Source organism: Thermococcus fumicolans (assembly GCF_055386755.1).
This window is the reverse complement of the sequence record NZ_AP042424.1, coordinates 1850402-1902276: the sequence shown is the minus strand read 5'-3', so window position 1 is coordinate 1902276 and position 51875 is coordinate 1850402. Positions and strand designations below refer to the sequence as shown.

The window sequence follows — 51875 nt, the reverse complement described above, 5'->3', positions numbered from 1 at the left end:
AACGGGCCGCTGAGACGATTATCACCCTGATAGTTCTCATGTTCCTGCTAGTCTCGGCCCTGGGCTTCGTCCTCGGCAGACCTGTTTTCCTCTCCTACGCTTATTCTGAGAGCATGACCCCGACGATAAACAGGGGAGATCTGTTCTTCATAAACCCCCTCTCAAAGGGAGGGGACGTTGGGGACATCATAGTCTTCCACAGACGGGACGGCTGGACGGTTCACAGGATATTCGCCGTTACAGAAGCTGGCTACATAACCAGGGGGGACAACAACGTCGCCACGGACCAGCAGGACGGTGGCTATCCGGTCGTCAAAAAGGCCGACGTGGTCGGTGAAGTGGTGACGGTTTTTGGCCGTCCGCTCGTCATCCGGGGCGGGGGCTCGTTTATAGAGTCCGCGAGGAGCAGGCTTACCAACGTCTACGCCGTCGCTATCTTTCTGCTTCTCGGTGCCCTCATAACCTTCTCGGGCGGTGGAAAGAAGGGACATAAGCGAGGAGGTGGTAAGAGGTACCTGAAGGTCAGAGCTAGAACTGTCTACGCCCTGATAGCGGTTTCAATAGTAGCCGGTTTCCTCTTCATCACGGTTGCATCGTGGGGGACTCTGGCTTTCACCTACTCGTCGACCCTTGCTGGAGGCCAGAGGGAGGGCTGGTACCTCCCCGGGAGCACCTTTGAGAGGAACCTGAGCGTGGAGAACAACGCCCTCTACCCGTTCCATTACTTTGTCGAGCCTAAGGGAGACAGAATCAAGCTCCTCGGGGAGAGCGAGTTCACCGTCGATGGAGGGGACTCCCACACCCTGGGCGTGGAGGTCTCAGTCCCAGAGGACACGAGGATCTACCGCGAGGAGGTTCGGGTTAGATCCTACCCCGCGATACTGCCCGGGGCAGCGATCGAGTTCCTCTATGCCCTGAACCCCTACCTCCCCCTCCTAGCGTACGCCCTGGAGCTGACCGCTGTACTGCTGGCGTTCTACTACCTGGCGGAGATAGGCAAGGGGGACGTCCTGAGAATCAGAATTGGGAGGAGAAGCCTCCTGAGCAAACTTGCAGGAGATGGTTGAAGTGAGAGTGACCTTTATTTTCATCGCACTGGTTCTTGGGGTTCTCCTCGTGATCGGTTCGAGCGGCAACTTCAGGGGCTACAGCTCCACCAGGGAGGTGGCCGTTAGTGTGGTGTCGCACGATAGGGAGTACCTGGGGTTCACGTGTGATGAGTCCATGACCGTGACCTTGAGGGCGAATTCCTACCTGGACTTTGACGCCATCACCGTTACGAACAACCTGCCCGAGGACAAAGCCGTGAGCATAACTCTCTACCCTGATTACTCGGGCCTTCCCCTGGGGCTCTGGGTGGTTCTAGAGAGCGATGATGGGAACCCCGTGACCTTGGATCCCGGTGAGGGGTACACGTTTCAGGGTCACGTTATAGCGGGCAACGTCGCTCCGGGGGAGTACTTGATCCCCGTGAGCATACACGCCACGTGGGATGGAGGGGGCGCCTCTATATCCACGTGCCCCATAAAGGTCGTGGTTGTGGGCGATCCCACCATCAAGAAGACCCTCCTCTCAGGGAACACCAGCGGCATACCTCTGAAGACCTTCCAGAAGTGGACGTTCCGGATCGAGGTGACGAACCCCACCGGGGAGGATCTTAACCTTACCATAGCGGACACTATTCCAGCGGAGTTCAACGTGAGCCTGGCAGAAACGAGCGCCAGCGCTGGAACGTACGAGTTCTGGCCTGCAAACGTCGGAGGGTGCGGCCACTGTGGAGGGGGGCACGGGGGGCATCATGGGACCCCGGCAACCAAAATGGAGTGGAACGTCACGGTTCCAGCCGGCGGGAGCGAGGGCATAGACGTCACGATATTCACGAGGGTCAACAACGGTAACCAGCAGGAGTTCACCTCGTGCGGCTGTTATCCCCTGAACGAGGGGGCCGTGATAAAGGGCTACGGCATAGTTAGTAACGGCCTGTGGGTTTCAGTGGGATGCGCGGGGGGTCACCCGTGAGGCATCTTTTCGATTTTTCATATGAACTTAAGGGAGTGTGTGGTTTATGAGAAGGTTTTCAGTTGATCGGAATAAAGTCCTCAAGGTCACGATGGTGGTGTTCATAGGCATGGCCGTCCTCTTTGGGGCCTACGCTGTGGCGGCCTATTCGACCCCGCCCAGCACCACAATGGTCACGTACAAGGTTCTCTACAAGGAAAGGGGTGAGTTCTCCCACATCGGCTTCTTCTCCAACGAGTCCGTCTACCGGAACGGGACGAGTCTGACCTATTACCCCGGTAAGATAACCCGGGTGATAAACGGCAGCTACATGTACACCATCACGCCCGAGAAGTCGGGTGATTACATCGTCGTGCTGAGGACGGACTACTACGTAACCGCCAACAAGAAGCGCTTCTACATAATGAACACGACGAGGGGTTCCTGGAGCGGGGAATTCTCGGGCTCCTTCTCGGTACCTGTGACCTTTGATATCGGAAGGCTCGAGGGGGATCTCAAAGAGGTCAGGGACGGAACCGGCCTCTACCGGGCTAACGGGGACACCTACCTGCTCGTTGAAGTCAGGATACCCGGGAAGGACCCTTTCACCCAGAAGGTGTCGCTAACCACCGACAGTTCGGGGATGCTCGGACTGAGCGGGGCCACCAAGGACTACAAGAAGGTCGGGAGGTACACGAACACTACTGTGCACAGCATGACCTTCGGGGGGAAGGAGATAGGGGTATCCGAGGGAAGGACGCTCTTCCCGGCGATGGCCTTCCTCTTCCTCCTTCCCCCGCTGGGCTTTGCCTACTCCCGCAGGGAGAGGAAGCCCCCCGATGAAATGAAAAGCCTGAGGAAGTTCATCGTCGAGGGGGTTCCGAGTGAGATAGAGGCAATGGATCCCGTAGCCCTGAACTCCGTTGAGGATCTCGAGAAGGTATTTGACCTCGTGGACAAGCCTGTGGTCCACTACGTTGAAGGGAACCATGACGTCTACGCGATAGTCGACGGTGAGGTGATCTACGAGTACAGGAGGAAGAGGGCCAGCTGATGGCTTTCTTTTTCAGTCCTCTGGGTTCTCCTAACCAACAACTTTAAAAGCCCTATCCAAAAGCCTAACGTAGAGTTCTACAAGGGGTAAGAGGTGGTTAGAGATGAACCCGTTCCACGAGCTTGAGCCCGGACCGAACGTTCCGGAGGTCGTCTACGCTCTCATAGAGATCCCAAAGGGGAGCAGGAACAAGTACGAGCTCGACAAGAAGACTGGCTTACTTAAACTTGACCGCGTCCTTTACAGCCCGTTCTTCTACCCGGTCGACTACGGAATCATCCCGCAGACCTGGTACGACGATGGAGACCCCTTCGACATCATGGTCATAATGCGCGAGCCGGTCTACCCGCTCACCATAATCGAGGCAAGGCCGATAGGCATCATGAAGATGGAGGACTCTGGCGACAAGGACTGGAAGGTTCTGGCGGTTCCGGTCGAGGACCCGTACTTCGAGGACTGGAAGGACATCGATGACGTCCCGAAGGCCTTCCTCGACGAGATAGCCCACTTCTTCCAGCGCTACAAGGAGCTCCAGGGCAAAACTACAACCGTTGAGGGCTGGGGAAACGCCGAGGAGGCCAAGAAGGAAATACTCCGCGCCATAGAGCTCTACAAGGAGAAGTTCGGGAAGAAGGAGTGACCTCTTTTCATCCTTTATCTGGGAGGTAACGGCATGTACAAGCTCCTGAAGGTTAAGGACGTCGTCAGGATTCCGCCGAGAATGTTCACCATGGATCCAAAGGAGGCCGCCGAGATAGTCCTCAGGGAGACCTACGAGGGCATCTACGACAGAGACGAGGGGGTAGTCCTCGCGGTGCTGGATGTTGAGGAGGTCAGCGAGGGCGTCATAGTCCCGGGTGACGGTGCCACGTACCACGAGGTGGTCTTCAACGTGCTCGTCTGGCAGCCCTACATGCACGAGGTCGTTGAGGGTGAGGTCATCGACGTCGCCCCCTACGGTGCCTTCATCAGGATAGGCCCGATGGACGGTCTCGTCCACATAAGCCAGCTCATGGACGACTACGTTGTGTTCGACGAGAAGAACAAGCAGTTCATAGGCAAGGAAACCAACCGCGTCCTCAAGCTCGGCGACTACGTTAGAGCGAGGGTCATAGCGATAAGCGTCAAAAGCAGGATCATAAGGGAGAACAAGATAGGCCTCACGATGAGGCAGCCGGGCCTCGGAAAGAGGGACTGGATAGAGAAGGAGAAGCGCAAGGAGGCTGAGGCTTAATGGTGAAGGAGCGCGCCTGCAGGCACTGCCACTACATAACCACCGAGGACCGCTGTCCCGTCTGCGGCAGCAGGGATCTAAGCGAGGAGTGGTTCGACCTCGTCATCATCATTGAGCCCGAGAAGAGCAGGATAGCCGAGAAGCTGGGGGTCAAGGTCCCCGGCAAATACGCCATCCGCGTGAGATGACTATGTGCCCCGACTTCTACTTCCTTTTGACCCCCGAACTCAGGGGGGAGCTCAAAGAACCCCTGGGAGAGCTGGTTAGGGGGGAGATTCCAGCCCCGTACCTCAGGATAGCTCCCCTCGTTAGGGGAAGCTTCCTCGTCACCGTTGGGGACGTTGTTACAGAAAACGCCCTCCGGGTTGGCCTCTCACCGGACCTGGCCATATACGACCACAAGACGAAGAGAAGGGAGTACAACCCGGCCGTTGATTCCAACGCAGTCTTCTTAACCGTTAAGAACCCTCCCGGGACTGTAACGAAAGCTTTATTAAACGCGATCAAAAAGGGTGTTGAGATCGCCCTTCGCGGGAGGAGAGTTCACATCAAGGTCAACGGCGAGGAAGACCTGGCGGCCATTCCGGCCGTCCTCTACGCTCCCACCGGCTCGGTCGTGCTCTACGGCCAGCCGGATGAAGGGGTAGTGCTTATAAAGGTAACACCCGAATGCAAGCGCAGGTGTGCGAAGATACTCTCAAGAATGGAGGTGGTTCGTGATGGAGATTAAGGTTACCGAGATAAGGGAGAACAAGCTCCTCGGGAGGAAGGAGATATACTTCGATGTCATCCACGAGGGCGAGCCAACGCCGAGCAGGGCCGACGTCAAGGGCAAGCTCGCCGCCATGCTCGACCTCGACCCGAACACCATGGTCCTCCAGTACATAAGGAGCTACTTCGGAAGCCACGTCAGCAAGGGCTACGCCAAGGCCTACGAGACGAGGGAGAGGATGCTCTACATCGAGCCCGAGTACATACTCCTTCGCGACGGTCTGATCCAGAAAGAGGAGGAGTGAGGTGGTTTAGATGGCCAAGGGGAAGAAGAGGACGAGCCAGAAGTGGAAGATGTACGAGGTTCAGGGCGGGAAGGTCAAGAGGAAGGGCAGGTTCTGCCCGCGCTGCGGTCCGGGCGTCTTCATGGCCGAACACAAGGACCGCTGGAGCTGCGGCCGCTGCGGCTACACCGAGTGGAAGAGGAAGTGATTTCCTTTTCCCTTTACTAAAATTACAATCAATTTCTTGGCTTGGCAATTCCTAAACCGCTGAGCTCTGTAGGGTTCTTCTGGATAGAACAGAAGAACAAAAAGAGAAAATCAACCTATGGCCTCCTGAACGGCCAGGTCAGCTCTGACTATCCCGTAGCCATAATCGGCGTCCCAGCCGGCGTCTCCAAGGTCGTCCGCTGTCGAGTGGAGGATTCCCCTGACGGTGGTTGTGTCCATATCATCGAAGGTTCCGACAGGAAGAACCCTGCCGTACTTGTTGTAGTAGGCCGCTTGAATCAGGGCAACGACGCCGCTTACGTGAGGAGTAGCCATCGAGGTTCCGCTGAGGGTCTCATAGCTGTCGTCCGGGTAGGTGCTCAGTATGTCAACGCCGGGAGCGCTGACCTCGGGCTGTCTGTTGCTCCATGAGGCAACCTGGTCGTTGCTGTCAGTTGCACCGACCGCTATGACCTCTGGGTAAGCCGCCGGATAGCTCGGGCTCGAGGCGCCCTCGTTGCCGCTGGCGGCAACGATGACGACACCGTAGTTGTAGGCCTGGATAATCATATCGTGGAGGTACTGGTCGTCGCTCGGCCCGCCAAGGGACATGCTTATTACCTCTGCGGCGTCGTCATCCGGGTCACCGGCGATTATCCCATCCCCGTCCTTGTCAAGTACTCCATCGGGGCCAAGTAGTGCCTGCTCTATTCCGATGGCTATATCACTGTAGGAACCGCTACCGCTTGCATCCAAAACCCTGATGGAATATATCTCAACCCCGGGCGCAACGCCAACAACACCAATGTCATTGTTGAGCGCTGCTATTGTTCCTATAACGTGAGTCCCATGGCCGTTCTGGTCTTTGCACTGGGCTGGATTCGTTGTAACTCTGCCCCGGAGGGTGCTAACGCACCATGCTATGTTGCCTGCCAAGTCTGGATGGTCGTAGTCAACTCCAGTATCGAGAACTGCAACCTCTATAACACCACCGGACCCATCCGTTATGCTCCACACATCGGGGGCCCTAACTCTGCTGATTCCCCACGGGATCTGCTGGGAAGGTTGACTACCACCGAGCCATGAGGGCGGTCCGACAAGTATACTGGCCTTATTGTCGAATTCTATCATCTTAACCCCTGGAAGCTTTTTAAGTCTCCCCAGCGCTGTTGAGGGTACTTCAACTACCACAGCGTCTATCAGTTTGAACTGGTAAACAATGCGACCTCCTGCCCTGGAAATCTCCGCAGGCCTGAAGTTCTCCTTGTCTATGTGGACTATGGCTTTGACCATCTCAGGTTTCTCTGCCGTCGCTGGGACCGCAAATAACGCGGCTATCAAAACGGCTATCAATACCACACTGAGTACTCTCCCGTGCACTAACTTTCACCTCCGTATAGCAGATGTCACCAATGTATATAAACAGACACCAATTTAAATCTTTCGCAACTATTGGGGAAATGTCCAAACAGCCTGGTGTTCTGGGAAACATTTTTAGTCCAAGCTTCTGGATGGAAATAGAAAGCATTGGAGAACAAGCCTCAGGTGCGACCAATGCCGGTTTACTACGGCCTTGACATCAAGCTCCACCCCCAGGTTTACGAGCCCGCAGAGGACACCTTCCTTCTCGCCGAGAACCTCGCGGTTGAGAAGAATAGCACAGCCCTCGACGTCGGCACGGGGACTGGTTTAATAGCCCTCCAGATGGCGAGGAAGGCCCGCTACGTCCTCGGTGTTGACATCAACCCCATAGCTGTGGAACTGGCAAGGGAGAACGCCAGGATGAACGGCATCAGAAACGTCGAGTTCCGCCTTAGCGACCTCTTCGAGAACGTCTCTGGAAAGTTCGACGTGGTAACCTTCAACGCTCCCTACCTGCCCGGTGAGCCGGAAGAGCCGATAGATTTGGCACTAGTCGGAGGAGAGACCGGGCGGGAAGTCCTCGACAGGTTCATCGATGAAGTGCAGGACTACCTAAAACCGGGCGGGATCGTTCAGATAGTCCAGAGCTCGATAACCGGAGTTGAGGAAACCCTTGAAAGGCTGGAAAAAGCCGGATTAACTGCGGTGATTGCCGCTAAGAGGCACGTCTTCTTCGAGGACATAGTGCTTATAAACGGGAGAAAAGAGGAATAGGTCACTCAATTTCTATGAGTGGGTCGCCTGTGTTTACGGTGTCTCCTTCTTTGATGAGGATTTTTTTGATTATGCCGTCTTTTGGTGCTGGGATTTCGTTCTCCATTTTCATGGCTTCGAGTACGAGTAATCCTTGTCCGGTTTTTACTTGTTCGCCTTCTTTGACGAGTATTCTGAGGATTTTGCCGGGCATTGGGGCTGTGACTACGCCTTCTCCAGCTGGTGCTGGGGTCGATGCTGCTGGAGCGGTTGGAGCTGGAGCCGGTGCCGGGACTGGAGCAGCAGGAACACTCGGGGTGGAAACCGGTGCAGTAGTTGGGGATGCCTGGACAGGACCAGCCACCAGGGGCAGGTACTTGAGGGCGCTTAAATCGATGCCCTCAACTCCAACCTCAAACTCGACTCCGTCCACGTAGAGCTTGAACCGCTGGGCGCTCACGGGTATCTCCGGCCCCTTTCTTCCGGCCTTCCTCCTCTCGAAGAACTCCTTCGCTATCTGCGGGAAGAGGCAGTATGTGAGTAGATCTTCCTCCTTCTCGAGGTACCCGAGCTCCTCCAGTTCCTCCCTGCACTTATCCAGTGCGGGCTCAAGAAGCTCGCCGGGCCTCACGGTTATCGGTTCCTCCTCCCCGAGTACCTTTGCCTTAAGCTCGGGGTCTATCTCAGCCGGCGGTCTGCCGTAGAGACCCTTAATGTAGTTCTTGACCTCCTCGGTTATACGCCTGTACCTGCCGAAGAGGACGTTGAGAACCGCTTGAGTGCCGACTATCTGGCTCGTTGGGGTAACCAGCGGCGGCCAGCCTAAATCCGCTCTAACGCGCGGTATCTCCTCGAGCACCTCCTGGAGCCTGTCTAAGGCCTTCATCTCCTTGAGCTGGCTTATCAGGTTGGAGTACATCCCGCCGGGAACCTGGTACTTGAGGACGTAGGGGTTGACCATGAGCGTTTCTTTGTGGAGCAGGCCGGAGTACTTCTCGTCCAGGAGCTTTTTGAGGTAGCGCGATACCTCGTGGATCAGCTCGCGGTCGAGGTGGCTTCCCACTGCCTCCGGCAGGGCGTGCCATATGGTCTGTATGCCCGGCTGTGCAGTTCCGAAGGCGAGCGGACTTATGGTGGTGTCGATGAAGTCGGCACCGGCTTCAACTGCCTTGAGGTAGGTCGCGACGGCCATCCCTGTTGTGGAGTGGGTGTGAACGTTAACGGGAACACCATAGCGCTCCTTTATCTCGCTGACCAGCTCGTAGGCCTTCCACGGCGTCAGAAGGCCGGCCATGTCCTTTATTGTTATGACGTCAACGTCTAGCTTGAGAAGCTCCTCAACCTTTTTCATGTAGTACTCGAGCGTGAATATTTTGCCTGTCGTGTAGGCTATCGCACCCTGGACCTCGGCACCAACTTCCTTCACCTTCCTTATCGCCACCTCCATGTTCCTGATGTCGTTGAGTGCATCGAAAACCCTGAATACGTCGATTCCGTTCTTGTGGGCCAGTTCCACGAATTTTTCAACCACGTCATCTGGGTAGTGCTTATAGCCGACTACGTTCTGGCCGCGAAGGAGCATCTGGAGCTTGGTCTTCCTTATGCTCTCCCTCAGCAGGCGGAGCCTCTCCCAGGGGTCCTCGTTGAGGTAGCGGATGCACACGTCGAAGGTCGCTCCACCCCAGACCTCCATCGAGTAGAAGCCTATCCTGTCCATCTTCTCCGCTATCGCCAACATGTCCTCCGTCTGGAGGCGCGTTGCCATGAGCGACTGGTGAGCGTCCCTAAAGGTGGTGTCTATGATCTCAACCCTCGCCACTCTTCTCACCCGTTTATAGGTTCTCGCCGGCTTTTTAATGCTTTTCGTTTTATGACGACGCTTAATTAGGCAAAAAACGAACAGATGCGTGCAATAATGAACCGGGGAAGGTGGACGTCCCAACATGATCCTCAAACTGGACGGGGTTAGGGGTTTAGAAAAAGCTTAAGTACGCCTGCGCTTTATTATGGGCGGGTGAGTAAGTGTCCGTTAACGTGCCTGGATTGGCGGCCGGTATCGTTGCCCTGCTGGCCTCCCTGGTGTTCGGAGTTCTGGCCTACTCCTACTACCACCGCCTTACAACGCCGGCATCGAAAGGATTGGCCTTCAGGATACTCCTCTCCAGCCTCCTCGGAGTTGTGGGCAGCCTGGGGGTTATAGTGGACTCTGTTACCCGTAGGAGTCTATGGTGGATAATGGCGTCGGCTTTCTTGGTCTCCTACCTCGTCATAATGGTCTCCGCGGTTCACTACCTGAAGCTCTCGGTCCAGTTGTTCGGACAGCCGAGGTCTTCCCCCGCTCCGGGCAGGAACCCCGCCGGGAGGAAGGTGGCAAAGCTTCCCGTTACAGGGGGCTTCAGCGTCGATTCAAAGCACCTGCCAAAGATAACCCCCCTATGCGAGCTCGTCAACGGTGTTGTCTACGTTGGGCGAAAGCAGAGGCCTCAGATCTGTGAAAGGGCCGATAAGGTGCTCTGGCTCACCCGCGTCGAGGCACCCAACTCCGTCGATCCCTCAAAACTCCACGTGCTAATGGAGAAGGTCATGCGCTTCGTCTCCGAGAGGGGAGGGGGTTGCTTGATAATCCTCGACGGCCTCGAGTACCTGCTGCTCCACAACGACTTCAAGGGCCTCATGAAGTTCCTCGCGGCCATGAAGGACTACGTTCTCCTCTCAAACTCCCTCCTGATAGTCGTCGCCGACGAGGCGACCCTCGGCAAGAGGGAGCTCTCGGTTCTCAAAAGGGAGTTCCCGGAGTTCGACGTCGAGGAGTTTCTGTCCAAGGTCGAGGGGAGGGCCCTCTTCGGGGTTCTCAGCAGGGAAGCCCTGGAGGAAGAAGTAGGGGGAGAGGAAGAGGAGGGAGAAGCCGGTTAATCGATTATAACCAGCTCTACCTCCGCCTCCGTCTCGGGATCCTTCAGGAGTTCGACTATCCTCCTGTCTACGTCCTTGGCCGCCTTGCTGGCCCTTATCGCCAGCGTCCTCGCGTCTATGTAAGTGCTCTTCCTCACGACCATTGAGTGGGGGTGGTCGAGTATCAAGTCCGGGCTGCCCTCGGCCGTTATCTCGTCCACGAGATCGCCCACCCTAATCCGTATCAGGAGCTTTTTCCCCTCCCTAAGGGACTCCTTGAACTCCTCGCTCAGGTCGTTTATCCCCCTGTCGGCTGAGACGCAGATTATGCAGTCGCCCCTGGGCGTTAGGTAGTCCTCCTTGGTGAACTCCAGGGTTGAGCGGTGGGTAGCTTTTACGTTCTCGTGGCCCCTGCAGCGGATTATCTCGATTAGCTCACCCCTCGGGGACGATGTGGTGCTCCCTGCACCTCGCCTCATAGCTCTCCCTCCCGCCCACTTGTATGACCGGCGAGTTCCTTGGAGCGGGCTTTCCATCTATTAGCCTTTGACTCCTCGTTGCCGGCCTGCCGCAGACCGTGCAGACCGCCGTTAGGTAAACTATGTTGTCAGCTCTGACTAGGAGCTCTTTGGTTACCGGAAACGGGTCGCCTTTGAAGTCGAGGTTTAATCCACTGGCTATGACGTAAACGCCGCTGTCGGCCAGTTCGTTTAGGACGCTGACTATCTTCATCGGAAAGAACTGCACCTCGTCGATGCCTATTACCCCAAGGCCTTCCCTTTTCGTGATCTCTCTTATTAGCTCCACGCCTTTCTCGCTCGTTGGCACGACGTAGGCTCCGTAGCTCAGCCCGTTGTGAGCAACTACCTCCTCGGCAGAATAGCGCGTATCTATTGCCGGCTTGAAGAGCGCGACCTTCCTCTTGGCGAAGGCCTGCCTCTCGACCCTCTTTATGAGCTCGGTCGTCTTCCCCGCGAACATCGGCCCAGTGATTACCTCAAGAAACCCTCCGGGATGCATTTGATCACCAGAAGAAGTGGGGGAGGCGGGTTAAAACTTTACTCCTTCGCCTTCCTCACGATCAGCTTGACGCCGTCGATGCCAGTGACCTCCACTTTGTCTCCCGGCCTCAGGGTATCCTCGCTGAGCGCTATCCACCGGTCTCCCTCGAGCTCCACGATGTAGTGGTCCTCTCCGACTTTAACGACCTTCCCGACCTTCCCGACTGGGTCGAAGGTGTACTTCTTCTCCCTCTCGCCGATGTCCTCAACGTCCTTCCTTATGTACCTGCCGACCGCTATGTAAGCCACCACTGCGGCTATCAGGGCCAGGACGAAGCTCTCCATGAAGTTCATGCCGAAGCCGAGGAGCAGGCCCAGGGTCGCGAAGGCCACGCCGATGGGCGTTATGAAGGCCGTGACCATCATGTCCAGGAGGATTATGAGGAGGCCCAGGATGAGAAGGGAAATGGGGAGGGGATCCATGCTCCCTCACTCCATCATCTTTTTGACCCTCTCAAGCTCCTCGGGGCTCATACCGCCCTCGGTTCCCTGGGGCTCCTCCTTGTCGCTGGGCGGCGCGGGCGGTATCGGGGTGTCCTTGACCTTCTGTAGTATCCTGAGGAGGCCGATGAGGGATTCGGTGTCGTAGGGAACTATGAGGTTGCCGTACTTAGCGAGGTCAGGCAGCTTCTCGATGTACTGCAGCGTGAGGTACTTCTCGTCCGCCATCCTAAGCGCCTCGAGGACCTTCCTTATCGCCTGGGCCTGGCCCTCCGCGATGAGTATCTGTCTCTGCTTCTCACCCTCGGCCTTTAGGATGGCCGCCTGCTTCTGACCTTCGGCCTCCCTGATGGCGGCTTCCTTCTTACCCTCCGCGAGGAGGATCATGGCCCTCTTCTCACGCTCGGCCGTCATCTGCTTTGCCATAGCCTCCTGGATGTCCTTCGGTGGGTCTATGCGCTGTATTTCGACGCGGGTTATCTTGACGCCCCAGCGGTCGGTTATCTTGTCGAGCTCTTCCCTAAGCCTAGCGTTGATTATGTCCCTCCCGCTCAGCGTCTCGTCGAGCTCCATCTCACCGATTATGGCACGGAGGTTCGTCTGGGCGAGCTTGATTATCGCCATCAGGAAGTTGCTCACGTTGTAGACGACCTTAACGGGATCGAGGATCTGGTAGTAGACGACGGCATCGACGGTAACGACGACGTTGTCCTTACAGATGACCTCCTGCGGCGGCACGTCTATGACGTGTTCGCGCATGTCGACTTTCTTAACGCGCTCCATGAAGGGTATTATGAAGTGGACTCCAGGGTCGAGGATCCTGTTGAACTTTCCGAGCCTCTCCACGAGGCCCCTCTGGTACGGCCTTATGACCTTCACTCCAAGCACAAGCAGCAGCAAAAGAAAACCGCCCAGCACCAGGAGTGCAACCGCGGCGAAGCCCATTACCATCACCACCAGGAAATTTTCATGTTCGGTTGGGGGTTCTTTCTTATAAAAGTTTCCTCCGAAAAGGGTTTGGAGTTGGGTTGAAAAAGGTGGGAGGGCCGGTTCAGGCCCCGTTCTCTCTTGTTTATCTCGTGTATCAAAACCTTGGTTTTTCGATGAAGTCTTTATAAACCCCTGCTCCCTTCTCGCCTCAGGTGAGAACATGGGAAGGCCGGTGTTCCTCGGTAAGGCTTACATAAACTGGTGCGAGAAGTGCAACGTCCCGCTCATTGGCGATAGCTGTGCGATACACGGAAAGGAGAGCGCCTTCCGCCTCGACGTAACGCCACCAGGCGATTTGAGGTTCGCCTTCGAGAGGGATTTGGAGTTCATCAAGGAGGTTTTCAGAGAGCACTTCGGCGTTGATATTGGGAAAGTCCTCGACGGAAAAGTTGTTCTCCTCAACAAGCTTCCGAGCGAGGATGATGCCTACGAGATAATCGTTGATGGTTATATCTTCGGCTATGTTAAGTTCGACCCCGTCGAACTTAAATGGCGGGCCGGTTTGAAGGTCGAAGGAGCCGTTGCCCTCTGGAAGCTCTACGGAAAAGATATGAAAAAGTGGGTTATCGTTGACAAAGGCGCGGTGGAGCCGATAAAGAGGGGAGCTAATCTCTTGGCAGTTGGTGTTCTAGAAGCTGATTCCAGTATAAGGGTAAACGACGATGTAATCCTCGTCTCGGAGGAAGGCGAGGTCTTCGCAACGGGAATAGCCAAGAAGGACTACGAAACTTTAATCAAGGGCGAGCGCGGGACTGGAGTTAAACCGAAGAGGCAAAAAAAGGTCAGCTACCGCGAGGGAAAGAAGGCGACCCTTGAGGACGTCCTCAGGGCGAACAGCATAGCCCTTGAGGAGAAGGTGATGAAATCCAGGGAGTTCATGAGGCGCGTTTCTGAAAAATACTCCGACCTTCCCGTGGCGGTTGCCTTCTCCGGCGGAAAGGACAGCCTGGCAGTTCTGGGCCTCGCTTTGGAGGAGTTTGGAGAAAACTTCACTGTCTTCTTCAACAACACGGGGATAGAGTTTCCGGAAACCGTTGAGTACGTGGAAGAGCTCAGAAGGGAACTCGAGCCGAAAGGCATAAAGTTCGTCGTTGCAGACGCTGGAGATGCCTTCTGGAGGGCTTTGTACGTTTTCTCGCCACCGGGGAGGGACTACCGCTGGTGCTGTAAGGTAACGAAGCTCGGGCCGATAACTCTGGCCATAAAGGAGAACTATCCCAAAGGCGTTCTAATGTTCGTCGGCCAGAGGAAGTACGAGAGCATAAAGCGCTTCAAACAGCCCAGGGTTTGGAGAAACGAGTGGGTGCCCAACGAGATTGGGGCATCGCCAATATTCCACTGGAGGGCCATAGAGGTCTGGCTCTACATCTTTAGCAGGAAGCTCCCATACAACCCTCTCTACGAGAGGGGTTTCGACAGGATAGGCTGTTTCCTGTGCCCGAGCGCTTCCCTCGCCGAGTTCGAGAGGCTCAAGAGGGAAAAGCCGGAACTGTGGGAGAAGTGGTTTAAGGCCCTGGACTACTGGAGGAAGCGCTTTAACCTTCCGGAGGAGTGGATTACCTACGGGTTCTGGCGGTGGAAGAAGCTCAGCAAGGGTGAGAAGGCCATAGCGAGAAAGCTCGGCGTTGAGATTCCGGAGGAGCGCTCGTGGGAGCCGGTAAGGGTGGAGATACTGGAAACGGCAGAGGGCTACGAGCTGGAGTTCAACACAGTCCTCAACAAAAGGCGCCTCCTTGAGGTCGCCCCAATCCTCGGAGAGGTTACCGTTGAGGGGGACGTTATCAGGGCTGGAGAGGTTGAGTTCCTCCCCGGGACGAGGAAAGCCAGAGCGCCGAACGAGGGGGAAGCGTGGAGCGCCTACTATCTAGTTAAAAGGGCTTACGAGTGCGTTGGCTGTGGCGTCTGCGTTGGGAAGTGCCCTGAAAATGCTCTAAGCATAGACGAGAGGAGCAAGAAGATAGTGGTCGACTGGGATAGATGCGTTCACTGTCGTGAGTGCATGGAGGTCTGCCCCCTGTTGAAGATTAAAAACCCCGAGGAGGGGAGCCAGCTTTAGCATCGTAGGGCACCTTTATAAACTCCTTCTCTTTTCTCCCATCGGTGAGGAAAATGGAGGAGTACTTCATCTGTCCCGAGTGCGGTAGCGATGACGTTGAAGTTATTAAAGAGCGCGGAAGAGAGCTGACCCTACGCTGTAACGAGTGTGGCAACGTCTGGCACGTGACCCTTCCGAAACTCATAAAGATCCCGCTCATAGTGAGCAAGCACGAGGTGAGCTTCAAGAGCGAGGCGGAACTGCCGGAGGGGGAAGAAATCAGGGTCGGCGACATCGTTGAGACCGAGGAGGACGAGGTTAGAATCACTGGAATCGAGCTCGAAGGCGGAAAGAGGGTTAACAGGGCCAGGGTTGGGGAGATAAAAACCCTCTGGGGCGAGAGCTTAACTTACCCGAAGGTCATCAAGGTTTCCATATACCTTCCCAAGGGAATAACCCAGTCCTTCCGCGTTAAAGTTCCGAGGGACGAGGAGTTCGCGGTTGGGGAGGTCGTCGAGGTCGGCGGCTACGCCTTCAAGGTTGAGAAGATCAAGACCGAGAGGAAGATGCTCCACCACGGGAAGGCCAGGGCCGATGAGATAGTGGCCATAATGGGCCACCACATCCCCAAGGCTAGGGCCAGGAGGAGCCTCGAGATATACAGGGGCTATGAGGAGGAATCCTGAGCTGAGGAGTGATGAGCTTGGCCGCTCCCGAGCCCCGAGGTGAGAGATATGGAGAGGAAGGCTGTCTACCGCGCTCTCCTCCTTCTCGTTCTTGTTTTGACCGCGCTCTACACCCTAGGCCTCGTTGGCGTGGTCCCCTTCAGGGTGAGCTACTACATAACGATCTTCATGATCCTCCTCTTCGTGATCCTCAGGATCGACTACCACCGGGGGAAGAAGGGTGCCTGAGCACTTCATAATGCCCTTTTCCAGCCCAATGCTGGCCCTCAGCAACGCACCCCATCGCGGTGGATTAAGGGGGGCGAACGGCTTCTTCTTCATGAAGGTCCCCAAGAACTACTCCGGCGACTACAAAGTGGACTGCCTGGCCTTCGAGCGAGATCACGGCCTGAAAAACTTCGTCGGCTTCATGACTGCGGCTGACGTTGAAAAAGTCATCTCCATAGCCAGAAGCGGGAGCGTTACGGCCTACGTAACAGCTGGAATAACCAACCCGGCCATAGCCGGTGAAGTTCCTCCGCCATGGAAGCCGGGGACGATAAACATCGCCCTCGTCATCGAGGAAGGCCTAACCGTTGGTGCGATGGCCAACGCGGTAATGACGGCAACCGAGGCGAAAACCTACACCCTTCTAAAACTAGGTTACAACACCACCGGAACGACGAGCGACGGGATCGGGGTTTTTGCATTTGAAGGTGAAAAGGAGTGGGCGGGAACGGCGACGGAGCTTGGTTTAAATATTGGAAGGGCCGTGAGGCAGGCTTTAGAAGAGAGCTTGAGGAAGTGGGAAAAGACGAGAAGGGTTAAATAGCTTCAATTCCTATTAAAGCCGGTGGGAACATGGAGGACGTTGAGAGGCAGGTTGAAAGGCTCTTCCTTGATGCTCAGAATCTCCTGTTAAAGTTACGGTTGAGGGAACTTCGGAAGAGCAAGGTTACCCTTGAGGACGTTGAAAAAATCGTGCAAGAAGAACTGGAGGTTGAGAAGGATCTAGATGACATAACTGAGGTAATTCGTCAGATGAGGGAGAGAGACTATGAGTTTGAGTACTGACGTTGTTCTGGATACCAGCGTCATTGTTAAAGGGATCCTGCCACCTTTGAGGAGGAAAAGGGACGATATTTATCGAAGACAATTCTTGCTCCACAAAAGTGCCAAAGAGTTGCTGAGAAAGGCTCAGACTGGGGAGTTTACGCTTCATGAACCATTAATAGCGCTTGTAGAAACTTCAACCGTGCTGTGGAGGCTTTCAAAGAGTGAGAGAATAGCCGATATAGGCGTTGAGTTTTTGGAAACTTACTCACTATTTTACTCCGACGCCTATCTTCTCGGGGATGCCATTAGAATAGGAAGAGCCACAGGGACTAGTGGCTTCGACGTCCTCTTCCTGGCCTGCGCAAAGAAGGCAAACGCCAAGCTGATCACCGACGACAAAAAGATGTATGAACAAGCGGTAAAAGCTGGGATAGAGGCCGAACTGCTCAGGAAGCTTTCATCTCCATGAGCCTCCTGTAAAGCTCCTCGACCTTTTCGCTGACCTCTTCCGGCGAGAAGCCCGCCTTTACGGCGAGCCAGGTAACTCCTCCAGCGCCAACGCCCTCCTTGACGTAGCCCTTCTCGTAGTCCCTCAGGCCCTTAAACTCACTCTTCGAGAAGTCCAGATCGGCGGCGTAGGTTATTACCCCTATCTCCTTTGCCGTCTCAATGAAGGTGGCACTCTTATCGTTGACCACCCACTTCGTTGTAGCTATCATGAAGCGGCTCAAATCCTCACCCAGGGCCTTAAGCAGAGCTGAAACGGCTAACATCTGGGTTCCCCCAGCGAGGACGACCTCCTTCCTGAAGCCCAAGGCCAGGCCTACGACCGTTGCCATCATAGGATCTCCAAACTGCCTCAGCGCTTCAAGTGGATTGTCCCCCAGCTGGCCCTTTTCAATGCCGACCCTATTGAAAGCTTCGCTGATTACCTTCTCCTTTAGACTCTGAGGGTTGTCCGGCGAGGCCGAGGAGGTTCTGGCTTCGTAACCGAGGGCCCAGAGAATAGCTTGAGCGGTTGTCGTCCCCCCCGGCGTTGATTCACCGATAACGAGTTCCTTGATTGGCATCTTGTTGAGTTCCTCTCCGAAGAGCTTGGCGCGCTTTATTATCTCGCCGAACTCCGGTAAAGCCGGCTCCTTTCTAAAGTCCCGTCCAACGGCATCGCTTACCTGGACGTGCGGAACGAGTGGAGCTAAATAAGTCCCACCGCGAACCACGAGAACAGGGAAGTTCGCCAGTTCTTTAGCCGCCTTGGTGATTATGGCTGGAGTTGGGTGGCCCTCGGGCGTTACCGGGATAACGTCTATCGTCAGGGGCTTCTCGTGAAAGAGGTATTCGGCATCGGCAACGGGTGTTAGCTTCGTAAGCTCGGGCGTTGCTCCGGCCACGCTAATTCCCGGAACGGTGCTTATCTCGGTGTTCCCCAGAACGAGAAGGAAGAGGCTCTCCATTCCAACCACCGCTGGAGGTTTTATCCAAGGGTTTATATGGCCTTCGGCCAACGTTCCCTGGTGGGAAAATGGGAAATACCTTAATGGTTCAGGGTACCTCATCTGGCGCTGGCAAATCCCTCCTCGTCACTGCATTATGCAGGATTTTCTCCAACCTCGGCTACGACGTCGTTCCCTTCAAGAGCCAGAACATGAGCCTTAATTCAGCGCCGAGCATCGAAGGAGGTGAGATAAGTCGCGCCCAGTACCTCCAAGCAATAGCCTGCAGAAAGAAGCCGAGTGTGAAGTTCAACCCAATCCTCCTCAAGCCAGAAGGAGAGATGAGGAGCCAGGTCGTCTTCATGGGAAGGCCCATCGGCAGCGTCTCAGCCAGAGACTACATGCTCTCGCGGAAGGAAGAGCTCTTCCGAAAGGCAATGAGGGTCCTCGACGAGCTGAAGGAGAGGCACGACCTCGTTCTAATCGAAGGCGCCGGCAGCCCGGTGGAGATAAACCTGAAGGACTACGACATAGCCAACATGCGCGTGGCAAGGCATGCAAACGCGAAAGTTATTCTCGTTACAGACATTGACAGAGGGGGTAGCTTCGCTTCAATAGTCGGCACGATGGAGCTTTTGAGCGAGGAGGAGCGGGAACTCGTGATGGGCTTCGTTTTCAACAAGTTCCGAGGTGACGCCTCCCTCCTAAAGCCGGGCTTTGAATACCTTGAGAAGCGCTACGGGAAGCCGACCCTTGGCGTTATACCCTACGTTAAACACCGCCTTCCAGAGGAAGATTCCCTAGCGGAGTTCCCCAAGGTTAGGGGCGAGCTTCACATCCAGATAGTTAAGCTCCCGCACATAAGCAACTTCACCGATTTCGAACCGCTCCACTGGGCGAATGGCGTTGACTACGTTACCAGAGCCGAGGAGATAGAGGGCGACGTCATTATAATCCCCGGAAGCAAGAACACGGTCGAGGATTTACTCTGGATGCGCGAGAACGGCATCGAAGAAGCTATAATTCAGGCCCACCGCGAAGGGGCTTTCGTCGTCGGAATCTGCGGCGGTTTCCAGATGCTCGGGAGGGAAATTCTCGATGAAGTCGAGTCGAAGCGCGGAAGGGTCAGGGGCATAGGACTCCTCCCGGCGAAAACCGTCTTCACAAGGGAAAAGCGGACGAACCATTTGGAGGCCGAAATCCTATGGGAGAAAGCCAGGGGTATAAGCGTTGAAGGTTACGAGATACGAATGGGCCGTTCCGTCTCAGAGAGGCCATTCTCGGTCATAACGTCGGTAAACGGGGCGAAAACCTTTGAACCGGAGGGGGCAATAGGCGAGAGGGCCTTTGGAACTTATCTCCACGGCATCTTCCACAACTTTGAATTCACGGAGAGGTTTTTGAACTTCCTCAGGCTGGAGAAGGGGCTTGAACCGGTTTCAGTCGAAGGATGGAGCGTTGAGGAGGAAATAGAGCGGTTTGCGAAAGTTGTTGAGAATAACCTTGACGTGGAGAGGATTTTAGGGGAGCTTGGACTCTAAAAATAATCCTCCAGACTCTCAAGCTCCTTTGGGGGATGTCTCCGGAGCCACCAGAGCTTCAGGCGGAGGTAGATGTAAAAACCGAGGAATATGAGAACGCCAAGGAGCATTAGGACGACAGCAACAACGAGAAAGCCGAAGAGAAACAGCAAGCCCAGTATTAGAACACCGGCGAGGGCAAGGGCACCTTTTATTTCCTCCTTCATCTTCCCACCAGCCCCGCTATCCTGTTGGCGAGCTTTAACTCTTCCGGCGTGTTCACGTTTAAGGCCAAAAGCGGGTTGCTCAGCTTGAAAAACTTCTCTCCTTCGCTTCCGACTGCGTTCAGCCCTACTATCGCATAGCCTCTATAGGTTGGGGGCCTCAAATCTCTCGGGACCTTCTCAAGTGGAAGGACACCCGTGAGACTCGTCCTCCCGTCGAAGGCTTTCGCGATTGAACTAATATCCGAGGCCTTGACAAAGGGCAAATCGGCGGAAACACTGACAAAAGGGCCGAACTCACGGAGGAGCCATTGAACGTCTTCAACGTAACCCCTTCCTGGCGTTTCGACGAAGGGGACTCCTTCCCGAAGGCACAGCTCTCTGGTCTTCGGTGTGTTCCTTGAGATGGCCACGATGATTTCCTCTATTGCTGATGCCTCATTGTAAACCCTAAGGAGCATTGGCTTTCCTCCGACCTTCAGGACGGGTTTTTCCTCCCCCATGCGAGTTGATTTCCCGCCGGCGAGGATGAGTATCATGGGAGTCAGTATGGACCAGTGGTTATAAGGCCTTCTGAGCATAAAACCCCAGAAACATCACGCTTGTCACTCCAGGGCTTTGTGCTGAAGCTCGACGGATGTAAGCTTAACGTCCTTCAACTTGCCTTCCCATGAGAACGTGAAGTCCCTTCTTTTTCCACCTTTTCGACCGTACTTCTGCAGGAGAAACTCGGCGTAAGCTAAAAGCTCCCTCCGCGCCTCCGGCGGAAGTTGGGAGAGAATTCTCTCAATGTCCTGCATGGTTTCACCATCTAAGTTTAGGTGATGCAATATTTAAAGGTAAGCCCACGCAAAAGATAGAACCAACAGCGTCCCTGTCCTCGTTATCTCGGCAATCGCTCCAAGGCAGTCGCCGTTTATCCCGCCGAAGTTCCTCAGGGAGAGCTTTATCGCATACGCCCCGAAGAGAAGGCCGAGGGTTCCAAAGAGGGCAGGCGGGTCGAAGAGCGCTATCGGAAGGTACAGGAGAATGTAGAGAATCGTTCCAACTGCGAACTGCTTTCCCTCCATTTTTTCCATGAAATACGCACCCAATCCCTGGCCAAGGGGCCTTTTTGTCGCCAGTCCAAGGAGGAGTGAAAACTTGGAGTTGAGCTCTGCGAGGTAGATGGAGTAGAAAGGAACGAGTTGGAGCGAGTAGACCTGGAGGAACAGCACCATCACGACGGCAAAAACGCCGGCTATACCAGTGTTGAGGTCCTTCATGGCTTTAACCTTCCTCTCGCGGTCGCCCTTGACCATTATTCCATCGGCCCAGTCCGCTAACCCGTCGAGGTGGAGGAGGCCTACGGTGAAGTAGAGAGCCAGAAGGGCAAGGACGTTGGAGAGGGGTAGCCTGAGGTATAAGGGGACGAGGGGAAGGGCCGAGCTTATCGGAGCTATTAAAGGAAAGGCCCAGAGCTCATTCCGGGCCCTTTCAAAGTCTCCTTTGACCGGAACCCGGGTTAGGAAGGGGAGGATGTTTCTCACAGGCCCACCTCTGTCCTCTTTTCCTCGAACTCTTCCCGGAGGGTTGAAAGCGTTTCCTCATCAACGAACGCTAAAACAACGCCGCAGTCGAGGCAGAGCCAGGGGGTTGCCTCGATGAAGGGCCTCAGCAGGCCGGTAGTTCTGCTCTTCCACGGCGGCTGCCAGAAGAACCTTGCGTGGCCGGCCATTTTTGCCTTGCTCTTCACCATCGTGCCGCCACAGACGGGGCACTTTCTGGTCTCAATCCTGCCCATCCCAATCACCCTCAAAGAGCCTTGTCATACAGCCCGCTATAAACCCTCCTATCGCATCGTCGAGGAAAGGCGGTAGTTCGGCAAGAATCCCCGGCTTCCGCGTGTCGTAGTAGAAGAAGTTGAAGAGGGCCATTTTACCGCCTATGTACTCTGCGATGTTGATTCCGATGAGCTCGTCCGCAACCAAGTTGACGGGGTCGCCTTCAACCCTGAAGTTCTCCTCAAGGAGAATGGCCGACAAAAGGAGGGCCTGAATGTTGATATCATTGAGGTAGCGAAGCATAACCCTCTCGAGTCTTCTCCTTACCTTCTCACCCTCATCCCCAACGTAGAGCTCCATTGCAGTGTCGAGCATTTCCTCCAGCGTTACGCCGTGCCTTTCGAGCCTTTTGAGGATTTCTTTGGCATTCACGCTCTCACCAGCCCGAAGCGAACCCAGTGGTATCTCTCGCTCTCCTCGAAGGAGTTTACAGCGAGTTTGAAACGTCCCTCGAAAAGGGGCGATGCTAAAACAACCGTGTGGAACTCTCCAAATTCTCCAATCGGGTCAACACCGGGATAGGCTTTCAAAAAGCCCTCCAGGTCGTTTTTTGAGCTGAATGTGTAGGCCAGCGCTTCTTTTGGCAACTTTTTCTTATCAACCGCTATAACTGCCCACTCGAAGCCCTCCCGGAGCATTTCGAGGGCAAGGTCGAAGGTGTTCCTCCCCCACAACGGCTCAAGGGCCTTAATTCCGGCCTTCTCAGCGAGGGCTTCAACCCACACCCTGTGGTCCTCGAGGAGAACGTCCCCAGCGATGAGGTAGTCAACATCGAGGGAACCGAGGAATTCAGCTAAAGCGTCGCTTCCATTGGCCATGTCAAAGGTGAGCAACTCCTTCCCCATTGCCCCGGCGAGCGTTTTTAAAGCCCCAAAATTTTCCCAGTGGGGGGAGAGGCCTATCGTGGTTTTTAAGGCCAGAAGATAAGGGACCTCAATTCCACTCCTCTCAGCGAGGTAAAGGGCATAAAGCCCGTCCTTGCCCCCAGAGTAGAACGCAACTCCCCTCAAGCTATCGCCTCCGTCAGGGTTATAAGGGACTTGGAGCTTTTATCCATTATGCTCCTGAAGGTCGAAGAGCTTGAGAGAACGGGTGGAATCTACCTCAACCCCCGGAACCTCAGGACAAAGCCTCTAAAACTCACGAACTGGCGTGATCTGCTTTCCCTCGATGAAAAGACCTACGGAACTTACGCGAGAACCATTTACAACCCACGCGAGAGATTCCTCGTAAGCGATGAAGAAAGCGAGGCCAAGGGAATCGAGCTTTCTGCATTATACTGCTCCCTCTTAACCGACCCGGAGTACTTCTGCGGTGAAGAGAACCTGATGTACCAGCTTAAGGTCGGTGAGTTTGAGGGCCTGCCCTTTGCCAACGGTTTTGCAGGTTCAAAGGTCGTCCTCGTCGGCGAAGCCCCCGGAAGGCGCGGGTGCGGGAAAACGGGAATATGCTTCTACCGCGATGCCTCCGGAATGTTGCTCCGCAGGGTTCTCTTCTCCCTCGGGATAAACCCGGACTTCCTATACATTACCAACGTCCTCAAGTGCAATCCACCGGAGAACAGGCTGAGGAGGATCCCTCCGGGAGCCTACGAGCTTTTGGCGAGAGAACTTGAAATTTTGAGACCTGATGAAATCTTTGCAATAGGCAGAACTGCCGAAAAAGTCCTGACCGAACTGGGGTTCGAGGCTGAGTACTTGAGGCATCCCGCCTGGTACGTCAGGAGGGGCGTTAGGGAGCCGAATGATGAAATTCTGGAGGAATACGGTAGAATCAGGGGAGTGTTGGGGGAATGGACGCCTTGACGGTCTTTATTCTGGCACTCTTCTGGGATCTCCTCCTGGGGGAGCCTCCTGCATTGGTTCATCCCGTCGTGTGGTTCGGGAAGCTCGCGGGGTTCATCGATTCCCGCTACAAAAGGCGTTCTCCAGAGCTTGATTTTCTGGCTGGAATGGCTGCGGCAGTGCTGGTTATTGCCTTCGCGTTCCTCCTCTCTATCTCACCCTTCTTTGCTCCATATCCGCTCAACTACGCCCTGGCCGCTTATCTTCTCAAAAGCTCCTTTGCGATTAGAAGTTTGCACGAGCACATAGCGAGAACGGTAACGGACGACATCGAGGAGAAGAGGAAAGCGGTCTCGATGATAGTCAGCAGGGACGTGAGGAAGCTTGACGAAGCCCACCTCAACTCCGCAGCAATAGAGAGCCTCGCCGAGAACCTCAACGACTCCGTAATTGCCCCCCTCTTCTACTTCCTCCTTTTCGGCTTGCCCGGTGCCTTAATCTACCGCGCCGTCAACACGCTCGACGCGATGCTTGGTTATAGAAACGAGCGCTACGAGTACTTCGGCAAGTTTTCTGCTCGGCTTGATGACGCTCTGAACTTCATACCAGCTCGCCTGACGGTCCTCCTCTACCTTTCCCTCGGTGGAAGGAAGGTTTTTCGCTACTACCGTCTGGCGAGGTTCAAAATAAACTCCGATAAGCCTATGGCAGTAATGAGCGCCGTCCTCGGAGTCTGGCTCGAGAAGCCCGGGGTTTATCGCTTTCCGGGTAAAGCTCCTGAAAACGAGGATATAAAGCGCGCCCTGAAAGTTTACTGGATTATCGTTGCCGAATGGCTGGTAGTCGTCTCCATACTCCTCGCGAGGGGGCCTGCCCATGCTTGAGCCGGTGAAGTTTTCAACCTACCATGGGGGTTCAAGGGAAGAGGGTTTGCTCGACTTCTCCGCATCGCTCAATCCATACCCTCCAGAATGGCTCGACGAGATGTTCGAGCGGGCAAAGGAGCTGAGCAACCGATACACCTACTACGAGAGACTTGAGGAGGACCTTTCGGAGCTAATAGGCGAACCCTTAACCGTAACCGCTGGAATTACAGAAGCGCTCTACCTTATCGGAATCCTCGCGCTCCGCGGGAGGAAGGTTGTAATCCCGCGCCACACCTACGGTGAGTATGAAAGAGTTTCGAGAATTTTCGGGGCGAGAATCGTTAAAGGCCCCAACGAGCCCGAGAAGCTCGCAGAACTGGTTGAGAAGGATTCGGTTGTCTTCTTCTGCAACCCCAACAACCCCGACGGAAGGTTTTACCGCGTTAAGGAACTTAAACCCCTCATCGATGCAGTTGAAGACAGCAAAGCCCTCCTCGTTCTTGACGAGGCCTTCATAGACTTCGTTAAAGACGCCGAAAGCCCGGAAGGAGAAAACCTTGTAAAGCTCAGGACGTTCACAAAGAGCTACGGCCTGCCTGGAATAAGGGTTGGCTACGTTCTCGGCTTTCCAGAGGCTTTCAAAAGCGTCAGGATGCCATGGAGCATAGGTTCAACGGGTGTGGCTTTCCTTGAGTTCCTAATCCGGGACAACTTCGAGCACATGAGGAGGACGATGCCCCTAATCTGGCGCGAGAAGGAGAGGCTTGAGAAAGCTTTGGGAGTTAAAAGCGACGCCAACTTCTTCATCAAGCGCGTTGGGAACGCGGGGGAGTTCGTCAAAGCTGTGAAAGAACGCGGAATCCTAGTGAGGGACTGCACGAGCTTCGGACTGCCAGAGTTCATCCGCTTCTCTGTGAGAAAGCCAGGGGAGAATGAAAGACTTATCAGGGCGTTTCGCGAACTTGAAGTCCGCTGACCAGTATCTCCTCCAGTTCAAGGCTTCCGTTTTCGGATTTCACCGCCGAGAGCTTTATCGGGAGGAGCTTGTAGGTTCCTCCGTTTATGATCCTCCGGACGAGCTTCTCAAACTCTTCCGCCTCCTCCTCGCTTGAGAACTCCACCTTTGCTATGAAGTCGTACTCCCCGTAGAGCCAGCTCCCCTCGACGGGCAGCTCCTCCAGCACCTCGTCCCTGACTCCCCATACCAGGAGTATCGCCTCCGTTGGGATCACCCTTTTCAAAGAGCCCTTTAACCGATAAAAGATTTTCTAAAATTTGGCCGTCTTTCTGCTTATTTGTCCAATTTTTTCAGGAAGAAATTCGTCATAATGACAAGCGAGGTTTAAAAGGCCATTCAAGATTCTGGATTGGGGATGTGCATGGTCAGGGCGGTCTTCTTTGACTTCGTCGGGACGCTGATAACGAAGGCTGGGGAGAACGTCACCCACCAGAACATCGTGAGGGAAGTCCTTAGAAGGGCAGGAGGGGGAGACTTGGACTATCTCAAAATCTGGGCGGAGTACGAGGAGGAAAGCTCGAAACTCTTCAAGGAGCTCGCCGGAAAACCCTACGTTAAGATAAGGGATGTTGACACCGCGGCCATGAAAAAGGTCGCGGATAGGTACGGCTTCACAGTTCCAGAGGACTTCTGGGGAATAAGCATCGAGATGCACGCGAAATACGGCGAGCTCTTCCCCGACGCCGTTGATACCATAAAAGCCATTAAAGACCTCGGCCTCCACGTCGGTATAATCACCGACTCGGACAACGACTACATAGAGGCCCATTTGAAGGCCCTCGGCATTTACGACCTCTTCGACAGCATAACGACGAGTGAGGACGCGGGCTTCTACAAGCCCCATCCGAGGCCCTTCCAGCTGGCACTCGAAAGGGCCGGAGTTAGGCTGGGAGAGGCCCTCTACGTGGGCGACAACCCTGCCAAGGACTGCGTTGGGGCAAAGAACGTTGGGATGGTTAGTGTTCTCCTCGACCCGGACGCCTCAAAGCAGTCCCTTTGGGGCAACTGCGACTTCGTGGTGTCCAAGCTTCTGGACGTTCTGGACGTTGTTAAGGGGCTCAACGGGGATCTTTAGCCCCTCCGACACTTTTATAACCTTTTCGACGAATATCTTAACGGTGGTACCATGAGGCCAAAGGTGGCTGTTCTTTTTAAGATGAAGAGCAAACCGACTGAGGAGCTCAGGAAGTACGCGGACGTCGAGTTCATCCTGTATCCGAGCGTCGATGAGTTGAAGGAACGAATAGGCGAGTTCGACGGGCTTATAGTTTCACCCCTCAACCCCGTTCCGGGGGAGGTCATTGAGAGGGCCGAGAGGCTGAAGGTGATAAGCTGTCACTCCGCCGGCTACGACCACGTTGATGTCAAAGCGGCCACCGAACGCGGGATTTACATTACCAAGGTTTCCGGGTGGCTAAGCGAGGCGGTCGCTGAGTTCGCCGTTGGCTTAACTATAGCGCTCCTCAGGAAGATAGCCTACTCGGACAAGTTCATTCGCTCCGGCAAATGGGACTCCCACAGAACCGTGTGGGGTGGCTTCAAGGAGGTGGAGACGGTTTACGGTAAGAAGGTCGGAATCCTCGGAATGGGTGCCATAGGGAAGGCCATAGCGAGGAGAATAAAGGCGATGGGGACGGAGATACTCTACTGGTCCCGGTCGAGAAAGGAGGACATCGAGAAGGAGGTTGGAGCTGTTTACAGGCCCCTGGAAGACGTCCTCCAGGAGAGCGACATAGTTATCCTCGCGCTCCCGGCAACGCCGGAAACCTACCACATCATCAACGAAGAACGGATAAAGCTCCTCGAGGGCAAGTACCTGGTGAACATAGGGCGCGGGACGCTGGTTGACGAGAAGGCTATTGTCAAGGCCATCGAAGAGGGCAAACTCAAGGGCTACGCCACCGACGTCTTTGAGAAAGAGCCCATCCGGGAGCACGAGCTCTTCAGGTACGAGTGGGAGACGGTCTTAACGCCACACCACGCGGGCCTGTCAAAGGAGGCAATGGAGGACATGGGCTTCCAGGCCGTTAAGAACCTCCTCACAGTTCTCAGGGGCGAAGTTCCAAAAGATCTCGTGAACAGAGAAGTTGTTAAAATCCGCCCTCCGGAAGAGGTCAAGATGCTCTGAGGTGGTTTGAATGGTCGTCGAAGAACTTAGGGAGATAACGTCCATACCGGGTATTTCCGGCTACGAGGAGAGGGTGAGAGAAAAGCTCATCGAGTGGATAGAGCCCTACGCCGACTACACCGTCGACACCATCGGAAACCTCGTCGTCGAGCTCGGTGAGGGTGAGCTTAAAGCAATCTTCATGGCCCACATGGACGAGATTGGGCTGCTCATCACGGGAATAAGGCCCGACGGGAAGCTGACCTTCAGGAAAATCGGGGGAATAGACGACAGGCTTCTCTACGGCAGGCACTTAGATGTTATCACCGAGAGCGGGAAGCTCGACGGCGTTATCGGTGCCCTGCCCGTTCACCTGAACCTCGAGCGGAAGTTTGACACGGTTCCATGGAGCAAGCTCGCCATTGACATCGGTGCCGAGAGCAGGGAGGAAGCTGAGAAGCTCGGTGTTAAAGTTCTCGACTACGCCGTCTTCAAGAAGCACTTCGCGGTTCTCAACGACCGCTACGTCTCGACCCGCTCGCTGGATGACCGCTTCGGCGTCGTGGCCCTCGTTGAGGCCATTAAAGACCTCGTCGACCACGACCTCGACGGGCGCTACATCTTCGCCTTCACCGTCCAGGAGGAGATAGGCCTCAAAGGTTCAAAGTTCCTGGCTGAGCGGTACTCTCCAAAATATGCCTTCGCCATAGACTCCTTTGCCTGCTGCGGAGACTTAACCGGCGATGTGAGGCTTGGCGGTGGCGCTGTGATAAGGGCCGTGGACAACTCCGCGATCTATACGAGGGGCCTTGCAAGAAAGGTCGCCGAAATCGCCCACAGGAACGAAATCCCGCTCCAGGTCGGCGTTACCGGCGGCGGAACGGACGCTTCGGTCTTCCAGCACAAGAGCGAAGTTCTCGCTTTGAGCGTCCCGATAAGGTACCTCCACAGCGAGGTCGAGACGCTCCACCTCGGCGACCTTGAGGCCCTGATAAAGCTCATCGAGGCTATAACACTGGAGATGTAAGGTTTAGGAGTCAGCCTTGGAGACGGGATTGAGAAGAAGCTCTCAGGGGTGTTTAAGAGATGGTTGCCTTTGGCGAAGTTCGCGCTCATTTACCGTCAGGCATGCTCAGAGGAGCGAACAATGGAAGGATTGCAGAGGGAGGAGCACCCTCTCTCGGGAGAAATCGGGGTCTGATAGCTAAGGGCTTTCCGCGAGCGCTTTGCGGAGCAAAGGGCTCTGGGAGGTGATCCCTTGCTCAAATACCTGGGCTACTTCGGTGTTGGAATCTTTATCGGAATCCTCGCGGCGATGTTCGGCCTTGGCGGAGGCTTTCTCGTCGTTCCTACCCTCAACTTCCTCGGCGTCGAGATACACCACGCGGTGGGAACTTCGAGTGCCGCTGTAGTCTTCACCTCGCTCAGCTCGGCCATAGCGTACCACAGACAGCGCAGGATACACTACAAAGCCGGCCTCCTGCTGGCCCTAACGGCTGTTCCAGGTGCCTACATAGGCGCGTGGGCGACGAGCTACATTAGTCCAGCTCAACTCAAGATAATCTTCGGCGTCGTCCTCTTCCTCGTTGCGATAAAGATCTACCGGAAGAAGAGCGTCGAGCCCCACGAGGTCAAGCTCGAGGAGGTTGAGCTCGACTACAGGCTCATCCCGGTCGGGGGCTTTATAGCCGGAATCGCGAGCGGGCTTTTGGGCATCGGCGGCGGTGCCATAAACGTCCCCTTCCTGACCGCTATGGGCCTGCCCATCCACTACGCGGTGGCAACCTCCAGCTTCGCTATCGTCTTCACGGCAACTAGCGGGGCGATAAAGCACTACATGCTGGGCAACGTTGAGACACAGTGGCTACTCCTCCTCGTGCCCGGCCTCATAATCGGTGCCCAGCTGGGGGCGAGGATAGCGAAGAGGACGAAGGCCAAGAGCCTCACAAAGGCATTCGCAATTGTCCTGGCCTTCCTGGCCATCAGAATGGTTCTCAAGGGGCTGGGTTATCCCGTTCCGTGAGCTCCTCACTCTTTCTGGTTTTCATGTAGATCACCGAAAGAACCACCGAAACCGCCAGGGAGGCGAGCCACGCTGAAACGAGGGGCCGGTCATGGGGGTAGTAAAGTTCTCCCGTGAGAGCGTGGGGGATGGCCATCGGGAGCAGCATCAGGGCCAGGATCAGCCCGATGAAGCCGCCGACGATGAAAACCAGAATGTTGGAGCTCCCGTAGCCCATCTCGCCCCTGATGAAGCCCTCCGCCCAGTAGCCGAACCATATAGTTGAGGCGGCTATTACGGACGTCAGGAAAGGATTGATGGGGTGGAGTTCTCCCCTTCGCCAGAGCATGATGCCGTAGGCCGTTACGAGGAGAAGGAACGCCCCGGCACAGCTTAACCACACCGAGAGGTCCTTGTAAAAGCCGTAAGGCGCGTCCCAGTTGGCGAAAGCTATCGCACCAGGCTGGGTGAGGGTGAAGGCGAGGCTGACGAGGAGCCAGTACAGGGGAGGTTTTAACTTCATGATCGAGTATCGTCCTCAGTTCACAAAAGATTTTCGTCAATTTTTTAAGAGTCCTTCTCCAACTGCACTCCATGATTTCCTACCTCCTCGACTTCCTCATAGGCCTTGGCATAGGCTTCATCGCGGGTTTGCTCGGCGTCGGGGGCGGCTTCCTCATAGTTCCGACCTTAGTCCTCCTCGGGGAGCCGATACACCTGGCCATAGGAACGAGTTTGGCCTGCATCACGATCAGCGCTTTAGCAGCAGCGTACACCCATCTCAAAAAGGGGGCCGTCCTTTTCAAGGTGGTTTTGATCAAGGAGGTCTTTTCGATACCCTTTGCCGTGGTTGGGGCCTACATGTCCTCCCTCGCCCCCGAACTCTATCTCAGGTTAACCTTTTCAGGATTGCTCCTCTACCTTTCCTACACTCTCCTCCGGGAAAGGGGGAAATGCCGGGAGAAGGATGCGGGGGAGCTGAGGTATTCCAGAATCCCCATCGTCGGCGTCCTGGCCGGCCTGACGAGTGGGTTGCTCGGCATAAGCGGTGGCGTCCTGAACGTTCCCCTCTTCCATACCTTCGTCGGGATCCCAATGAGGTACTCCGTGGGGACGTCCAGCCTCTCCCTGTTCTTCACGGCTCTGGCTGGCCTATCCGAGCACTACCGTCTGGGCCAGGTCGACCTTCACATGGCCCTTCTGTTGGCACCGGGTCTCATCGTCGGGGCGAGGCTTGGGGCCACAACGGTTCACCGGGTTGATCCCTCACTCGTGAGGAGGGTCTTCGCCTTTCTCCTCGTCGCTGTTGCCATCAAAATGATATGGGGCTGCCTTTGAATTCTCTCCCTTTCTGGGGTTTTAGATAAAACAAAAACAGGTCAGAACACCGAGTTCAGCCTTCCGCCGTCGACTGGAATCATCGCACCGTTTATATAGCTTCCAAGCTCGCTCGCTAGGAATGCCACGAGGTAGCCTATCTCCTCCGGCTCGCCGAGCCTTCCGAGGGGTATCGGCTTCGCGTAATCGGCAAGGGCCTCCTCAACTGTCTTCCCTTCCCTCTTTGCCCGGTCCTGAGCGAGCTGTATCATCCTGTCAGTTCTTATTATGCCCGGCATTATCCCGTTAACGGTTATCCCCTTCGGCCCGAGTTCTTTGGCGAGTGTTCTGACGAGGCCTGCCATCGAAATCCTGACGACGTTGCTGAGGGCTATGTTTGGTATCGGCTCCTTTATGGCGACGCTGGTGGAGTAGACTATCCTTCCAAAGTTCTTCTTCTCCATCGCCGGAACGAGGGCCTTGGTCAGGTAAACCGCAGGGTAAAGGAGTAACCTAACGGCACCCTCCCAGTCGGCTATGTCCATCTCCATGAAGTAGCCGGGCTTTGGCCCGCCGGTGGAGAAGAAAAATACCTCAGGTTCGCCGATGTTTTCGAGCTCCTTCACAGTTCTCTCAAGGTCTTCGCGCTTCGTCAGGTCGGCGACGATGTAACTAACTTCCACGTCGCTCTCGGCCTTTATCTTCTCCCTCGCCCTCCTCAAGTTCTCCTCGCTCCGCGAGAGGAGTATCACATCTGCCCCAGCCTTTGCAAGAACCCTCGCCACTCCGAAGCCTATACCCTTGCTAGAGGCGGTCGTAAAGGCCAGCTTCCCGGAGAGGTCTATCCCGATCACGGCGACCACCATACGGGTTTCTCCCAACCGCTAGAAATACCTTTTGGGCGGGAGGGTTTATAAGGCCCGGTTCCTAGGGCGGTTGGGATGCCTATGGAGGAGCTCTTCAGAAGGGTTAAGGAGGAGTACGGGGTCGAGATAAGGGACGAGGGCGACATGACGGACGCCTGGAAGCTGGTTGAAATACTCAAGGAGAAGGGCTGGGTGGTCTATATAATCACCGCGAAGGGCCGGGAGCAGGTCGATGCGTGGCATCCCTCCTTTGGTTCCCTCTTTGCCCAGTTCGGTGAAACTCCAAGCTTTGGAAGCGTCCTCGAGGGCATATGCAACGTCGCCCTGCTGATAAGGGAGCTTGAGAAGGAGGGGGCCGTCTAGTTCAGAGTTCTATCGCCTTTCCCACGTGCAGTGGCTCGACTTCTCCAAAGCCCGTCTTCAAATACGCGTACTCGTCAATCCCGGTGCAGTGGCCTGCGTAGAGCTTCTTCACCCCGAGGGCCTTTAACTTAGCAATGGCCTTCTCGAGCATCGCCTGACTCGCGCCCCTGAGGTGGAAGCCGCCGACGAGGGCCCTTATCGGCTTTCCGGTGAGCTTTATGGCATGTTCCGCTATGTTGATGATCCCGCTGTGGCCGCAGCCGGTTATCACGGCAACCTCCTCCCCCAGATCCACGATGAGGGCCATGTCATCTTTTACCGGGTCTTTGATATATTCACCGTTCTCCACTAAATAGCCGACTGCCCTGTCCCAGTGGGTTCTCCCTATCTCGCCCGAGCTGATGAAGCCAGGTAAAAACTCCGCCGGTTTCGGGCTCAAGTGAAAAGCCGCACCAAGGCCTTCGAGCTCCTCCTTTGTGAACGGAATCCCTATCTCCCTGAGCTTCGGCTTAAGCGCGACCCTCCTCCGGAAGATGCCCGGATGAGCGTAGACGTCAATTTCCCTGCCCCTAACTTCGAGAAAGGCCTTCATTCCACCGGTGTGGTCGTAGTGGCCGTGGGTTATGAAGAGCGCGTCTATTTCTCCTGGAGAAACCCCAAGGGCCTCCATATTCCTGAGGAGAACCTCGCCGTCGGTTCCCGTATCGACCAGAACCTTCTTCCCGTTGTGCTCCACCAGCGCGGAGAAACCGTGGTAGCCGAGGAGGCCCTTTCTGTAGCCTGCGTGGTTCTCAAAAAGGACGGTGAGCTTCATCTCGACCACCTAAAAAGAATGAAAGCTCACCAGCCTCCCCGTCCCCAGCCGCCACCGCGGCCCATTCTTCTGCCCATACCTCCACCGCGGCCGTAACCTCCCATACCTCCACCCTCTGGACCCATGATCGGGCCGGAGAGCTCTCCCCTCAAGAAGGCCTCAACGGCCTCTCTAACCGTCATGTTTGCAGGCGCGGAAGCCATCCTTATTCCGGCGGCCTGAAGAACGCCGGAGGAGTTTGGCCCGAACTGGCCTGCTATGACGACCTCCGCTCCCTGATCTATGGCGAACTGGGCCGCGGTAACGCCAGCACCCCTCGGCTGGGAGTAGCCGGGGTTTGGGATCACGTGGACGTTTACTATCTCCCCGTTCTCGACATCAACAATCGTAAAGGTCGGGGTCCTCCCGAAGGCAGGGTTAACCCTGTCGTCAAGCCCTCCGTTCACCGTTGACACGATAATCCTCACTCACACCACCTCCACTCGAATTAGGAAAGCCTAAGTTAAAAGGCTTGTGCATATGCTCATTACACACACTTGTTCCAAAATGCTTAAAAAACGTCCCATAAACGCTACCCATGGAGGTGAGCTAATGCTCAAAGTTGAGAACCTTCACGTTTCAGTCGAGGACAAGGAGATACTGAAGGGTGTTGACCTTGAGGTCAAACCTGGCGAGTTCCACGTTATAATGGGCCCTAACGGCTCCGGAAAGTCCACCCTTGCGTTAACCATAGCTGGACATCCAAAGTACAGCGTTACTGACGGCAGGATAGCCTTTGACGGTGAAGACATCCATGAACTCGGTCCGGACGAGAGGGCCAAGAAGGGGATCCTCCTGGCATTCCAGGTTCCGCCGGAGGTCGAGGGGGTGAAGATAATCGAGTTCCTCCAGCAGGTTCTGGTGGAGCTCAAGGGCATGGACCCGGTCAAGGCCTACGACCTGATTGTCGAGAAGGCAAAGGAGCTGTGGTTCAGGGAGGAGGATCTGCACCGCTACGTCAACGTCGGCTTCTCCGGTGGTGAGAGGAAGAGGCTCGAACTCCTCCAGGCTCTGCTCATCGAGCCGAAGCTCCTCATCCTCGACGAGCCTGACAGCGGCGTTGACGTGGACTCGCTCAGCATCATCAGCAGGAAGATAGAGGAGCTTCACAAAAGGGGAACGGCAATACTCCTCATCACCCACTACGGCAGGATCCTCGGCCACCTCGACAGGGATAAGCTTACGGTCCACGTCATGAAGGACGGCAGGATAGTGAAGACAGGCTCTGGAGAGCTCGTGGACAGGATTGACAGGGAAGGATTCGCCAAGATATTCGAGGAGGTGGGAGCATGACCGAAACTATTACCATGAGCGATGCCAAGGCCATAATTGAGAACCAGATTGAAGAACTCGCGAAGAGGAACAAAGAGCCGGAATGGATGACGAGAATAAGGTACAAGGGCTTGGAAGCCTTTGAAAAGGCTCCCCACAACGACCCGATAATAAGCGAGGAGCAGCTCCTCCAGTTCATAGCCAAGCCGGAGGTTGTAGGAATTCCTGAGAAAATCGAGAGCCTTGACGACCTTCCGCCGGAGATGAAGGCCCTCCTAGATAGACTCGGCATAGACGAGGTCGAGCAGAAGTATCTGGCAGGACTGGCCGTCCAGACCGATACCGGTGTCATATACAACCAGTTTCTCAAGGACTGGGCCAAGAAGGGTCTTATAGTCCTCCCGATGGAGGAGGCCGTCAAGAAATACCCGGATATCGTGAAACAACACTTCCTCAAGCTCTTCCGCGTTGATGAGAGCAAGCTGACAGCATACCACACGGCGGTGTGGAACGGGGGAATCTTCCTCTACGTCAAAGAGGGCCTCAAGGTGCCGTTCCCGCTCCACCTGTTCTTCCTCATCCAGGAGAGCGCTTTAGCCCAGGCACCGCACATAATCATAATAGCCGAGAAGAACACTGAGTTCCACCTTATAGAAGGCTGTACCTCGCCAGTCCTTCTAAAACACTCGCTCCACCTTGACATGACAGAGGCATATTTCCACGAGAACGCCAGGGGCCAGCTCACGGTTTTACAGAACTGGCCGGAATACGTCCACACCAGACCAATGACGAGGGCTAAGATAGGAAAGAACGCGCGCTTCATCAACACCACCGTTACTCTCGGCTCTGGAAAGAGCAACATCGGCGACCCACGCTACTGGGTCGACGAGAGCGGCTACGTCGAGCTGAACGGGATTCTCCTCGGTCAGAAGGACTACTACATTGACCTCGGAGGCAGGATGTTCCTTCAGGGAAGGGGGGCCTCAGGTATAAACGCGAGCAAGGCAGTCATAATGGACGAGAGCAAGGTCATAACGCGCGGAGTAATAACGGCCGAGGCACCGAAGACCAAGGGCCACATAAGCTGTGACGCCCTGCTCATGAGCGACAAGGCGGTAATGGAAACGTATCCGGGACTTGTCAGCAAGGTTGACGACGCAGAGCTGAGCCACGAGGCTGCAATAGGCAAGATACGCGAGGAGGAGCTGTTCTACCTCATGTCGAGGGGACTCGACGAGGAGAAGGCCACACAGCTCATAGTCAAGGGCTTCCTGGAGCCGATGCTCAAGGACATCCCAATGGAGTTCCTGGTCGAGATAAGGAAGATAATAGAGCTTGCCGTCAGCGGGGGCATGTGAGCCCCCTCCCGGTGATTTTTGTGTATCGGGAGAAGTACGACAGGATAGCCAACTTTTACGAGCTCCTTGAGAGGCCGCTGGACAGGTTCTTCAACCCCCTCCGCGAGAGGGCCGTATCTCTCGCCCGGGGAAGAACGCTCGAAGTAGGTATTGGAACGGGGAAAACCCTAAGGTACTACCCACCAGGTGTTGAGCTCTACGCCGTCGATGGCTCTAGAAACATGCTCGAAATCGCGAAGAAGAGGGCTGGGGAGCTTGGTCTTCACGTGGAGTTCAGGCTCGCTGAAGTCGAAAGGTTGCCCTTCCCGGATAACTACTTCGACGCGGTCATCTCTTCCTTCGTTTTCTGCACAGTCCCTGATCCTGAGAAGGCGATGGGAGAGATAAGGCGGGTTCTAAAGCCCGGTGGAAGGGCGATTTTTCTCGAGCACACGAGGAGCTATGATAAATTCGTGGACTACCTCTTCCTCCTGCCTATGAAAGCCCTTCTGAAGCCCCTCCTAGACGACGACACGCTGAGGGAAACGCATAAGCTTGTTCGGGGTTTCTTTGAAGTGAAAAAAGAGGAAACGTACTACCGCGGGATAGTGCGGCTTATATTGGCCAGAAAGGCCTCCGATAGGGCCTGAGAAAGCCCCAGAGCAGGAACAGCACAACTAGGGCCACCACGTAGCCAGCAGCAACCAGGAATAGCTTGAAGAGTACGTAAAGGATCAGGAGGAGAAACACTAGGTCTAGTAGCCCGTAGAGCCCCCAGAACGGTGAGAACCTGTACCCGGGGTAGTTTCCCCTGAAACCCCTGCCGTAGCCCCTTCCCATTCCCCTCGGCATTTTTTGACCTCCTAAAGGTCAAAAAGGAAAGCTCACCACCAGCCGTAGAGCCAGCGGAGTGTTCTCCTGCTCGGCTGGCCGGTCCACGGACAGTAGCCGAGCCGGGCTCCCCAACCTCTGCCGCCTCTGCCCCATCCGCGTCCAAATCCGCGTCCTCTTCCCCAGCCGCCACCGCGGCCCCATCCTCTGCCCCAACCGAAGCCGTAGCCGTAGGCCGGGTATGCCGGGTAGGTCGGCGTAGTCGGGTACGGGCCGTAAGCCGGGAAGGGAGTCGCTGGAGCAACTGGCGCGGCCGGTGCCGTGAACTGTCCGACGCTCCCACTTGTGACGGCCTTTATGGCCTCCTCAACTGGAGTTCCCGGGGCGACCTGGTAGAGCCTTATGCCAGCGGCCTGTACGGCTCCAAGGGCGTTCGGGCCGACCTGCGGGGCTATTATCGCCTCAACGCCTTCGTTGATGAGTGTCTGAACCGCCATCGGACCGGCTCCGCCGCCGGCCATGGCCGCTCCGTTCTGGATGACCTTTTCATTGATAACGTTGCCGTTCTCGTCTATATCCGCGATGTAGAACGCGGGCGCGCGGGCGAAAACCGCCGCAACCGTGTCGTTAAGTCCTCCACCGTTGGTGGGTACCGCGATCCTCATTCACATCACCTCCGATATTTTGTGCATATGCACACCATTTAAACTTTTCGGTGGCCCTAACACTTATAAGCCAACCCCTGAAGTTCTCGGTGGTGATGCTCATGAGCGGGAGATGCCTCAAGGTTGCTTTCGGAATGGAGGACGATGAACACCTCATAGACGCCCACTACGGCGACTCGGAGTTCTTCGCGATCTACGAGGTCTGCGACGATGGAAGCGTTAAGCTCCTCGAAAAGAGACATAATAAAGCGAAAGACTTCGAGGAGGAAGAGGACGAGGGCCACGGCGACCCGAGGAAGTTCAAGGCCGTTGTGAGCCAGCTTTTGGACGTTGACGTTTTAGCGGCCTTCAGGATGGGGCCGAACTTTTTGAGAATCAGGGACAAGACCAACAAGGTGGCATTCTTCACCAGGACCAGAGAGCTAAAGCTCGCCCTCCAGAGGGTTGTCGAGAACTTCGACGACCTCTGGGAGCAGGTCGAGGAGAAGAAGAGAGCCATCGAAAAGCCGATCGTCGAGGAGTGAGCATGAGGTTCTGGGGCATAGAGCCGAAGGTAGCCCTAGCCGCCGGTCCTTATGTCCTCCTTGCATTTTACCTGGACTCCCGATTCGAGCTTAGCGGCTCTTTTCCGGCTTTGGGCATTTTTCTCCTCGCGGCCGGTCTGGTCCTCTGGCTCCTCTGCTACCTACAGGTTTCGAGAGCTTATGCTAGGGGAATGCTTTTAACTAAGGGCTGCTACTCCAGGGTCAGGCACCCGATATACTCGGTCTGGGGCTTTCTAATACTTCCGGGCTTTTCGCTCGTTATCGGCGGCTTCATGCTTCTCCTTCCGGCCATCTACTGGCTCGCGGTGGTGAGGTTTATAGGTGAGGAGGAGAAAGCCCTCGAAAGGAGGTTCGGCGATGGGTGGCGAAGATACGCTGAAAGAACGCCCCGCTTCGTTCCGAGGCCTTGAACTCCTTCCGGTTCACCTCTACGTTTTGGCCCACCTCAAAAAGGCCGGCGTCGACTACGCCAAGATGATGGGTAAGATGAGCGAGTTACCGCTTCCCCTCATCGAGGGTGCGATAACCGGCCTTATGGAGGCCGGTCTCATCGAAAGGGGCTCGGGAAGCGCGATAAAGCGGAGCAGGGCGAGGTTTAAGAAGGCCTTCGAGGTTCACAAGCACCATACATACTACAGGCTCTCTCGCGAGGGGGAACTCCTCGTGCGCTCTATTGACGAGAAGTGGCTGGAAAGCTATTTTAACTCGCTTTTTCCTGGTGGTTGGGAGGTGGTTGTGGCCCTAACGAAGGTCAAAGGCTTCAATGAGCTTCCGAAGGAGTTAAGAAACGATGGAATCAGGGAGGAACTCGTTCTTCACCGCTTTATAACGCCAAACGGGCGAAAGACAGCGTTTTTTAAGTTGCTGGCTGAGTTCCTCGGAATCACACCTCGATGATGGTTCCGGTTCTCACTTCCACGAACTTTTCAGGATACCTTCTCCTCACGTAGGCCTTCGCCTCATCGCCGGAGCAGTGCGCTGGGGCTATGAACTCGGCAATCTCAGCTAACCTATCGAGGGTTCTCCGCGATGGATAGTGGAAGCCGCCGATAACGAGATGGGCTTTTTCATGGCCCGAAACTTCGAGTATGGCATTAGTAAGCCTGTCAACACCCGGGTGGGAACAGCCGACGATGACGACTAAGCCGGAAGGAGTTTCAACGCCAACGGCGTGCTCAAAACCTTCCAAAGCGCCTGAAGTCCATATCCCCTCGGCAATTTCTCCAGGGCTAATAACTTCAAAAACGCTCAGTCCTTCTATCCTTCCGCCGGGAGGAGCGTAGAGTCTCAAACCAGGGTTAAGGCTGGCAATTAGGGGAAAACCGCCGTAGTGGTCGTAGTGCCAGTGGCTTAAAACCGCGAAGTCAGGGTTTTTCAGAGAAAGGCCTAAAACCCTCGAGTTATGGGCCAGGACCTCCCCCCTCGTGTCGGCATCGAAGAGGAAGCGGTAGGTTCCTTCAACAAGAACGCTCCAGCCCCAGTCGTTGATGAGACCCTTTGCTGGGGTGTTGTCGTTGAGGATTGTGAGTTTCATTCAACCCTCACCACGTACTTCCTGTTCCCCTCTTCGAAGCCCCTGAAACTTCCAAGCTTCAGCCCGAGGAGGGCTTTCTCAAAATCGATCACCTTCATCGAGGCCAGGTGAGTAACGCGCGTCCCCCTTAGGAACTCGGGCAAAAGCTGGCCCGTTGGGCCTGTAAGGATGAAGAGCTCAGCCTTCTTCGCCCTATTGAGGAGCATATCAATAGTTCCGTTTACCAAGCAACTTGCGCTCGCTATCACTGCCTCCATCTCGGGGAGGAGGTGGTATTCCAGAGCGTCACTGTAGGTATCTTTGTCCCAGAGCTTCGCGTTCCTCTCGAAGACATATATCTCGTGGCCCTTATTGCGAAGTTCCCTCACGAGGGGTGGCATGTTGCCTATTAGGGCAATCTTACCGACGTTTTCAGGCAGGAGTTCAAGCACGTCGGCAAATTCAGCGTCGCTCAGGTCTATGTGATACTGCGAGACAGCGTTAATGGCGGCCAGTCCTAAGGTTCTCTCTATGACGTTCAGGCTGTCGGCCCTCTCGATGAAGGCATTGAGTGAAGGCTCATTTATAGAGTTCCTGTAACGCTGGATTTCCTCGGGAAGGGTCATTGCAACACCGAGTGCCTTTCTTTCAGGCCCCCTAACCAAAACCCACGTGTAAGGTAAGGCAAAGCTGAAATCCACCAGCTCAAGGCCGTCGGCCAGTTTTAAAGCCTTTTTCTTTATCTTCGATAGCAACATTGGCATCACTTCACGGCCTTTATCACCACGAAGCTCCCCTCGCCGTAGCCGGGCTTAACGGGTTCGACTTCCTTTATCTCGTCGAGCCGATGGAAGAGGGTTTGAACAACCTCGAACTCCCTGAAGCTGGCCTTTTTGAGAAGCTCCAGGAGTTCTTCCGTCGAGAAGAATCTCGCGTCCCTGTAAAAAACGCTCTCCTCTTTGTGTTCCTCGTAGTATCTACCTATTGGGCTGTTCCTGTCGACGAAGCCTATTACCAACGCCCCTCCCGGTTTGAGGACGCGGTAGGCTTCTCTTAGAGCCTCATCAGGGTCGTCGACGAAGCAAATGGTTGTAACCATAAGGAGGTAGTCTAGGCTCTCATTGGGGAAGGGAAGGTTTTCCGCAACGCCTTCGATGACATCTATGCCTCTCTTCCTCGCTATTTCTGCCATCGCTTTGGAAGGCTCGACGCCGAGCTTTATCCCGAGCGGTGCCGCAAAGCGACCGGTCCCAACACCTATCTCCGCCCCTCTCCCTTCCTTTGGTAAAAGCCTCCTCACAGCCTCAAGCTCGGAAAGGTAGGCATATTCGTGCCTTTCAAACCAGCCCTCGTACCGTTCGCGGTGCTTCTCGAATGGTTCCACCTTGGGCATCGACACCCCACCCCTGGATGGGCTTTTCCCCTTATCACCTTTGGGCAGGAAACGTTTATACGCTTTTAGGCTGACCTAATTCCGGTGGTGGTATGATAGCCTTCGGACCGGTCCCATCGCGTAGGCTCGGGAAGAGCCTCGGCGTCAACAATATTCCCGACAAGGTCTGCACCTATGCTTGTGTTTACTGCCAGATCGGCAGAACGCTGAGGATGGAGGTCGAGAGGAGGCCCTTTTATGAGCCGGAGCTGATCTTTGGGGAGGTCAGGGAAAAGGTCGAGGAAGCCGAGGAGAGGGGCGAGAGAATAGACTACATTACCTTCGTCCCCGATGGTGAACCAACCCTGGACATCAACCTCGGGAGGGAGATAGACCTTCTTAAGGAGCTTGGCATAAAACTAGCGGCCCTCACAAACGCCTCACTCATCTGGCGCGAGGACGTGAGGAATGACTTGCTAAAGCTCGATTTCGTCTCGCTAAAGGTCGACGCGGTCAGCGAAAACCTCTGGAGGAGAATAGACAGGCCCCACAAGAGCCTGAGCCTTGAGAGAATCCTCGAAGGAATGCTTGAGTTCAGAGCATACTTTGACGGAAAGCTCGTCACCGAGACGATGCTGGTTGATGGAATAGACTACGGCGACGAGTTCGAGAGGATAGCGGACTTTTTAGCGGAGCTCAAGCCCGATGTGGTGTACATAGCTATCCCAACCAGACCACCTGCTGAAACTTGGGTTAAGCCCGCGAGTGAAGAGACGATAAACCGCGCCTTCCAGACCTTTGTCGAGAGGCTCGGTGGGGGGCGCGTTGAGTACCTGATAGGCTACGAGGGCAACGCCTTCGCCTTCACCGGCAACGTCGAGGAGGATTTATTGAGCATAACCTCTGTCCACCCGATGAGGGAAGACGCGGTGGAGGAGTTCCTCAGAAAGGCAAACGCCGACTGGGGCGTCGTTGAGAGGCTTTTAAGCGAGGAGAAGCTCATAGAGCTGGAGTACAACGGAAAGCGCTTTTACATGAGGAAACTGAAGAGCAGGGAAAAGCCTTGAAGTTCTCTTTCTCCCTCATTCCCATTTCACTGGGCATTAAACTTCTGTGCTTATGCACAAACCTTAAAAGGAATTCGGCTCCCCTAACTCCGGAGGTGAGAGCTTGCAGATAGCCGTGAGCGGTGGAAAGGGAGGGACCGGAAAGTCTACGGTAGCGGTTAACCTTGCGGTAGCGCTCAAAAAACTGGGAGCTAATCTCACAATGGCCGATCTGGACGTTGAAGCACCGAACGACCACCTTCTCCTCGGGGTCGAGCTGGCCAACGAGGAGCCGGTGAACCAGTTCATGCCGCGCTTTGACTACTCGAAGTGCACCAAGTGCCGGAAGTGTGCCGAGGTCTGCGAGGAGCACGCAATTATAACAATGCGCGACGGAACGCCTTTCCTCATGCCGACACTCTGCTCTGGCTGCAGGGCCTGCGAGATAGTCTGCCCGGTTCCGGGGGCCATCCTTGAGGGCTGGAGGACGGTAGGCCACACCTACGTGACGGAGACGCCCCACGGCTTCACCCTCGTAACCGGGAAGCTGAGGGAGGGGGAGGAGAGGTCGATGCCGCTGGTAGTTGCCGCCAAGAGGAGGGCACTTGAGATACACGAGAGAACTGACGGTCTGTTCCTAGTTGACACTGCCGCAGGAACAGGAAACACGGTTTCAAAGGCCATTGAGTTTTCGGATCTCCTGATAGCGGTTACCGAGCCAACACCCCTCGGCATACACGACACCGAGCTCATCCTCGAGCTCGGAAAGCTCATGGAAATACCCACGTGGGTGGTCATCAACAGGGCCGACCTCGGCGAGAAGGAGAGGGTTTACGAGTTAGCCAAAAAGTACGGCGCCGAGGTGGTTGCAGAGATCCCCTACAGCGAGAACATCGTGAGGAGTTACGTGGAGGGGAAGCCGATAGTCCTGAGCGATTATCCCGAGGCGGAGATCTTTGAGGGGCTAGCTGAGAAGGTTCTCAAGTTCCTCGGGGGTGGTGAGTGATGCAGATAGCGATAGCGAGCGGTAAGGGTGGCGTTGGAAAGAGCACAATAACGGCTTCACTCCTCTACTTCCTGAAGGATCGCTATAAGCTCATCGCGGTCGATGCCGACGCGGAAGCGCCGAACCTCGGTCTACTCCTCGGGGTCACCGGGTGGGAGGAAGAGAGGGAGCACATAGGCGCGAAGGTAGCTAGGATAAACACCGATAGCTGCATAAGGTGCGGCATCTGTATGGAGCGCTGCCCCTACGGCTGCATCTACATCGACGACGAAGGAAACTACGTGGTGAACGAGCTCACCTGCGAGGGCTGCAACGTCTGTGGATTGGTCTGCCCGGTTGCCGGAACAATAACCCTCGAGGAGGTTCGCTCTGGAGTTATAAGAAAGGCCACCACCAAGTACGGCTTCCCGATCATATCTGCCCAGCTCGACGTTGGCAGGCCTGAAAGCGGAAAGCTCGTCACGGAGGAGAAGGAGTGGGCGAAGAAGGTGATGGAGGAGCTCAACCTCGAGCACATGATCGTTGATTCCGCCGCTGGAATCGGGTGTCAGGTCATAGCGAGCCTCGGTGGAGCGGACGTTGCCATACTGATAGCAGAACCAACGCCCGCCTCCCTCAGCGACGTTCAGCGCGCTTACAAGGTCGTCCAGCACTTCAGGGAGCCGGCTTACCTGATAGTCAACAAGGCCGACCTGAACCCGGGCTTTACAGCTCTTAGGGAGTGGGCAGAGAGCGAGGGAATCCCGATACTCGGAGAGGTGCCTTACGACGGGGCCATTCCAAAGAGCATGAGCCTTCTAAAGCCCGTTGTTGAGGCCTTCCCGGATTCAAAGGCAGCCAAAGCTTTGAAGGAGATAGCCGAGAGAATAGCCGAGGAGATAATCGGCTGATCACTCCCCTTCTATTTCCATCTTCGGCGCCTCGTTTCCCTGGGGAAGGATTATAAGCTCCCTCCCCTCCACGAGCATCTGGGCTACCTTCTTCCTGGCCGAGCTGAGGGCCCTCCAGACTGTGCCCCTCGAAACGCCCATTCTCTTTCCGGCTTCCTCCTGGGTTAGGCCCTCGTGGTCAACAAGCCTTAAAGCTTCAAACTCCTCGTAGGTCATGAAGATCGGCGGTTTGGGGGGAACCATCGGGGGGAGGGCGGGATAGAAGTGCTTGACCTGCGGGATGAGACCTATCATGCGCATCTTTCTCCTCCTTCCCCTTCCCCGTCCCCAGCCCATTCCTCCGGGCATCTCTTTCACCGTCCCCCTTTTCACTCCCCTTAGGAGCCGGTCTTTATGAACTTTTTGCGGCTTCCCGGATGGAGGCCTTCTGTGAGAAAACCGCCAATATAGCCTTATTCCGGTTCTTTTGTCCTTTAAACTTTCTTTTTGGTCTCCGGGAAGACCTAAACCCTTGGCAAGCTTAATGGAACGGTTTGAAACGTTTTCTTGGGGAGAATTTCCCCGAATCCCTCATATATAGTCGTGCATTAACAGGTAGTGGTGATGGAGGATGAAGGGCATAAAGGCGATGCTGGTGATGGCGATCCTCCTAATTTCACTTGTGCCGGTTTACACGGTGAGCGCGGCGGGGGGTACGAGCTCAACGGCGCCCCAGGACTCTGCCAACGTGACCGTGAACTTTAACGTCAGCGAGAACGCCACCAGAATGGCCGCAGAGGTGATGCTGAGGAACCTTGAGAGGCTCCAGAACTACACCGCAAGCCTGATCAACGACACCGAGAACGTGAGTGAGGACGTTATCCTGCTCTACGAAAGGGCCCTTAACCTGACCGAGCGGGCGAAGGCCCTCTACGAGAACGGAAGCTACAAGGAGTCCCTCAAAACGGCCATACTTGCTATGAGGGCCTACAGGGAAGTGATACTTGAGCTGAAGGTCGGGGAGAGGCATGAGGTCAGGGAGCTCGTCATGGCGAAGGTTGAGGCCCTGAGGATGAACGGCTACTTCAGGCACGTTGAACTTGTGATCGGGGCCGCCCAGGTCAACGGTATCGACGTTACAAACCTCACGGAGCTTTACAACGAGACCAGGGAGGCCTACAGGAGGGTCATAATCGACGTCATGTCCAACAACACCACCGCCCTGAGGGAGGACCTCCCGAGGGCCAGGGAGCTCAAGATGAAGCTGGACTTGGAGCTGAGGAACCTCGAGCTCAAACTCGCGGTAAAGAACGCCGGCAAGATTGCCAGGATCCTGGATAGGAAGCTTGAGGTTCAGATAATGGCACTGCAGAGGCTCAAGCGCGTACCCTGGATCAACGAGAGTGCCGTGGAGAACATAACCGCCCAGCTGGCCCAGCTCAGGGCCCAGGTCAACGAGCTCGTCAGGGAGGGCAAGTACCTCGAGGCCCTCCACCTCATGAGGGACTCTGTGCCCAGGCTCGTTATGAGCGCTTTCCACCTCAGGTGGGTCAAGAAGAAGAACACCATCTACTGGCCCGTTCACGGCGGCAGGGGAAGGGGCCACAGGCCCTGAGACCTTCTTTTTCCCTTTCCAGATACCTTTTTAACGATTCTGGCTTACGTTAGTTGGGGGTGTGGAGCGTGAAACGAAGCCTTGCGGTCACTCTGTTACTGGTTTTGTCCCTAATTCTCGTGGGTGTTCCGGTGGGGGCTCAGTCTCTGGCCTCGATCTCTTTAACGGTCTACGAGGACGGCTACGTGCTGGTCAACGAGACTATAGTAACGGCGAACTACAGCGTTTCACTGGACGTTCCGCTGCTCGGCCAGCACGCCGAGGGCCTGGTTGCCCTCGATGAGAACGGAAATCTCCTCCCGGCGGAGGTCAACGGCGGCAACGTAACGGTATACTTCGGGAACGCCACCCTGATCCACCTCTCCTACTACACCCCAGACCTCACTTCGAAGGACGGCGCCATATGGACGATCTCCCTGGAGAGCCCGGTTCCCGTTGAGATAAACCTCCCTCCGGACGCAGTGGTAGTCGATCTCAGCGATATTCCCCTTGAGATCAGGGGGAGCAGTTTCCTAATGCCCGCGGGAAACGTCAGCGTCTCCTACCTCATCCCGATAGAGGTCACGACGACAACTGGATCCACGACATCGTCGACCGAGATCACAACCACTACCTCCCAGGGCGAGACCACCACGACCACCTCCAGCGGTGGAGGTTCCCTCACTCCCTCGACGTCCACCACCTCCCAAACGGGCAGTCCAACCACCAGCTCGACGAGCTCCCCTGGTTCTTCATCAACGACGTCCTCGGGTGGGGCCGGGGGTTCTGGCTCGGCCAAGTGGATTGGCCTTCTCCTGGCGCTCCTCGTGATAGGGGGCGCGGCCTACCTGGTCCTTGGGAAAAAGAAAACCCCTGAAACCCGGAGCGAAAGTCCGGAGTCGCTCGAGAGGTTCAGGGAGAAGATAAATGCAATGGAAGGCCTGAACGACGATGAGAGGGGTGCCCTGCTCTTCCTGCTCGAGAACGGGGGAAAGGCGCCGCAGTCGAAGGTCAGGGAAGCGCTCGGCCTGCCAAAGACCACCGCCTGGAGGATGTTCAAGAGGCTCGAGGAGAGGGGACTCGTCAGGGTCTACAAGCTCGGAAGGGAGAATTGGGTAGAGCTGGTTCTCGAGTGAAGTTTTTAACCTCCCCTCCTACTTTTCTCCATGCCCATGAAGTTCCTGCCCGAGAAGGCCCTCCTCCTGAGGGGATCGCTCGTAGTGGCCGACCTCCACATAGGGTTCGAAGGGGCGATGGCCAGGGAGGGGAACTACGTCCCCAGCCTCTTCGAGAGGATGACGTCGTCGCTTGCTGCGATCCTGGAGAGGGAGAGGCCCAAGAGGCTCGTCATCGACGGCGACCTCAAACACTCCTTTATCCCCGAGTGGAGGGAAAGGGAGGAGCTCAAGGCTTTCTTCGAGAGGGTGGAGGGCTATGTAGGTGAGGTAATCCTCGTCAGGGGGAACCACGACGTTGGCCTCTCCTGGCTTAGGGAGCTCGGCGTCGAAGTTGTTGAGTCGCTTGAACTCGGCCGCTGGAAGCTCGTCCACGGACACAGGCTCGAGGAGGGCGAGCGCTTCATAATAGGCCACGAGCACCCCGCGATAAGGCTGAGGGACGAGGTCGGGGCGAGCGTCAAGGTGCCCGTCTTCCTCAAGGGGGAAGGGCTGATAGTCCTCCCTGCCTTCAGCCCCTGGGCCTACGGGAACGACGTTACGCGGGAGATAGTTTCGCCATTCCTTCGGAGTTTTGATACGTCAAAGTTCAGGGTTCTGGTGCCCCTTGAGGGGGAGCTCCTCGATTTCGGGGAGCTCGGGAGGCTCATCGAGGCAATAAAACGCCTCAGTGAAGTTTGAATTTGGAAACCAAAAAGCTTTTAATCAAACCTAATAAGTTCCGGTGATGATCCGGTGGGCCGAGAGAGAATACGGCGATGAGGAGATATTCTCAATCCTGAGCGAGCCGGTTAGGGAGTGGTTTAGGCGGAAGTTTGGAACGTTCACCCCTCCCCAGCGCTACGCGGTAGTGGAAATCCACAGGGGAGAGAACGTCCTCATTTCCTCACCTACCGGTTCTGGAAAGACTTTATCCGCTTTCCTTTCAGCCATAAACGAGTTGATTCTCCTTGGCAAGGAGGGGAAGCTTGAGGATAGAATCTACGTTCTCTACGTCTCACCGCTCAGGGCCCTCAACAACGACATAAAGCGCAACCTTGAGGGCCCTTTGGCTGAAATTAAGGAAGTTGCGAAGGAGCTCGGCTACGATTTGCCCGAGATCCGCGTTGGAATAAGGACGAGCGACACTTCAAGCTACGAGAAGAGCAAGATGGTGAAGAAGCCTCCCCACATACTTATAACAACGCCTGAAAGCCTCGCCATAGCTTTAAACGCCCCCAAGTTCCGCGAGAGGCTCAAGACGGTTAAGTACCTCATAATAGACGAGGTTCACGCGTTGGCAGAGAACAAGCGTGGTTCACACCTCGCGTTAAGCGTTGAGAGGCTCCAGGAGATGGCCGATAATGACTTCGTGAGAATCGGCCTGAGCGCGACGATACACCCCCTTGAGGAGGTAGCGAAGTTCGTCTTCGGCTTCGACGACGAGGGAAACCCAAGGCCCGGCATTATAGTTGATGTCAGCTTCGCCAAGGAGACCGAGATAAAGGTTGAGAGCGTCGTTGAGGACTTAATATACACCCCGGCGAGCGTTCTGAGCGAGGCCCTTTACAAACGCCTGGCCGAGCTGATAAAAGCCCACAGGACAACGCTCATCTTCACAAACACGAGAAGCGGCGCCGAGAGAGTTGCCTTCAATCTAAAGAAGCGCTATCCTGAGTTCGAAGGTTTAATCGAGGCCCACCACTCAAGTCTCTCGCGCGAGGTTCGTCTCGACGTCGAGGAGAAGCTGAAGAGAGGGGAGCTTAAAGCGGTTGTCACTTCAACGAGTTTAGAGTTGGGGATTGACATTGGTACGATAGACCTCGTCGTCCTTATCGGTTCGCCTAAGAGTGTGAACAGGGCCTTGCAGAGGATTGGGAGGGCAGGCCACAGGCTCCACGAGGTCAGCAAAGGAATAATCCTCGCCCTCGACAGGGACGATTTGGTCGAGGTTACCGTCTTAGCGCACAACGCCCGGAACAGGAGGCTTGACAGGGTCAAGATACCCAAAAACCCGCTCGACGTTCTCGTTCAACACCTCCTCGGGATGGCGCTCAACAGGGTGTGGGAGGTCGAAGAAGCTTATCGCGTGGTCAGGAGGGCTTACCCCTTCCACGAGCTTCCCTTCGAGGACTTCATGAGCGTTCTAAAGTACCTTGCCGGCGAATACGCGGGCCTTGAGGAGAGAAAGGTTTACGCCAAGATATGGCTTGAGGATGGGCGCTTCGGAAGGCGCGGTAAGATGACGAGGGCCATTTACTACATGAACGTCGGCACGATTCCAGACGAAGCCAAAATCCGCGTTTACACCATGGACAAGCAGATGATAGGGACGGTCGAGGAGGAGTTCGCGGAGAGGTTAATGCCCGGCGACATCTTCGTCTTAGCTGGCAGAACCTACGAGTTCGTCAAGAGCAGGGGCAATAAGATATACGTTATCCCGCGCGAGGGGGCGAAACCCACAATTCCGGCATGGTTCTCAGAGATGCTCCCGCTGAGCTTTGACCTTGCCCTTGATATTCAGAGATTTAGGAAGGAGATTAAGGGCCTCCTTGGGAGAAGGGACGCGGTTAGAAGGCTCACGAGGAAGTACGGCATAGACGAGAAGGCGGCGAGGGCAATCATAGCCTACTTCCGCGAGCAGGCGCGCTACTCCACAGTTCCAGACGATGAGACGGTTCTAGTTGAGGAGGTCGAGAAGGAGAAAACCTGGGAGTACTTCTTCCACACATTAATCGGAAGAAGGGCGAACGATGCCCTGAGCAGGGCCTTCGCCTACGCGATAAGCCGCTGGAAGGGCTGCAACGTTGGAATAGCAATAAACGACAACGGCTTCCTCCTAAGGGTTCCGAAGGAGGCGAGGCTTTCCGAGGTCGAGATAAGGGAGCTCTTCCAGCTCGAGGACCTCCGTGAGGTTCTCAAGAGGGCTTTAGACAACACTGAACTGCTGAAGAGGCGCTTCCGCCACGTGGCCAACCGCGGGTTGCTCATACTCAGGCGCTACGTCGGAAGGAGCAAGAGGCTTGGAAGACAGCAGGTCATGGCGGTCGCGCTACTCAAGGTTTTGAAGGAGAACTACCCGGACTTCCCGCTCCTCAAGGAGGTCTACCGCGAGATTATGGAGGACAAGATGGACGTTGAGAGCGCCGAGGCCTTCCTGAGCTGGGTTAAGGAGGGTAAGATAAAGGTCGTCTTCGAAACCCACAGCGTGCCGAGTCCCTTCGCCTTCAACCTCGAAGCGATTGGAGCGAGCGACGTGGTTCTCATGGAGGACAGGAGGGAGCTGATAAAACAGCTCCACAGGAAGATAATGGCGATGATAGAAGAAGGGTAAGAAATCAGAAGACGCTGAGCTTGTCCTCGAGGATCATCTTCTGGATCTTGTTTATGTCGGTGAGCCACGCGTCGGCTATCTCATAGGCCGGCTTCTCGAGAACGTCGATCGAGTAGCCCCTCTTCGGTATTATCTGAACGCTGGCAACGAGCGGCTCGTCGATCGGCTTGCCTATCTGGCTCAGGATCCTGACGTAGACCTCCTCGACTCCCTCGACCTGTTCTGCTATGTCGTTGGCTATGAGCATGGAGAGGAGGTTGTAGATCTTTCCAACGTGGCTGACCGGGTTCTTTCCGGCAGCGGCTTCCATGCTCATGTGCCTGTTCGGAGTTATCAGGCCGTTAACGCGGTTGCCCCTTCCAACGGAACCGTCGTCTCCGGCCTCGGCGCTCGTTCCGGTGACGGTGATGTAGTAGATGCCCTTCTTCGGGTCGTCGGCGGTGTTGACGTAGATCTTGGTCGGCCTCTGGGTATGCTCTTCTACTATCTCCTTGGCGGCCTCGTAGATGGCCTCCTTGACGGCCATGTAGTCGTCTGGCGTATCGACCTCGCTGTCGACTATGGCGGCTGCTATTGTCAGGTCTATCTCGTCCCCCTTCCTGAGGCCCATGACCTTGATGTCCTCGCCGACAGCTGGCCACTTCTTCTTGAACTCGTCGCTGTTGAGTAGCCTTTCAGTCTCGAGGACTATCCTCTCGGTCTCGCTGAGCGGGGCGTAGCCAACGCCAAAGGAGGTGTCGTTTGCCAGGGGAATCGGGTTCTCCTTGGCCTTGTTGAAGACCCCCACAAGGTCAACGCTTCCCTGGCCGATGCGCGAATCGATGATGACGTGGTGCTCGAGGTCGAGGTGGCGAACAGCTTTCCTGAGGTAGTCCTTGGCGGCCTTTATGGCTATCTCGTGGACCGGGAAGAACTCCCTGTCAACCATCTCGACGGCCCTTCCTGAGAGGAGGATGTAGATCGGCTTTATGACCTCGCCGCCGCCGAACCTCGGGTAGGCCCTACCGCCAACGACCTCGACCTGGTCGGTGTTGTGGTGGAGGATTATTCCGTAGCGCTTTATGTACTCCCTGCTGAGGGCCCTGCTTACGGCCTCGGCGATGCCATCTGCAATGCTGTCCGGGTGGCCTATACCCTTCCTCTCGACGAGTTCTACCTTCTGCATTTCAACCGGGGTCCTTACCATCTCCTCAACCACTATGTTCCTAACCTTCTCGACCATGAGCGTCACCTCCAGATGCGTGTGAGCAGGTCTGTTCATCAGCTTATATACTTTTCGGCATGAAGTCGCCGTGAGAATATTCCCAGTGGTTATTAAAGGTGAAATCCTTAAATACCGCCCCGATAAATCTTCAACGACGGTCGCGCCCGGTGGCCCGGGCCCGGGAGAAGGCTGGGCCGTCGATGAGCGGGTGCGACGATGCCGGGCGCACAGGGCCCGATCTCCGGACCGCTAGAGGGGGTAGAAAAGCCCGCAATGAAAGCGGGGGATCGGTCGGGCCCACAGGTTAGCGTTGCTCCTTTATCCTGAGGGCCTCGAGGAACTTCTCGGTTATCGCTTCCTCGGCGAGCTTAAGGAGGGAGCTCTTGTCCTTGGCGAGCTTGAAGAGGCCCAATGGTATCCTCGCTCCCCCCATCGTGGCGTGGCCGCCGCCGCTGCCTATGTCCCCAAAGGCCTCCTTCATGACGGCCCCTATGTTTACGCGGACGTCCCTCGTCCTGGCGGACATCTCGATGTAGTCCTCGACTATGCCGAAGACTAGAACCGTGCTTATGCCTTCGAGCCTGAGGAGGAAGTCCGCCGATTCCGCCAGGGCGTCCCTGTTCCGTATGAACCCAACGTTGGACACGACGACGTTCTTGTAGGCCTTCCTGTTCAATATCGCCCTGGCCAGTATCTCGGCCGTTTCTGTTGATATGTCGGGGTGCTCTATCCTGTCGAGGAGCTCGTGGTTGACCTTTCCGGCTAGAAACTCTATGGCCTTGAGGTCTATGGCGCTCAGCTTTGAGAACTTCTTGGTGTCCGTGTAGATCCCGTAGAAGAGGGCGGTTGCTAGGTTCTCGGACGGGCTGATGTTCATGGCCTTTAGATACTCGGTCAGGATGGAGGCGGAGGCCTTCACGTCCTCCCTGATGTCGATGAACGCCCCGCCCGGCAGGAGGTCGTGGAGGTGCTGGAATATCTGGTGGTGGTCTATGAGCACCTGAACCTTTGAGTAGTCCTCCTGCTCCAGGACGGTGAGGTTACCGTTGGGCTGGGTGTCTACCAGGGCTATGGCGCTGTGCTTCCTTATCTCGTAGGACCCCCTTGAGACCTTCCTCAGGTTGACGCCGAGAAGGTTGACGAAGGCCTGGTTCTCGTGGTGGGTTATCTCCCCTCCGTAGGCTATGTGCGGTTTGAGGCCGACGTTCTGGGCT

General features: G+C 55.6%; 67 protein-coding genes (2 of these 67 running past the window's edge). 40 read left to right on the top strand and 27 right to left on the bottom strand.

The window, feature by feature from the left end; genetic code table 11:
- The 9 genes from ACZ5AM_RS10715 to ACZ5AM_RS10675 form a co-directional block, all read left to right on the top strand.
- A protein-coding gene (locus ACZ5AM_RS10715; RefSeq protein WP_464914920.1) for a signal peptidase I crosses the window boundary here: on the top strand, window positions 1–1067 show its 3' portion. The gene continues 10 nt to the left of window position 1, outside the view; only the last 1067 of its 1077 coding nucleotides appear in the window; its start codon lies beyond the left edge, outside the window; it ends in the stop codon at window positions 1065–1067.
- Window positions 1060–2019 (top strand): COG1470 family protein, encoded by a 960-nt coding sequence (locus ACZ5AM_RS10710; protein ID WP_464914919.1) that lies wholly within the window; start codon window positions 1060–1062, stop codon window positions 2017–2019. The genes ACZ5AM_RS10715 and ACZ5AM_RS10710 overlap by 8 nt, the downstream gene beginning before the upstream one ends.
- A 46-nt stretch (window positions 2020–2065) precedes the next feature.
- On the top strand, window positions 2066–3052 hold the full coding sequence (locus tag ACZ5AM_RS10705) for a DUF5305 family protein (protein ID WP_464914918.1): 987 nt from the start codon (window positions 2066–2068) through the stop codon (window positions 3050–3052).
- Window positions 3053–3155: 103 nt separating this feature from the next.
- Window positions 3156–3692 carry an inorganic diphosphatase gene (locus ACZ5AM_RS10700; protein WP_464914917.1) on the top strand — a complete coding sequence of 179 codons (537 nt, stop codon included), beginning with the start codon at window positions 3156–3158 and terminating at the stop codon, window positions 3690–3692.
- 33 nt (window positions 3693–3725) lie between these two features.
- Complete coding sequence (locus ACZ5AM_RS10695) at window positions 3726–4286, top strand: DNA-directed RNA polymerase (protein ID WP_464914916.1); 561 nt, start codon at window positions 3726–3728, stop codon at window positions 4284–4286.
- A 2-nt stretch (window positions 4287–4288) separates the two neighbouring features.
- Window positions 4289–4474 carry a transcription elongation factor subunit Spt4 gene (spt4, locus tag ACZ5AM_RS10690; RefSeq protein ID WP_464916156.1) on the top strand — a complete coding sequence of 62 codons (186 nt, stop codon included), beginning with the start codon at window positions 4289–4291 and terminating at the stop codon, window positions 4472–4474.
- A 2-nt stretch (window positions 4475–4476) separates the two neighbouring features.
- Window positions 4477–5016 (top strand): GTP-dependent dephospho-CoA kinase, encoded by a 540-nt coding sequence (locus ACZ5AM_RS10685; protein WP_464916155.1) that lies wholly within the window; start codon window positions 4477–4479, stop codon window positions 5014–5016.
- Window positions 5006–5302, top strand: coding sequence for a 30S ribosomal protein S24e (locus ACZ5AM_RS10680; RefSeq protein WP_464914915.1), 297 nt, complete (start codon window positions 5006–5008; stop codon window positions 5300–5302). The genes ACZ5AM_RS10685 and ACZ5AM_RS10680 overlap by 11 nt, the downstream gene beginning before the upstream one ends.
- 10 nt (window positions 5303–5312) lie before the next feature.
- Window positions 5313–5489 (top strand): 30S ribosomal protein S27ae, encoded by a 177-nt coding sequence (locus ACZ5AM_RS10675; RefSeq protein WP_464914914.1) that lies wholly within the window; start codon window positions 5313–5315, stop codon window positions 5487–5489.
- Window positions 5490–5599: 110 nt separating this feature from the next.
- Here the strand turns inward: ACZ5AM_RS10675 and ACZ5AM_RS10670 are convergent, their stop codons facing one another.
- Window positions 5600–6868, bottom strand: a complete 1269-nt coding sequence (locus ACZ5AM_RS10670; protein ID WP_464914913.1) for a S8 family peptidase — start codon at window positions 6866–6868, stop codon at window positions 5600–5602.
- Window positions 6869–7042: 174 nt separating this feature from the next.
- Here ACZ5AM_RS10670 and ACZ5AM_RS10665 point away from each other — a divergent pair, with 174 nt between their 5' ends.
- Window positions 7043–7624: a HemK2/MTQ2 family protein methyltransferase gene (locus tag ACZ5AM_RS10665; protein WP_464914912.1), complete on the top strand. Its 582-nt coding sequence runs from the start codon at window positions 7043–7045 to the stop codon at window positions 7622–7624.
- A 1-nt stretch (window position 7625) separates the two neighbouring features.
- Here the strand turns inward: ACZ5AM_RS10665 and ACZ5AM_RS10660 are convergent, their stop codons facing one another.
- A complete protein-coding gene (locus ACZ5AM_RS10660) occupies window positions 7626–9422 on the bottom strand; it encodes a pyruvate/oxaloacetate carboxyltransferase (protein ID WP_464916154.1) in 1797 nt (598 codons plus the stop codon).
- A 203-nt stretch (window positions 9423–9625) separates the two neighbouring features.
- On the opposite strand from ACZ5AM_RS10660, the gene ACZ5AM_RS10655 reads away from it, so the two are divergent.
- On the top strand, window positions 9626–10516 hold the full coding sequence (locus tag ACZ5AM_RS10655; protein ID WP_464914911.1) for a DUF835 domain-containing protein: 891 nt from the start codon (window positions 9626–9628) through the stop codon (window positions 10514–10516).
- Here the strand turns inward: ACZ5AM_RS10655 and ACZ5AM_RS10650 are convergent.
- Genes ACZ5AM_RS10650 through ACZ5AM_RS10635 form a run of 4 tightly spaced genes read right to left on the bottom strand, consistent with a single transcriptional unit; the run spans window position 10513 to window position 12942 of the window.
- Window positions 10513–10974, bottom strand: coding sequence for a DUF371 domain-containing protein (locus ACZ5AM_RS10650; RefSeq protein WP_464914910.1), 462 nt, complete (start codon window positions 10972–10974; stop codon window positions 10513–10515). The genes ACZ5AM_RS10655 and ACZ5AM_RS10650 overlap by 4 nt on opposite strands.
- Window positions 10931–11515: a thymidine kinase gene (locus ACZ5AM_RS10645; RefSeq protein WP_464914909.1), complete on the bottom strand. Its 585-nt coding sequence runs from the start codon at window positions 11513–11515 to the stop codon at window positions 10931–10933. Before ACZ5AM_RS10645 ends, ACZ5AM_RS10650 begins: the two co-directional genes overlap by 44 nt.
- 38 nt (window positions 11516–11553) lie before the next feature.
- On the bottom strand, window positions 11554–11979 hold the full coding sequence (locus tag ACZ5AM_RS10640; protein WP_464914908.1) for an NfeD family protein: 426 nt from the start codon (window positions 11977–11979) through the stop codon (window positions 11554–11556).
- 6 nt (window positions 11980–11985) lie between these two features.
- Entirely contained in the window at window positions 11986–12942 is a 957-nt protein-coding gene (locus ACZ5AM_RS10635; protein ID WP_464916153.1) for an SPFH domain-containing protein, read from the bottom strand.
- Window positions 12943–13147: 205 nt separating this feature from the next.
- Between ACZ5AM_RS10635 and ACZ5AM_RS10630 the strand changes: the two genes are divergently transcribed.
- Genes ACZ5AM_RS10630 through ACZ5AM_RS10605 form a run of 6 tightly spaced genes read left to right on the top strand, consistent with a single transcriptional unit; the run spans window position 13148 to window position 17212 of the window.
- Window positions 13148–15043: a phosphoadenosine phosphosulfate reductase domain-containing protein gene (locus tag ACZ5AM_RS10630; protein ID WP_464914907.1), complete on the top strand. Its 1896-nt coding sequence runs from the start codon at window positions 13148–13150 to the stop codon at window positions 15041–15043.
- A gap of 53 nt (window positions 15044–15096) precedes the next feature.
- Entirely contained in the window at window positions 15097–15708 is a 612-nt protein-coding gene (locus ACZ5AM_RS10625) for an HVO_0476 family zinc finger protein (RefSeq protein WP_464916152.1), read from the top strand.
- 48 nt (window positions 15709–15756) lie between these two features.
- Window positions 15757–15936 carry a hypothetical protein gene (locus ACZ5AM_RS10620; RefSeq protein ID WP_464914906.1) on the top strand — a complete coding sequence of 60 codons (180 nt, stop codon included), beginning with the start codon at window positions 15757–15759 and terminating at the stop codon, window positions 15934–15936.
- A 10-nt stretch (window positions 15937–15946) separates the two neighbouring features.
- Entirely contained in the window at window positions 15947–16519 is a 573-nt protein-coding gene (locus ACZ5AM_RS10615; RefSeq protein ID WP_464916151.1) for an adenosylcobinamide amidohydrolase, read from the top strand.
- A 29-nt stretch (window positions 16520–16548) separates the two neighbouring features.
- Window positions 16549–16761: a hypothetical protein gene (locus ACZ5AM_RS10610; RefSeq protein WP_464914905.1), complete on the top strand. Its 213-nt coding sequence runs from the start codon at window positions 16549–16551 to the stop codon at window positions 16759–16761.
- Window positions 16751–17212, top strand: coding sequence for a type II toxin-antitoxin system VapC family toxin (locus tag ACZ5AM_RS10605; protein ID WP_464914904.1), 462 nt, complete (start codon window positions 16751–16753; stop codon window positions 17210–17212). Before ACZ5AM_RS10610 ends, ACZ5AM_RS10605 begins: the two co-directional genes overlap by 11 nt.
- Here ACZ5AM_RS10605 and cobT read toward each other — a convergent pair.
- Entirely contained in the window at window positions 17190–18197 is a 1008-nt protein-coding gene (gene cobT / locus ACZ5AM_RS10600; RefSeq protein ID WP_464916150.1) for a nicotinate mononucleotide-dependent phosphoribosyltransferase CobT, read from the bottom strand. The genes ACZ5AM_RS10605 and cobT overlap by 23 nt on opposite strands.
- Window positions 18198–18265: 68 nt before the next feature.
- On the opposite strand from cobT, the gene ACZ5AM_RS10595 reads away from it, so the two are divergent.
- Complete coding sequence (locus ACZ5AM_RS10595; RefSeq protein ID WP_464914903.1) at window positions 18266–19717, top strand: cobyric acid synthase; 1452 nt, start codon at window positions 18266–18268, stop codon at window positions 19715–19717.
- Here the strand turns inward: ACZ5AM_RS10595 and ACZ5AM_RS10590 are convergent.
- From ACZ5AM_RS10590 to ACZ5AM_RS10560, 7 genes are all read right to left on the bottom strand, one after another.
- Window positions 19714–19923 (bottom strand): hypothetical protein, encoded by a 210-nt coding sequence (locus ACZ5AM_RS10590; RefSeq protein ID WP_464914902.1) that lies wholly within the window; start codon window positions 19921–19923, stop codon window positions 19714–19716. The genes ACZ5AM_RS10595 and ACZ5AM_RS10590 overlap by 4 nt on opposite strands.
- Window positions 19920–20459 (bottom strand): NTP transferase domain-containing protein, encoded by a 540-nt coding sequence (locus ACZ5AM_RS10585; protein WP_464914901.1) that lies wholly within the window; start codon window positions 20457–20459, stop codon window positions 19920–19922. The genes ACZ5AM_RS10590 and ACZ5AM_RS10585 overlap by 4 nt, the downstream gene beginning before the upstream one ends.
- A 66-nt stretch (window positions 20460–20525) precedes the next feature.
- Window positions 20526–20720 (bottom strand): DUF2281 domain-containing protein, encoded by a 195-nt coding sequence (locus ACZ5AM_RS10580; protein ID WP_464914900.1) that lies wholly within the window; start codon window positions 20718–20720, stop codon window positions 20526–20528.
- 33 nt (window positions 20721–20753) lie between these two features.
- Entirely contained in the window at window positions 20754–21449 is a 696-nt protein-coding gene (gene cobS, locus ACZ5AM_RS10575; protein WP_464914899.1) for an adenosylcobinamide-GDP ribazoletransferase, read from the bottom strand.
- Entirely contained in the window at window positions 21446–21703 is a 258-nt protein-coding gene (locus ACZ5AM_RS10570) for a hypothetical protein (RefSeq protein WP_464914898.1), read from the bottom strand. The genes cobS and ACZ5AM_RS10570 overlap by 4 nt, the downstream gene beginning before the upstream one ends.
- Window positions 21690–22115 carry an alpha-ribazole phosphatase CobZ gene (gene cobZ / locus ACZ5AM_RS10565; protein ID WP_464914897.1) on the bottom strand — a complete coding sequence of 142 codons (426 nt, stop codon included), beginning with the start codon at window positions 22113–22115 and terminating at the stop codon, window positions 21690–21692. The genes ACZ5AM_RS10570 and cobZ overlap by 14 nt, the downstream gene beginning before the upstream one ends.
- Complete coding sequence (locus ACZ5AM_RS10560) at window positions 22112–22753, bottom strand: PAB0415 family putative ATP pyrophosphatase (protein WP_464914896.1); 642 nt, start codon at window positions 22751–22753, stop codon at window positions 22112–22114. Before ACZ5AM_RS10560 ends, cobZ begins: the two co-directional genes overlap by 4 nt.
- Before the next feature lie 48 nt (window positions 22754–22801).
- On the opposite strand from ACZ5AM_RS10560, the gene ACZ5AM_RS10555 reads away from it, so the two are divergent.
- The 3 genes from ACZ5AM_RS10555 to ACZ5AM_RS10545 are packed head-to-tail and all read left to right on the top strand — an operon-like array spanning window position 22802 to window position 25369.
- Window positions 22802–23548, top strand: coding sequence for a uracil-DNA glycosylase family protein (locus ACZ5AM_RS10555; protein WP_464914895.1), 747 nt, complete (start codon window positions 22802–22804; stop codon window positions 23546–23548).
- Window positions 23536–24411, top strand: a complete 876-nt coding sequence (gene cbiB, locus ACZ5AM_RS10550) for an adenosylcobinamide-phosphate synthase CbiB (RefSeq protein WP_464914894.1) — start codon at window positions 23536–23538, stop codon at window positions 24409–24411. Before ACZ5AM_RS10555 ends, cbiB begins: the two co-directional genes overlap by 13 nt.
- The gene (locus ACZ5AM_RS10545) at window positions 24404–25369 is read left to right on the top strand and encodes an aminotransferase class I/II-fold pyridoxal phosphate-dependent enzyme (RefSeq protein WP_464914893.1); all 966 of its coding nucleotides are present in this window, start codon (window positions 24404–24406) and stop codon (window positions 25367–25369) included. Before cbiB ends, ACZ5AM_RS10545 begins: the two co-directional genes overlap by 8 nt.
- Here ACZ5AM_RS10545 and ACZ5AM_RS10540 read toward each other — a convergent pair.
- Entirely contained in the window at window positions 25338–25625 is a 288-nt protein-coding gene (locus tag ACZ5AM_RS10540) for a hypothetical protein (protein ID WP_464914892.1), read from the bottom strand. The two genes, ACZ5AM_RS10545 and ACZ5AM_RS10540, sit on opposite strands and share 32 nt — an antisense overlap.
- A 147-nt stretch (window positions 25626–25772) precedes the next feature.
- On the opposite strand from ACZ5AM_RS10540, the gene ACZ5AM_RS10535 reads away from it, so the two are divergent.
- The 4 genes from ACZ5AM_RS10535 to ACZ5AM_RS10520 all read left to right on the top strand — a co-directional run bounded on the left by ACZ5AM_RS10535 (window position 25773) and on the right by ACZ5AM_RS10520 (window position 29541).
- Window positions 25773–26486 carry a TIGR02253 family HAD-type hydrolase gene (locus tag ACZ5AM_RS10535; RefSeq protein WP_464916149.1) on the top strand — a complete coding sequence of 238 codons (714 nt, stop codon included), beginning with the start codon at window positions 25773–25775 and terminating at the stop codon, window positions 26484–26486.
- A gap of 51 nt (window positions 26487–26537) precedes the next feature.
- Window positions 26538–27539, top strand: coding sequence for a 2-hydroxyacid dehydrogenase (locus ACZ5AM_RS10530; protein ID WP_464914891.1), 1002 nt, complete (start codon window positions 26538–26540; stop codon window positions 27537–27539).
- A 10-nt stretch (window positions 27540–27549) separates the two neighbouring features.
- Window positions 27550–28545, top strand: a complete 996-nt coding sequence (locus ACZ5AM_RS10525) for a M42 family metallopeptidase (protein WP_464914890.1) — start codon at window positions 27550–27552, stop codon at window positions 28543–28545.
- A gap of 231 nt (window positions 28546–28776) precedes the next feature.
- Complete coding sequence (locus ACZ5AM_RS10520; protein ID WP_464914889.1) at window positions 28777–29541, top strand: sulfite exporter TauE/SafE family protein; 765 nt, start codon at window positions 28777–28779, stop codon at window positions 29539–29541.
- Here the strand turns inward: ACZ5AM_RS10520 and ACZ5AM_RS10515 are convergent.
- On the bottom strand, window positions 29513–30043 hold the full coding sequence (locus ACZ5AM_RS10515) for a hypothetical protein (RefSeq protein WP_464914888.1): 531 nt from the start codon (window positions 30041–30043) through the stop codon (window positions 29513–29515). The genes ACZ5AM_RS10520 and ACZ5AM_RS10515 overlap by 29 nt on opposite strands.
- Window positions 30044–30114: 71 nt before the next feature.
- Here ACZ5AM_RS10515 and ACZ5AM_RS10510 point away from each other — a divergent pair, with 71 nt between their 5' ends.
- A complete protein-coding gene (locus ACZ5AM_RS10510) occupies window positions 30115–30858 on the top strand; it encodes a sulfite exporter TauE/SafE family protein (RefSeq protein ID WP_464914887.1) in 744 nt (247 codons plus the stop codon).
- A 41-nt stretch (window positions 30859–30899) separates the two neighbouring features.
- Here the strand turns inward: ACZ5AM_RS10510 and ACZ5AM_RS10505 are convergent, their stop codons facing one another.
- The gene (locus ACZ5AM_RS10505; protein WP_464916148.1) at window positions 30900–31691 is read right to left on the bottom strand and encodes an SDR family oxidoreductase; all 792 of its coding nucleotides are present in this window, start codon (window positions 31689–31691) and stop codon (window positions 30900–30902) included.
- An 87-nt stretch (window positions 31692–31778) separates the two neighbouring features.
- On the opposite strand from ACZ5AM_RS10505, the gene ACZ5AM_RS10500 reads away from it, so the two are divergent.
- On the top strand, window positions 31779–32066 hold the full coding sequence (locus ACZ5AM_RS10500) for a hypothetical protein (RefSeq protein ID WP_464914886.1): 288 nt from the start codon (window positions 31779–31781) through the stop codon (window positions 32064–32066).
- A gap of 1 nt (window position 32067) precedes the next feature.
- On the opposite strand, the gene ACZ5AM_RS10495 is transcribed toward ACZ5AM_RS10500, so the two are convergent.
- Together ACZ5AM_RS10495 and ACZ5AM_RS10490 are read right to left on the bottom strand one after the other, a co-directional pair.
- Window positions 32068–32880 carry an MBL fold metallo-hydrolase gene (locus ACZ5AM_RS10495; protein WP_464914885.1) on the bottom strand — a complete coding sequence of 271 codons (813 nt, stop codon included), beginning with the start codon at window positions 32878–32880 and terminating at the stop codon, window positions 32068–32070.
- A gap of 26 nt (window positions 32881–32906) precedes the next feature.
- Window positions 32907–33347, bottom strand: coding sequence for a NifB/NifX family molybdenum-iron cluster-binding protein (locus tag ACZ5AM_RS10490; RefSeq protein WP_464914884.1), 441 nt, complete (start codon window positions 33345–33347; stop codon window positions 32907–32909).
- A gap of 124 nt (window positions 33348–33471) precedes the next feature.
- On the opposite strand from ACZ5AM_RS10490, the gene sufC reads away from it, so the two are divergent.
- The 3 genes from sufC to ACZ5AM_RS10475 are packed head-to-tail and all read left to right on the top strand — an operon-like array spanning window position 33472 to window position 36178.
- Window positions 33472–34212 (top strand): Fe-S cluster assembly ATPase SufC, encoded by a 741-nt coding sequence (gene sufC, locus ACZ5AM_RS10485; RefSeq protein WP_464914883.1) that lies wholly within the window; start codon window positions 33472–33474, stop codon window positions 34210–34212.
- Window positions 34209–35549 (top strand): SUF-like minimal system protein SmsB, encoded by a 1341-nt coding sequence (gene smsB / locus ACZ5AM_RS10480; protein ID WP_464914882.1) that lies wholly within the window; start codon window positions 34209–34211, stop codon window positions 35547–35549. Before sufC ends, smsB begins: the two co-directional genes overlap by 4 nt.
- 20 nt (window positions 35550–35569) lie before the next feature.
- Window positions 35570–36178, top strand: coding sequence for a class I SAM-dependent methyltransferase (locus ACZ5AM_RS10475; RefSeq protein WP_464914881.1), 609 nt, complete (start codon window positions 35570–35572; stop codon window positions 36176–36178).
- Here ACZ5AM_RS10475 and ACZ5AM_RS10470 read toward each other — a convergent pair.
- Window positions 36144–36380 (bottom strand): hypothetical protein, encoded by a 237-nt coding sequence (locus tag ACZ5AM_RS10470; RefSeq protein ID WP_464914880.1) that lies wholly within the window; start codon window positions 36378–36380, stop codon window positions 36144–36146. The genes ACZ5AM_RS10475 and ACZ5AM_RS10470 overlap by 35 nt on opposite strands.
- A 32-nt stretch (window positions 36381–36412) precedes the next feature.
- On the bottom strand, window positions 36413–37024 hold the full coding sequence (locus tag ACZ5AM_RS10465; RefSeq protein ID WP_464914879.1) for a NifB/NifX family molybdenum-iron cluster-binding protein: 612 nt from the start codon (window positions 37022–37024) through the stop codon (window positions 36413–36415).
- A 95-nt stretch (window positions 37025–37119) separates the two neighbouring features.
- Between ACZ5AM_RS10465 and ACZ5AM_RS10460 the strand changes: the two genes are divergently transcribed.
- The 3 genes from ACZ5AM_RS10460 to ACZ5AM_RS10450 are packed head-to-tail and all read left to right on the top strand — an operon-like array spanning window position 37120 to window position 38466.
- Window positions 37120–37548 carry a NifB/NifX family molybdenum-iron cluster-binding protein gene (locus ACZ5AM_RS10460; protein ID WP_464916147.1) on the top strand — a complete coding sequence of 143 codons (429 nt, stop codon included), beginning with the start codon at window positions 37120–37122 and terminating at the stop codon, window positions 37546–37548.
- A 2-nt stretch (window positions 37549–37550) separates the two neighbouring features.
- Window positions 37551–37979 carry a methyltransferase family protein gene (locus ACZ5AM_RS10455; protein WP_464914878.1) on the top strand — a complete coding sequence of 143 codons (429 nt, stop codon included), beginning with the start codon at window positions 37551–37553 and terminating at the stop codon, window positions 37977–37979.
- Entirely contained in the window at window positions 37927–38466 is a 540-nt protein-coding gene (locus tag ACZ5AM_RS10450; RefSeq protein ID WP_464914877.1) for a DUF2250 domain-containing protein, read from the top strand. Before ACZ5AM_RS10455 ends, ACZ5AM_RS10450 begins: the two co-directional genes overlap by 53 nt.
- Here the strand turns inward: ACZ5AM_RS10450 and ACZ5AM_RS10445 are convergent.
- Genes ACZ5AM_RS10445 through ACZ5AM_RS10435 form a run of 3 tightly spaced genes read right to left on the bottom strand, consistent with a single transcriptional unit; the run spans window position 38453 to window position 40475 of the window.
- Complete coding sequence (locus ACZ5AM_RS10445; RefSeq protein WP_464914876.1) at window positions 38453–39103, bottom strand: MBL fold metallo-hydrolase; 651 nt, start codon at window positions 39101–39103, stop codon at window positions 38453–38455. The genes ACZ5AM_RS10450 and ACZ5AM_RS10445 overlap by 14 nt on opposite strands.
- A complete protein-coding gene (locus ACZ5AM_RS10440) occupies window positions 39100–39840 on the bottom strand; it encodes a Rossmann-like domain-containing protein (RefSeq protein ID WP_464916146.1) in 741 nt (246 codons plus the stop codon). The genes ACZ5AM_RS10445 and ACZ5AM_RS10440 overlap by 4 nt, the downstream gene beginning before the upstream one ends.
- A gap of 5 nt (window positions 39841–39845) precedes the next feature.
- Window positions 39846–40475: a class I SAM-dependent methyltransferase gene (locus ACZ5AM_RS10435; protein ID WP_464914875.1), complete on the bottom strand. Its 630-nt coding sequence runs from the start codon at window positions 40473–40475 to the stop codon at window positions 39846–39848.
- Window positions 40476–40567: 92 nt separating this feature from the next.
- On the opposite strand from ACZ5AM_RS10435, the gene ACZ5AM_RS10430 reads away from it, so the two are divergent.
- The 3 genes from ACZ5AM_RS10430 (at window position 40568) to ACZ5AM_RS10420 (ending at window position 43396) form a co-directional block, all read left to right on the top strand.
- Complete coding sequence (locus tag ACZ5AM_RS10430; RefSeq protein ID WP_464914874.1) at window positions 40568–41521, top strand: radical SAM protein; 954 nt, start codon at window positions 40568–40570, stop codon at window positions 41519–41521.
- A gap of 103 nt (window positions 41522–41624) precedes the next feature.
- Window positions 41625–42506, top strand: coding sequence for a P-loop NTPase (locus ACZ5AM_RS10425; RefSeq protein WP_464914873.1), 882 nt, complete (start codon window positions 41625–41627; stop codon window positions 42504–42506).
- On the top strand, window positions 42506–43396 hold the full coding sequence (locus tag ACZ5AM_RS10420; protein WP_464914872.1) for a nucleotide-binding protein: 891 nt from the start codon (window positions 42506–42508) through the stop codon (window positions 43394–43396). The genes ACZ5AM_RS10425 and ACZ5AM_RS10420 overlap by 1 nt, the downstream gene beginning before the upstream one ends.
- Here the strand turns inward: ACZ5AM_RS10420 and ACZ5AM_RS10415 are convergent, their stop codons facing one another.
- Window positions 43397–43744 (bottom strand): DUF134 domain-containing protein, encoded by a 348-nt coding sequence (locus tag ACZ5AM_RS10415; protein WP_464916145.1) that lies wholly within the window; start codon window positions 43742–43744, stop codon window positions 43397–43399. It abuts the gene before it with no gap.
- 262 nt (window positions 43745–44006) lie between these two features.
- Between ACZ5AM_RS10415 and ACZ5AM_RS10410 the strand changes: the two genes are divergently transcribed.
- The 4 genes from ACZ5AM_RS10410 (at window position 44007) to ACZ5AM_RS10395 (ending at window position 49457) form a co-directional block, all read left to right on the top strand.
- A complete protein-coding gene (locus ACZ5AM_RS10410) occupies window positions 44007–44990 on the top strand; it encodes a hypothetical protein (protein ID WP_464914871.1) in 984 nt (327 codons plus the stop codon).
- Between the two features lie 131 nt (window positions 44991–45121).
- Window positions 45122–46105, top strand: a complete 984-nt coding sequence (locus ACZ5AM_RS10405) for a helix-turn-helix transcriptional regulator (protein ID WP_464914870.1) — start codon at window positions 45122–45124, stop codon at window positions 46103–46105.
- 30 nt (window positions 46106–46135) lie between these two features.
- Window positions 46136–46825, top strand: coding sequence for a metallophosphoesterase (locus ACZ5AM_RS10400; RefSeq protein ID WP_464914869.1), 690 nt, complete (start codon window positions 46136–46138; stop codon window positions 46823–46825).
- 46 nt (window positions 46826–46871) lie between these two features.
- Window positions 46872–49457 carry an ATP-dependent helicase gene (locus tag ACZ5AM_RS10395; RefSeq protein WP_464914868.1) on the top strand — a complete coding sequence of 862 codons (2586 nt, stop codon included), beginning with the start codon at window positions 46872–46874 and terminating at the stop codon, window positions 49455–49457.
- Between the two features lie 4 nt (window positions 49458–49461).
- Here ACZ5AM_RS10395 and ACZ5AM_RS10390 read toward each other — a convergent pair whose 3' ends face one another.
- Together ACZ5AM_RS10390 and ACZ5AM_RS10385 are read right to left on the bottom strand one after the other, a co-directional pair.
- The gene (locus ACZ5AM_RS10390; RefSeq protein WP_464914867.1) at window positions 49462–50679 is read right to left on the bottom strand and encodes a methionine adenosyltransferase; all 1218 of its coding nucleotides are present in this window, start codon (window positions 50677–50679) and stop codon (window positions 49462–49464) included.
- A 286-nt stretch (window positions 50680–50965) separates the two neighbouring features.
- Window positions 50966–51875, bottom strand: partial view of a DHH family phosphoesterase gene (locus tag ACZ5AM_RS10385; protein WP_464914866.1) — the 3' portion only. Its footprint extends 557 nt past the window's final position; only the last 910 of its 1467 coding nucleotides appear in the window; its start codon lies off the right edge, out of view; it ends in the stop codon at window positions 50966–50968.

Coding starts and splice junctions, on each gene's coding strand:
- ACZ5AM_RS10460 (WP_464916147.1), top strand. CDS start 37,120: ATGCTCATGAGCGGGAGATGCCTCAAGGTTGCTTTCGGAATGGAGGAC.
- ACZ5AM_RS10675 (WP_464914914.1), top strand. CDS start 5,313: ATGGCCAAGGGGAAGAAGAGGACGAGCCAGAAGTGGAAGATGTACGAG.
- ACZ5AM_RS10595 (WP_464914903.1), top strand. CDS start 18,266: ATGGGAAATACCTTAATGGTTCAGGGTACCTCATCTGGCGCTGGCAAA.
- ACZ5AM_RS10710 (WP_464914919.1), top strand. CDS start 1,060: ATGGTTGAAGTGAGAGTGACCTTTATTTTCATCGCACTGGTTCTTGGG.
- ACZ5AM_RS10635 (WP_464916153.1), bottom strand. CDS start 12,942: ATGGGCTTCGCCGCGGTTGCACTCCTGGTGCTGGGCGGTTTTCTTTTG.
- ACZ5AM_RS10645 (WP_464914909.1), bottom strand. CDS start 11,515: ATGCATCCCGGAGGGTTTCTTGAGGTAATCACTGGGCCGATGTTCGCG.
- ACZ5AM_RS10420 (WP_464914872.1), top strand. CDS start 42,506: ATGCAGATAGCGATAGCGAGCGGTAAGGGTGGCGTTGGAAAGAGCACA.
- ACZ5AM_RS10525 (WP_464914890.1), top strand. CDS start 27,550: ATGGTCGTCGAAGAACTTAGGGAGATAACGTCCATACCGGGTATTTCC.
- ACZ5AM_RS10435 (WP_464914875.1), bottom strand. CDS start 40,475: ATGCCCAAGGTGGAACCATTCGAGAAGCACCGCGAACGGTACGAGGGC.
- ACZ5AM_RS10395 (WP_464914868.1), top strand. CDS start 46,872: ATGATCCGGTGGGCCGAGAGAGAATACGGCGATGAGGAGATATTCTCA.
- ACZ5AM_RS10535 (WP_464916149.1), top strand. CDS start 25,773: ATGGTCAGGGCGGTCTTCTTTGACTTCGTCGGGACGCTGATAACGAAG.
- ACZ5AM_RS10445 (WP_464914876.1), bottom strand. CDS start 39,103: ATGAAACTCACAATCCTCAACGACAACACCCCAGCAAAGGGTCTCATC.
- ACZ5AM_RS10705 (WP_464914918.1), top strand. CDS start 2,066: ATGAGAAGGTTTTCAGTTGATCGGAATAAAGTCCTCAAGGTCACGATG.
- ACZ5AM_RS10465 (WP_464914879.1), bottom strand. CDS start 37,024: ATGAGGATCGCGGTACCCACCAACGGTGGAGGACTTAACGACACGGTT.
- ACZ5AM_RS10515 (WP_464914888.1), bottom strand. CDS start 30,043: ATGAAGTTAAAACCTCCCCTGTACTGGCTCCTCGTCAGCCTCGCCTTC.
- ACZ5AM_RS10440 (WP_464916146.1), bottom strand. CDS start 39,840: ATGTTGCTATCGAAGATAAAGAAAAAGGCTTTAAAACTGGCCGACGGC.
- ACZ5AM_RS10470 (WP_464914880.1), bottom strand. CDS start 36,380: ATGCCGAGGGGAATGGGAAGGGGCTACGGCAGGGGTTTCAGGGGAAAC.
- ACZ5AM_RS10390 (WP_464914867.1), bottom strand. CDS start 50,679: ATGGTCGAGAAGGTTAGGAACATAGTGGTTGAGGAGATGGTAAGGACC.
- ACZ5AM_RS10615 (WP_464916151.1), top strand. CDS start 15,947: ATGCCCTTTTCCAGCCCAATGCTGGCCCTCAGCAACGCACCCCATCGC.
- ACZ5AM_RS10640 (WP_464914908.1), bottom strand. CDS start 11,979: ATGGATCCCCTCCCCATTTCCCTTCTCATCCTGGGCCTCCTCATAATC.
- ACZ5AM_RS10630 (WP_464914907.1), top strand. CDS start 13,148: ATGGGAAGGCCGGTGTTCCTCGGTAAGGCTTACATAAACTGGTGCGAG.
- ACZ5AM_RS10510 (WP_464914887.1), top strand. CDS start 30,115: ATGATTTCCTACCTCCTCGACTTCCTCATAGGCCTTGGCATAGGCTTC.
- ACZ5AM_RS10455 (WP_464914878.1), top strand. CDS start 37,551: ATGAGGTTCTGGGGCATAGAGCCGAAGGTAGCCCTAGCCGCCGGTCCT.
- sufC (WP_464914883.1), top strand. CDS start 33,472: ATGCTCAAAGTTGAGAACCTTCACGTTTCAGTCGAGGACAAGGAGATA.
- ACZ5AM_RS10695 (WP_464914916.1), top strand. CDS start 3,726: ATGTACAAGCTCCTGAAGGTTAAGGACGTCGTCAGGATTCCGCCGAGA.
- ACZ5AM_RS10500 (WP_464914886.1), top strand. CDS start 31,779: ATGCCTATGGAGGAGCTCTTCAGAAGGGTTAAGGAGGAGTACGGGGTC.
- ACZ5AM_RS10625 (WP_464916152.1), top strand. CDS start 15,097: ATGGAGGAGTACTTCATCTGTCCCGAGTGCGGTAGCGATGACGTTGAA.
- smsB (WP_464914882.1), top strand. CDS start 34,209: ATGACCGAAACTATTACCATGAGCGATGCCAAGGCCATAATTGAGAAC.
- ACZ5AM_RS10570 (WP_464914898.1), bottom strand. CDS start 21,703: ATGGGCAGGATTGAGACCAGAAAGTGCCCCGTCTGTGGCGGCACGATG.
- ACZ5AM_RS10685 (WP_464916155.1), top strand. CDS start 4,477: ATGTGCCCCGACTTCTACTTCCTTTTGACCCCCGAACTCAGGGGGGAG.
- ACZ5AM_RS10665 (WP_464914912.1), top strand. CDS start 7,043: ATGCCGGTTTACTACGGCCTTGACATCAAGCTCCACCCCCAGGTTTAC.
- ACZ5AM_RS10700 (WP_464914917.1), top strand. CDS start 3,156: ATGAACCCGTTCCACGAGCTTGAGCCCGGACCGAACGTTCCGGAGGTC.
- ACZ5AM_RS10610 (WP_464914905.1), top strand. CDS start 16,549: ATGGAGGACGTTGAGAGGCAGGTTGAAAGGCTCTTCCTTGATGCTCAG.
- ACZ5AM_RS10545 (WP_464914893.1), top strand. CDS start 24,404: ATGCTTGAGCCGGTGAAGTTTTCAACCTACCATGGGGGTTCAAGGGAA.
- ACZ5AM_RS10450 (WP_464914877.1), top strand. CDS start 37,927: ATGGGTGGCGAAGATACGCTGAAAGAACGCCCCGCTTCGTTCCGAGGC.
- ACZ5AM_RS10680 (WP_464914915.1), top strand. CDS start 5,006: ATGGAGATTAAGGTTACCGAGATAAGGGAGAACAAGCTCCTCGGGAGG.
- ACZ5AM_RS10410 (WP_464914871.1), top strand. CDS start 44,007: ATGAAGGGCATAAAGGCGATGCTGGTGATGGCGATCCTCCTAATTTCA.
- ACZ5AM_RS10400 (WP_464914869.1), top strand. CDS start 46,136: ATGCCCATGAAGTTCCTGCCCGAGAAGGCCCTCCTCCTGAGGGGATCG.
- ACZ5AM_RS10495 (WP_464914885.1), bottom strand. CDS start 32,880: ATGAAGCTCACCGTCCTTTTTGAGAACCACGCAGGCTACAGAAAGGGC.
- ACZ5AM_RS10415 (WP_464916145.1), bottom strand. CDS start 43,744: ATGCCCGGAGGAATGGGCTGGGGACGGGGAAGGGGAAGGAGGAGAAAG.
- ACZ5AM_RS10620 (WP_464914906.1), top strand. CDS start 15,757: ATGGAGAGGAAGGCTGTCTACCGCGCTCTCCTCCTTCTCGTTCTTGTT.
- ACZ5AM_RS10430 (WP_464914874.1), top strand. CDS start 40,568: ATGATAGCCTTCGGACCGGTCCCATCGCGTAGGCTCGGGAAGAGCCTC.
- cobT (WP_464916150.1), bottom strand. CDS start 18,197: ATGGAGAGCCTCTTCCTTCTCGTTCTGGGGAACACCGAGATAAGCACC.
- ACZ5AM_RS10580 (WP_464914900.1), bottom strand. CDS start 20,720: ATGCAGGACATTGAGAGAATTCTCTCCCAACTTCCGCCGGAGGCGCGG.
- ACZ5AM_RS10590 (WP_464914902.1), bottom strand. CDS start 19,923: ATGAAGGAGGAAATAAAAGGTGCCCTTGCCCTCGCCGGTGTTCTAATA.
- cbiB (WP_464914894.1), top strand. CDS start 23,536: ATGGACGCCTTGACGGTCTTTATTCTGGCACTCTTCTGGGATCTCCTC.
- ACZ5AM_RS10530 (WP_464914891.1), top strand. CDS start 26,538: ATGAGGCCAAAGGTGGCTGTTCTTTTTAAGATGAAGAGCAAACCGACT.
- ACZ5AM_RS10555 (WP_464914895.1), top strand. CDS start 22,802: ATGCTCCTGAAGGTCGAAGAGCTTGAGAGAACGGGTGGAATCTACCTC.
- ACZ5AM_RS10585 (WP_464914901.1), bottom strand. CDS start 20,459: ATGATACTCATCCTCGCCGGCGGGAAATCAACTCGCATGGGGGAGGAA.
- ACZ5AM_RS10650 (WP_464914910.1), bottom strand. CDS start 10,974: ATGAGGCGAGGTGCAGGGAGCACCACATCGTCCCCGAGGGGTGAGCTA.